Source organism: Mycobacterium sp. 852002-51613_SCH5001154, from assembly GCF_001667425.1.
Taxonomy (GTDB): Bacteria; Actinomycetota; Actinomycetes; order Mycobacteriales; family Mycobacteriaceae; genus Mycobacterium.
On record NZ_LZII01000076.1, the window covers coordinates 1 to 56180 of the forward strand.

Sequence of the window (56180 nt, forward strand, 5' to 3'; positions counted from 1 at the left end):
GGGGGGCTTGTTTACCCCGCCCGGGCCCCCCCCCCCCACCGGCCCCATCGATCCCGGACAGGCGCAGCAAACCGCTCGCATCATCCGGCGGCCCGCCGCCGCCCCGCGGGGGGCGGGGACCGCGACGACGCGGCGCCGGCACATCGTCAGCGACCTGACCGCGATCGCGCTGCTCGTCTTCGCGCTGTTCCTGCCGTGGAATCTGTACTTCGGCGTCGGGATCCCCGGCAGCAGTACGACCCTCTTCGCGGTGTTGCTCGCCGTGACCGCGCTGTCCGTCATCGCCGTCGCCGTGGCCGGTTCCTGGAGGTCCTCCGGCGCACGTTTCAACCCCGCGAGGGCGGGCCGGCTTCGCCTGGGGCTCAACGTCCCCTACGCGCTGCTGGTGCTGGGGTTCGTGGTCTTCGACGCGTTCGAGACCGTCCGGTTCGGTGGCACGGTGAACGTGCCGGGCGGGGTGGGGCCGGGCGCGTGGGCGGGAATCGCCGGCTGCATGCTGAGCGCGCAGGCGGTGCCCGCCGGCGCCCACACCGGACCGGTTCCCGAGGGCGACGAGCACACCGGCTGGCTGCGGTCGGCCCGGCTCATCGGCTACGCGTCGATGGCGTTGGCGGCGCTCAGCTTTGGTTTCAACCTGTACTGGCGGGTTCGCTACGCGCTGCAAAACACCGGCGGCGCCGCCGCGTTCGGCAAGCAGAACGTGGCGGTCATCGTGACGGCGGTGGTGTACGGCGTCGTGGCGCTGGTGGCCGTGCTGGTCGCCGCCAGGTGGTTGCTGCGCAGCACCAGGGCCGGGCGGCTGGCCACCGTCGCGCTCGGCACGTCGACACTGGTCGCCGGGATCCTGGTGTGGATCCTGCCCCTGGGGCGGGACGTGGACGCGTTCCACGGCATCGCGCAGAACACGTCGACCGCCGGGGTCGGCTTCGAGGGCTACTTGGCGTGGGCGGCGGCCGCCGCGATGTTTGCGCCGCAAACCCTGTTCGGTAACCGCAACACGACGGGGGCCGAGGAGAGCGCCTGGCGGGTGGCGGCCCGAAATGGCTTGCTGCTCATCGCCGTATGGGGCCTGGGCTCGATGCTGATGCGGTTGACCGACCTCTTCGTCGCCGTGAGCCTGGATTACCCCTTCTCCCGGTACGACAGCATGGTGCTGGCCGCGTTCGATCTGGCCACCGCGGTGCTGGCGATCTGGCTGCGCATCAACCTGCGCCACGCCGCCCACTCGGCGCGCCTGATCTCGTCGCTGTGCGGTCTGGTCGCCACGCTCAGCGTCGCCCGCGTCGTCGTGGGTGTGGTGCTGGCGCCGCGGTTCGCGGACTCAGCCAACTCCCCCGCGCAGCACCCGGTCTACGGCAACAACCTGGCCCAGCAGATCACCAGCACTTTCGATGTGGCGCTCTGCGGCCTGGCGTTGTGCATCCTGGGGGCCGCGATCGTCACCGGCCAGCTGCGCGGCCGCCGCGTGCGCCGCCGCCGCGCCGCCCCCAAGCCCTCCGTGCCTGCGGGCGGCCCGGCCGCGCCGAGGGCGCGCGTCCCGGTGGGCCACGCCGCCCCGCCGTCGGCCGCGGCCACCACCCGGATCACCACCGGTCCACGGATCTTCCGCGGCGACGACTCCGCGACGCGACAGATTCCCGTCCAGAAGCCCAAGATCTACCGGCCGCCGCAGGGGTAGGGAACTCAGCGCAGCGGGGCGAACGCGAACTCGCGCAGGCCCTCGACCGGGTCGATGGCCGCGCGGAAGCCGAGCACCTCGGCCGCCCGGGATGGATCGGCGACGATGTGGCGCACGTCGCCGCTGCGGTACTGGCCGGTGATCACGGGCGAGAGCGAACCGCCGCGCGCGTCGCACAAGGCGCCGGCCACCTGCAGGATGGAGACGGGCCGTCCGGAACAGACGTTGACCGCGGTGAATCCGTCGATGTCCTGGGTCGCCGCGAGGTTGGCGGCGGCCACGTCGTCGACGTGGACGAAGTCACGCATCTGGCCGCCGTCCTCGAAAACCCTTGGCGGCTCGCCCCTTTCGAGCGACGACCGGAAGATGGCCGCCACCCCGGAATACGGGGTGTCGCGGGGCATCCCGGGGCCGTAGACGTTGTGGTAGCGCAACGCCACCACCGAACCGCCTGTCGACTCCGACCATGCCAGCGCGTAGTGCTCCTGAGCGGTCTTGCTGGCCGCGTACAGGCTGCGCGGCCGCAGCGCGGCGCCCTCGTCGACCAGGCGCCACTGCAGTTCCTCGCCCCCGATCGGGCAGCGGTGTTCGAAGCTCCCGGCGTCGAGGTCGCCGCGCCGCCGCGGCAACGGGTCGACGTGTCCGTGTTGCCCGCAGTGGTAACGGCCCTGCCCGTACACCACCATCGACGACGCCAGCACCAGGCGGCGCACCCCGGCGGCGAACATCTGCGCCAGCAGCACCGTGGTGGCGAGATCGTTGTGGCCGCCGTAGGCGGGGGCGTCGGCGGCGTCCACGCCCGCACCGACCATCGCCGCCTGATGGCAGACCAGGTCCACCCCGTCCAGCAGGGGCGCCAGCGCGTCGGCGTCGCGGACGTCGACGCGGTGACATCCCTGCGGCAGCACCGGATTTGGGCCGTGCGCCGCCGGCAGCAACACGTCGACGCCGACGACGTCGTGGCCCGCCGCCCGCAGCGCCGCGGCCACCCGCGAACCGATGAAACCGGCCGCCCCGGTGAGCAATACCCTCATGGCAGCTCGAGGGGCAGCGTCACGCCGGTGTGCGGCAGGCACTGCGTGCAGTTGCGTTCGTCGGCTACGCGGCCGATGGCCTGGCGCACCAGCTCCTTGAATCCCCCGATGTTCTTCTCGAATTCGGCGAACACCTCGACGGTCGTCACGCCCTCGCCGACCGAGACACCGGCGTCCAGGTCGGTGACCAAAGCTATTGTCGCATAACACATTTCGAGCTCACGCGCGAGCACCGCCTCCGGGTAGCCGGTCATGTTCACCAGCGAGAACCCCGCTGAGGCGAACCACTGGCTCTCCGCGCGCGTGGAAAACCGGGGCCCTTGGATCACCACCATGGTGCCGCCGTCGACCACGTTGGGCAGGCCGGCCACCGCGGCGCGCAGGGTGGGACAGTACGGGTCGGCGAAGTCGACGTGGATGCCGCCGGAATCGAAGTAGGTGTCGGGGCGGCCGCTGGTGCGATCCACCAGCTGGTCGGGCACCACCACCGCGCCCGGCCCGTTGTTGAGGTTCAGACTGCCGACGGCGCACGGGCCGAAAACCCGCCGCACCCCGAGCTTGCGCAGCGCCCACATGTTGGCCCGATACGGCACGGTGTGCGCCGAGAACTGGTGCGTGCTCCCGTGCCGGGGCAGGAACGCGACCTCGTGTCCCCCGACGGCGCCGATCGTCACCGGGGCGCTGGGCGGGCCGTACGGGGTGTCCACGTCGACGGCGCGGGTGTCGGTCTCGAAGAAGGTGTAAAAGCCGCTGCCGCCGATGACTCCGAGCATCAGCCCATTGTGGTGCATGGCCCCACGCCGATCGCGGGTGCGGGGGCGCGCCGGGCCCCTGGCAGGATGCGTGCGTGGCCAATTTCGGGCAGTGGATCTCTGGTGCGCGGCCGCGGACGCTGCCCAACGCGGTGGCGCCGGTGGTCGCGGGCACCGGCGCGGCGGCATGGCTGGGATCCGCGGTGTGGTGGAAGGCGCTGCTGGCGCTGGCCGTGGCGGTCGCGCTGACCGTCGGTGTCAACTACGCCAACGACTACTCCGACGGCATCCGCGGCACCGACGACGACCGGGCCGGCCCGGTGCGCCTGGTGGGCTCGCGGCTGGCCTCCCCCCGCTCGGTGCTGGCCGCCGCGGTGGCGAGCCTGGCGATCGGGGCGGCGGCCGGCCTGGCGCTCGCGCTCGTCAGCGCGCCGTGGCTGATCGCCGTCGGGGCGGTGTGCATCGCCGGGGCGTGGCTGTACACGGGCGGCTCGAAACCCTACGGCTACGCCGGTTTCGGTGAGGTGGCGGTGTTCGTGTTCTTCGGCCTGGTGGCCGTGCTCGGCGCCGAGTACACCCAGTCGCTGCGGGTGGACTGGGTGGGGGTGGCGCTCGCGGTGTCGATCGGCGCGCTGTCGTCGTCGGTGCTGGTGGCCAACAACCTGCGCGACATTCCCACTGACGCGCAGTCGGGCAAGATCACGCTGGCGGTGCGGCTGGGTGACGCCCGCACTCGCGCGCTGTACCAGGCGCTGCTGGCGACCGCCGGGGTATTGACCCTGGTGCTGATGGCGGCGACGCCGTGGTGCGCCGTGGGATTCGTTGCCACGCCGCTGGCGCTGCGTGCGGCGGGTCCGGTGCGGTCGGGACGCGGCGGCCGGGAGTTGATTCCCGTGCTGCGGGATACCGGCCTGGCCATGGTCGCCTGGGCGATCGCGGTGGCCGCGGCGCTGGCGCTGGCCGGCTGATCGAGCGTGCGCCCACGGCGTTGACTGTGCGCTGGCGGCGGCGTTTCACGGCGTGTCACCGCCGTAAATGCCCACTCGAGTGAAATAGCGCGGCCGGATCCGATAACAATGAGGGACCGGCGTCGGGACCGATGGCCGTTCACAGCGAGCACCGATCGGGGACAGCAATGAAGCAGATCGCCGCGACCAGTGGACCGAAGAACATCGGCATGCTCAGCGTCGGCGCGTACCGCCCCGAACGGGTGGTCACCAACGACGAGATCTGCGAGAACATCGAATCTTCCGACGAGTGGATTTACTCCCGCACCGGGATCAAGACCCGCCGGTTCGCCGCCCGCGACGAATCCGCCGCGTCGATGGCCACCGAGGCCGGGCGGCAAGCGATCGCGAACGCCGGGCTGACACCGTCGGACATCGACTGCGTGATCGTCGCGACCAGCACGCATTTTCTGCAGACCCCAGCCTGCGCCCCGGCCGTCGCCGCGGCGCTGGGCGCCACGGGTGTGCCCGCGTTCGACGTCTCGGCGGGGTGCGCCGGCTTCGGCTACGCGCTCGGCGTCGCGGCCGACATGATCCGCGGCGGGACCGCCGCCAAGGTGCTCGTCCTCGGCTCGGAGAAGCTGTCCCCCACCGTGGACATGCAAGACCGCACCAACTGCTTCATCTTCGCCGACGGCGCGGCCGGAGTGGTGGTCGGAGAGACACCCGATCAGGGCATCGGGCCGACCGTCTGGGGCAGTGACGGCGAGCAGGCCCTGGCGATACGCCAGGACATTGACTGGATCGACTACATGGACAGCCCGACGGGCCCGCGCCCCTTCCTGCGGCTCGAGGGCAGCGCGGTGTTCCGGTGGGCGGCATTCGAGATGGGCAAGGTCGGCCGGCAGGCGATGGATGCGGCGGGCGTGCGGCCCGACGAGATCGACGTGTTCGTGCCGCACCAGGCCAACAGCCGCATCAACGAGGTCCTGGCCAAGGGCCTCGAGTTGCGGCCGGACGCCATCGTCGCCAACGACATCGAGCACACCGGCAACACGTCGGCGGCTTCCATCCCCCTCGCGATGGCCGAACTGCTGGCAACCGGGGCGGCCAAGCCGGGCGACCTCGCGCTGCTGATCGGTTACGGCGCGGGCCTCAGTTACGCCGCGCAGGTCGTCCGGATGCCCAACTTCTGACCCGTCTCACGCGTCGTCGGTCGGCGCCTCACCCTGCAACCGCGCCCGCAATTGCTCGCGCTCCTGGCGCCGGCGCTCGCCGGCGATCGCCAGCGACGCGGTAGCGCGCCGGCGCAGCGGGCCGAACAGCCAAATGCCCAGCGGCATGGCGATGATGAGAGCGAACAACGCGGCGACCGCGATCGGAAACTGGGTGACACCCATCAGGCGCGCCACCCCGTAGATCGCCGCGGCAAGCGCCACCGCCAGCAGCAGCCGCGCCCCCGCGTAGAGCAGAACGTCGACGACCGCCCGACGGCCGGCGCGTTGCGGCCCGCCCTCGTCCACGCGGTCGCCGGCGCTGTTGTCGCTCGCTCCTTCTGACACAGGGGAGAGCCTACGACGCGGGTATATTCGTCAACGGAGGTGTTGAGTGCTCTACCTGCTGCTCGTCCTGATGTTGGGGACGCTGATCTACGTTGGCTGGCGGACGGCTCGGTCACAAACCAATCGGGCGAAGACGCGCGTTATCGGGCCCGACGACGATCCGGACTTCTTACGGCGGTTAGGGCACGGGGACAACAACCCCCGGTAAGGCTGGCTCTACGCGACTCCGGGATTGCGCTGGTCGCCCGGGAACCCGTCGGCGACAATGGCCGCCAGCTCGGTAAGCGCCTCGCGGGTCGACCGCTTGAGCCGGTCCAACTCGATTTCGGCGCCCTCCTCGAGGTGCGGGTCGAACGGCACGATCTGGACCGCGCGGCACCGGCGGGAGAAGTGGTCGACCACCTTGTTCATGTCGACCTTGCCCGTTCGCGACCGCACCCCGTTGATGACCGCGACCGAGTTGCGGACCATCTCCTCGTGGCCGTGCGCGTCCAACCAGTCCAGCGTCGCCGACGCGCTGCGGGCCCCGTCGATGGATCCCGAGCTGACCACCACGAGAACGTCGGCCTTCTCCAGTACCGAGGACATCACCGAATGCAGCAGTCCCGGGCCGCAGTCGGTGAGCACCAAGCCGTAGAACCGCTCCAGGACGTCGAGGACCCGGGTGTAGTCGTCGGCGCCGAACGCCTCCGAGATGGCCGGGTCGGTCTCCGACGCCAGCACCTCCAGCCCGCTCGGGCCTTTCGAGGTGTAGCGGCGGACATCGCTGTAGCGCTCGATGCTGCCGGCGTCGTGCAGCAGCTGGCGCACCGTCGCCGCCGTCTCCAGCGGGATCTTCTGGCTCAGGGTGCCGCGGTCCGGGTTGGCGTCGACCGCCACCACCCGGTCACCGCGGATGGAGGCGAACGTCGCACCCATGGTCGCGGCGATGGTCGTCTTGCCGACGCCGCCCTTGAGCGACACGAGCGCGATCCGGTAGCACCCGCGCAACGGCCGGTTCACCTGCGCCACCAGGTTGTTGTACCGGGCGGCCCGGGGGCCCTCCCCGAGGTTGACCAGGTGGCCGGACAGTTCGTAGAGCAGCCTGCGCCAGCCCTCGGAGGGCGGTGGCTTCACCGGCCGCAGCAGCATGCCGGTGGACAGCTCCGGGTACGGCGTGTGCGGCAGCGATTCCGGGCGCGCCGGGGCTTGCGGGGGCGGCGTCGCGACCGGGCCGGTGTAGTAGGCGCCGTACGCGGTCGGGTCGACCCGCGGGATGCCGGTCACCGGGGTGGCGTCCCACGGCGGCATCCCCGCGGGCCTGGGCGTGGTGGGCGGCGCCGCCTCGCGCCGCTCGGGTCCGGGGACCCGCCGCTCGGTGCGGAATCCGGCGAAGGCGCGAGTCGGCGCTTCGCCGCCGTCGGCAAGCGAGTCGTCAGTGTTTTCCGGCGATGGCAAGGCGGACAACTCCTGCGGAGGCAATTGCGTCGTCGGTTGATCGGGCGTCCCGACGCCCGTTGGATGGTCGGACACGTGCACTCCCCCTTGTTGTGTTACTCGGGTCGGTCGCTGCGGTCACCCCACGCCCGCATACGAATGCAGGCCCACGGTCACCAGGTTAACGAAGAACAGATTGAAGACCATGGCCACGAACCCGGCGACGTTGATCCAGGCCGCCTTCCTGTCTCGCCAGCCCGCGGTCGACCTGGCATGCAGGTACGAGGCGTAAATCACCCACGCGACGAAGGACACCGTCTCCTTGGGGTCCCAGCCCCAGTACCGGCCCCAGGCCTCCTCCGCCCAGATCGCCCCGAAGATGACCCCGAAGCCGAACACCGGGAAGGCGAAGATCGTGGTCCGGTAGGCGACGCGGTCCAGGGTCTGCGCGTCGGGAAACCGCTGGACGATCCGGGCGAGGGCGCCCTCGGCCCCGGGTTCGCCCAGCCGAGACGTACGCAACAGGAACAGGATGCTGGCGATGCCGGCGACCATGAACACCCCGGAGCCCAGACTGACCACCGACACGTGGATGGGCAGCCAATAGGACTGCAGCGCGGGCATCACCGGCGCGGCGTTGGTGTAGAGCCAGCGGCCGGACACCGTGAGCAGGATCAGCACCGGAACCAGCAGGAAAACCCACAGCGGGCGGTACTGCGGGCGGCGCAGGACCAAGGCCCCGGCGAGCAGGCCGCACATGCAGGTCAGGTTGATGAACTCGTACATGTTGCCCCACGGCGGCCGCAGGGTGGCCAGGCCGCGCAGCACGATGCAGGCCAGCAGCAGGCCGATGCCGAGGTAGGCGACGGCCAGCCCGGCCCGCCCCACCCGTTCGTCCAACGGCCGGCCGGGGGCCTCCTCCACGATGCCTGGGGTGAAGCTGTCGGAGGAAACCGCACCGGCCAAGACCCGCTCGCGCCTGTCGACGCGGCGGCCGCCGGCATAGGCCAGCTCGAAGGCCAACAGCAACAACGCGATGACGAGCGCCACCACGGCCGAGGTGAAAGCCCAGTCGGAGTAACGCGCCAAGCCGATGTTGACGTGCACCGTGTTCATTTGACGTCCACCTGAGAACTCCTTTTGGACGCGGGGGGCTTCGGTGAGTGCGCCACGCCGGGCTCACCCAGGCCGTTGAGCACCCGCTCGGTCAACCGCTCGAACTCGTCGCCCCACCCGGAGTTGTCGGTGCGCGCCAGCCCGCCCAGTTCGACGTTCACCGTACCGGCCCCCGGGGTGAGCCTGACCCACACCCGGCGCCGGCGCACCAGCAGCGATACCACCAGGCCCGCCATCATCGTGATGGCGAAGACCAGCACCCAGGCCTGCCCGGGGTCGTGGGATACCTGCAGGTTGACGAACGGCACGGCGCCGTCGAAGCGGACGACGGTGCCGGCCGCCGGGCCCTGATCGATCCGCACCTCCTGCCCGGCGCGCAGGTTGACCCGCTTTTCCCTGGTCAGCCGGCCCTGCTGGATCAGCCGCGGATCGAGTGTGAACAGTGATTGCGGTCGCCCGGTGTCCAGCCCGGTGTCGCCGCGGTAGATGTCGACGGCTACCGCGGGGGCGTTCAGGGCCGGGAAGCGCGACGACAAGAGCGTGCCGTCGAGCTGCTCGGTCGGCGCCAGCAGGCCCTGGATCGCGATTTCGTGCTGTCGGCGATCGGCGGAGTTGGGATAGCTGCCCGCGGGCGGGTCGATGCGCGCCACGCCCGACGAGAGAAGGGTCTGCGGATTGTCGGGTCGCCATTGCACGGTCGACGAGCGCGTCTGACCGTCCGGGAAGGTCACGGTGAAGGAGGGCGCGTAGCCGTGGCCCTGCAGGTACACCCGGTCGCCGCCGACCCGCAGCGGGTGGTTGACCTCCAAGAGGTAGTGCCGCCAGCTGTTGGCCGCCAGATCGTGCCCGGCCTGGTAGTCGATGTCGGCGGCGAACGAGGTGGCCTGCCCGGACGGCAGGTAGTGCGCCTGGAAGTCGTTGACGCGTATGCAGATCGGGTTGAGCGACGTGCCGTCGACGGTGTTGCCGGCGCGGAACGAATCGAATGCGGCCGGCGAGGCCGAGCAGAACCCCGGGCCGGAGTCGGCGATCACGATGACGTTGCCCTCGTAGCCGAACAGCTTGCCGACGGCCACCGCGACCAGCAGGCCCAGCAACGAGAAGTGGAAGGCGATGTTGCCGAACTCGCGCAGATAGCCCTTCTCGGCGGACACCTCGACGGCTTCGCCTTCGTGCCGGATGGCCGTGCGCCAGCCGCGCAGCCGGCCGGTGATCTCGTTCGCCAAGGCGTTCAGTTCGTCGGCGCCGGCTTCGATCTCGGCGCTGGCGTGCTTGGGCAGCCGGGCCAGGTTGCGCGGGGCGGCCACCGGGGTGGCGCGCAGGCTGCGGGCGTGCTCGATCATCCGCGGGGTCAGGCAGCCGACTAGCGAGACGAACAGCAGGACGTAGATGGCCGTGAACCAGAAGCTGGAGAACACGTTGAAGGCCTGCAGCCGATCGAGCCATGGCCCGATGACCCGGTGGGCCTTCAGGTAGTCGTCGACCTTGCCGGCGTTGAGGCTGCGCTGCGGCAGCAGCGCCCCGGGGATCGCTCCCAGCGCGAGCAGGAACAGCAACACCAGCGCGGTGCCCATCGACGTCAGCGCGCGCCAGGTGTTGCGGGCCCAAGCGAGAACTTGCCTCAAATCGGCAGCCTCACGTCGGACACGAAGGCGTCGCGCAGCCAGGAGACGAAGTCGTTCCACGCCCCGCTGACCAGCAGCGCACCGACCGCGATGAGCAGCGCGCCCCCGAGGATCTGGATGGCCCGGGTGTGGCGGCGCAGCCAGCCCAGCGCCCCCACCGCGCCCGCCGAGCCGAAGGCCAGCAGCACGAACGGGATGCCCAGCCCCAGGCAGTACGCGATCACCAGCGTGATCCCGCGGGCCACGCTCGCGCCGTCCGTGGCCGAGGCCACGGTGATCACGCCGGCCAGCGTCGGCCCCAGGCACGGCGTCCAGCCCAGCGCGAATACCGCGCCCAGCAGCGGCGCCCCGGCGACCGTCGTCAGCTGCCGCGGGCTGAACCGCGCCTGGCGTTGCAGGGCCGGGATGAGGCCGACGAACACCAGCCCCATCACGATCGTCAGGACGCCGCCGACCCGCTGCAGCAGCAGCTGGTTGGTGATCAGTGCGGTCGTCATGCCGAGGACGGCAACGGTGCCCAGCACGAACACCGTGGTGAACCCGGCAACGAACAGCGCCGCCGAGCCCGCGACCCGCCAGCGCGCCGACGGTGGGGCCTTGATGGCGCCGGGCGGCGGTTGCTCGTCCACGCCGACAACGGCGGCCAGGTAGGACAGGTAGCCGGGTACCAGCGGCACCACGCAGGGCGAGGCGAACGACACCAGCCCCGCCAGCAGGCACGCCCCGAGGGCCACCAGGAGCGGTCCGGCGGCGGCGATCTGGGTGAACCCGCTCACTCCTGGGCCAACTTCTGCACCACGGGCTGCAGGTCGGCCACCAGCAGTTCGCGCAGGAACACCGCCGCGACCCGGTGCTGCCGGTCCAGGACGAGCGTGGACGGGATCACGGTGGTCGGGTACTTGCCGCCGAACGCGATCAGCGTGCGCATCGCCGGGTCGTAGATGGAGGGGAACGTCACGTGGCGGTCGTTGACGAAGTCCAGCGCCGCCTGCCGGTTGCTGTCGCGCACGTCGATGCCGAGAAAGGACACCCCCTTGTCGCGGGTGGCGTCGTACACCTGCTGCAGTTGGCTGACCTCGGCCCGGCATGGGCCGCACCACTGCCCCCAGATGTTGATGACGACGACGCGGCCGCCGAAGATCGGATCGTCCAGCGACAGCGGATGAGCGGGGTCCGCCAGGTCCGGCCCGGACAGGGGACCGGGGTGGCCGCGGCTGGTCGGCGGGTTGTAGTAGATGTCGGTCTTCCCGCCGGGCGAAACGAATTCGAACGTGCCGCCCTGGGCCACCGCGTCGCGACCGGAAGAACAGCCGGCGACCAGGGTCGTCAGTACGACCCCGGCCGTCGCCAGTCGCCGCATGATCAACCGCCCGCCGGTTCCTGATACTCGACGTCGACCAGCCGGTCGCCCTCGTACACCAGGGTGGTGATCGAGCACAGCCCGCACTCGCGGCGCCGCGGGTCGTGCCACAGGCGCTGGCCGGTCACGTGCAGCCGCAGCGTCCACACCGGGAGCTGATGGCTGACGCACACGACCTCGCTGCCGGCCGCGCGGGCGCGGGCCTTGTCCACCGCGGTCGTCATCCGCGCCGCGATCTCGGCGTACGGCTCGCCCCACGACGGGGTGAACGGATTGCGCAGGTGCCACCAGACCCGCGGGTCGCGCCAGGCGCCGTCCCCGGGGCCGACGCGTCGGCCCTCGAAGAAGTTCGCCGATTCGATTAGGTCGTGGTCGGTGTCCACGGCCACGTCGTGCTTCGCGGCGATGGGCGCGGCGGTTTCCTGGGCCCGCTGCAGTGGGGATGCGACCACCGCGACGATGTCGCGGCCGGACAGCGCATCGGCGACCGCGGCCGCCTGCTCGCGGCCCCGGTCGGACAGGTGGAACCCGGGCAGCCGGCCGTAGAGGACGCCGCTGGGGTTGTGCACCTCGCCGTGGCGCACGACGTGGACGCGGGTTTGCTCGGCCATCAGGGCTTGTCCTCCTGGGCGGCGGCGCGGGCCGCGTTGGGCAGGGCGTCGGCGATCCGGTCGAACGCCGCGTCGTCCAGCGCCGCAGAGACGAACCATGCCTCGAAAGCACTGCAGGGCGGGTAGACGCCCGCGTTCAGCAGGGCGTGAAAGAACGGCGGGTAGCGCCACGTCTGGCTGGCCCGCGCGGACGCGAAGTCGGTCACCGGCGCGTCGCCGAAGAACACGCTGAGCATGTTGCCTGCCCGCGAAAGTTGGTGCGGCACAGCGGCGTTGGTCAACGCCTGGGAGAGCAGGCCGGCCAGCCGGTCGGCGTTGGCGTCCAGTGCGGCGTAGACCGCGGCGTCGGCGGCGCGCAGGGTCGCCAAGCCGGCGGCCACCGCCACCGGGTTGCCCGACAGCGTGCCGGCCTGATACACCGGCCCCAGCGGCGCCAGCCGCTCCATCACCTCGGCGCGTCCGCCGAAAGCGGCCGCGGGCAGTCCGCCGCTCATCACCTTGCCGAAGGTGAACAGGTCGGCGGGGACGGGATCGATTCCGTACCAACCACTTCGGCTGACCCGGAACCCGGTCATCACCTCGTCCACGATCAGCAGCGCGCCATGCTCGGCGGTGATCGCGCGCAGCCCCGCGTTGTAGCCGGCCACGGGCGGGACGACGCCCATGTTGCCTGGGCTGGCTTCGGTGATCACCGCGGCGATCTGGTCGCCGAATTCGGCGAACGCCCTGCGCGCGGCGTCGATGTCGTTGTACGGCAACACAATCGTGTCGGCCGCCGCCGCGCCGGTGACCCCGGGCGAGGACGGCAGACCCAGCGTCGCCACCCCGGAGCCCGCGTCGGCGAGCAGCGCGTCGGCGTGGCCGTGATAGCAGCCGGAGAACTTGACGATCTTGGGCCTGCCGGTGAACCCGCGGGCCAGCCGGATCGCGCTCATCGTCGCCTCGGTGCCGGAGTTGACCAGCCGTATCCGTTCGACCGGCGCCACCCGCTCGATGATCTCGGCGGCCAGGCGGCTCTCCGCCGGAGTGGGCGCGCCGAACGACAGTCCGGAAGCCGCGGCCGTGGTGACGGCTTCGACGACGGCGGGGTGCGCGTGTCCGAGGATCATCGGGCCCCAGGAGCAGACCAGGTCGACGTAGCGATTGCCGTCCGCGTCGGTGAGCCAGCACCCGCGGGCCTCGGTGATGAAGCGCGGGGTCCCGCCGACCGCGGTGAACGCGCGCACCGGGGAGTTCACGCCGCCGGGGATGACGGCGCAGGCCTCCTCGAACAACCGGGCCGACGCCGCCGTCGTCGCGGCATGCGCGGTCGCCTGGTCACTGCTTCCCATGACAACCAGTGTCCCAGCCCCCGCGGCCGGTTCAACTACAGGGTGTAGCAGGAAGGGTCAGGCATCGCCTTGCCGCTTCGTTACCTGGCGAGTCGCCCATGTTAAGACGCTAGACCCGATCGCAGCCAAAAGTTGGGTTGATACCCGGCGGCGCAGGCGAGTTGGATAGCGGTATGCAGATGCCGCAGGGGCTCGCCCGGTTCAACCGCCGCGTCACCAATCCAGTTCAGCGGCTATGGGCCGGCCGGCTGCCGCCGTTCGCCATCGTCGAACACGTCGGCCGCCGCTCGGGCAAGCCGTACCGCACCCCGGTGAACGTGTTCAGCACAGCTGTCGACGGCAAGCCCGGGGTGGCGATCCTGTTGACCTACGGCCCGGACCGGGACTGGCTGAAGAACTTGATCGCCGCGGGAGGCGGGCGCATGCACCGCAACGGCAAGAGCTTCGGCATCGCCGAGCCGCGAGTGGTCACCAACGACGAGGCGGCCCGGTACGTGACACGGGGCCGCGCGGTGTTCGCCCGGCTGCCGTTCGAGCAGGCGGTATTGCTCACCAGGACCGAGTAAGGCGGGCGCCCGCACGCCCGGGAGGTCGTCAAGCCCCAGGGGTCGTCCGGCGGGCCCGCGCGCGCCGTTTGCCCTCGTGCATAGCGGCCAGCCGGGCGACCGGAATCGCGCGGCCCTGCTCGATCAGATCGTCCGGCAGACGCTGCGGATCAGGCATGTGCTCGGACCACGGATCGCGCCCGGCAAGGGCAGCGATCGCCGTGTGGATGGTGAAGTCGCCGGGACGTACGGAATCGAGATCCGACCAGGCGAGCGGAAAGGACACCGGCATGCCCGGCCGCAGGCGCGGGCTGTAGGCGGCGGCGACGGTCGCCCCGCCGGCCCGGGTGGAGTCGACGAACACCTTGCCGGCGCGGTCGGCCACGATGAAAGCCGTTGTCGCCCTTTGCGGGTCGAGCGCTTCGACGCGGGCGGCGAGCGCCCGGGTAGCCGCCGCAACGTCGTCCACCGCGGCCGTGCCGTCGACCGGCACGAAGACGTGAATGCCCTTGGCGCCGCTGGTCTTCACCGCGCCCGCCAAACGGCTGTCGGCCAACGCCTGCCGGACCAGGTAGGCGACGGCGACCACGGCGGGGAAGTCGCCGTCGGCCGGCGGGTCGAGGTCGAGCACCAAATGGGTGGGCCGACGCAGGTCATCGACCAGTCCGAGCGACGGGTGGTATTCGAGGGCGCGCTGATTGGCCAGCCAAAGCAGCGTCCGCCGGTCGTCGCAGACGACATAGTGCACTTGGCGTTTCGATGCGTCGGCCCATACCGGGACGGTCCGCACCCAGGCCGGTGCGTACTTCGGCACGTTCTTCTGCATGAACGCGGCCTGGCCCCGCAGCAGGCGCAGCACCGTGAGCGCGCGACCGGCCAGGACGGGCAACATTCGGTCGGCGACCGCATCCAGGTAGTCGATCAGCTCACGCTTGGTGGCTCCGGCGTCCGGGCTCAGCGGCTGGTCCAGGTTGGTCAGATCAACGCCGGCGCGCCGCTCCTCGGCTGTCATGGCACACCGACCGGCGGTCCACACCAGCCCCGGATTGCACTGCGGCGTGCGCTCGACGTGTTCATCCGAACGCCAGCTGGCGCAGCACGCGCAGAAAGACGGTTCGGTCGCTGGTGGACAGCTGCCCGAGCCAGCGCTCCTCGCCGGCTTGGATGTCGCGCTGCGCGGCACTCTTGATCGACCGTCCGGCGCTGGTGATCGCCAGCAGGCGCGCGCGACGGTCATCGGGATCGGGTGAGCGTTCGATGTAGCCGCGCTCCTGCAGTTCATCGAGCGTGGGAATGATGCGCGTCTTGTCGGCGCCGATCGCCTCGGCGAGGGCCGCCTGCGTGCGGATCGGCGAGCCATCAAGGGCGCTGAGAATGACGTAACCCCACATCGACAGGCCGTGCGCCGCCAGCACCGGCCGCTCGGCGGCCACGGCTTGCCGGGTCAGCCGCACGAGCATTGCCGCAAGATCTGGACGCGTCGACTTTCGTGCCATGTCGTGATGATAGACATCGGCATTTTATATGCATTGTCATATCATCTATGTACGCTTATTATTTTGTCAGGCGGTACGGGCTTGCCGCGCTGCCATTTGACATAGGAGCTGTCCATGACCACAACGCAACGCGGCGACGTCTTGGCCAGTGGTGACGACGGCCGGCCATCCTCGGGTGAGGCGAAAGCGGCGGGCCAACCGCCGATCACACCCGGCGCCGGGCTCATCAGCACCGACTGGCTGCCGGGCCCGTCCGACTCGACCCGGTTCCCGGTTGTAGTGAGTTTCACCGACTTTCATAGCGAATCCGAACAGGATTGGCAGCAGGTCGCCGAACTGGGTTTGAGGCTGGCGCAAAGCTGGCCGATCATGCACGGAGCGGTCGGACTGTGGCTCTGGGGCAAGCCTGCGGAGTGCCGCGGCGGATCGCTATCCGTCTGGGACAGCAGAAGCGATTTACGCCGTTTCATCCGCTGGCCGGTGCACGCCGAAATCGTGAAGAACTGGCGGGGACGGGTGCGGGTGGAATCGGTGACTTGGACTGACGAGCGATTCGTCCCGACGGTGACATGGGGTCGCGCCGAGGAACACATGCGGATGCCCCGCCACATGTCAGCCGGTCGGCAAAGCGGTGACGATTAACCGCCCGAGGCACTGGGTTGCTACTCCCCCGCGGGGATCGCACTGCGGCTACCCATTCGGCCGCGGGCGCGGGCGGCGAAGTACACCCCGATCACCACCGCCCACGACAACAGGCTGAGCCAGAGCTGGCTGCGCGCCGAGCGATCGAAGGCCATCTGCACCAGCACGGCGGTGATTCCGGCCAGGGTGAGGATGGACAATACCGGGAAGAACCACATCTTCACCCGCAACTTTTCGGCGGGGGTGCGGCGGCGCAAGGTGATCTGCGAAAGCGCGATGAGCCAGTAGACGAACAAGATGATGGCGCCCGAGGAGTTGAGCAGGAACAGGAACACGGTGTTGGGCGCGACGCGCGCCATGATGACGCAGCCGAACCCGACCGCCGACGAGCACAAAATCGCGACGTGCGGAACGCCACGCCCGCTCAACCTGACCAACCGCGTCGGGGCCTCGCCCCGCTCGGCGAGCACGAACAGCATGCGCGACGCGGTATACAGTCCGGAGTTCAGGCAGGACAGCACCGCGGTGAGCACCACGGCGTTCATCACCTGGTCCGCGCCGCGCAGCCCCAGGTGGTTCAGCGCGGCCACGTACGGCGACGCGCCGAGTTCCACGGAGTCCCAAGGCAATATCGCCACCAACAAGAACACCGACCCCACAAAGAAGACGCCGATCCGCGCCACCACCGATCTGGTGGCCTTCTGGACCGCCAGTTCCGGGTCCCGGCTTTCCGCCGCGGCCACGGTGACGATTTCGGCGCCGACCATGGAGAAGATCACCACCACGATGGCGGCGAAGACGGCCCCGACGCCCTTCGGGAAGAAGCCGCCGTGCGCGGTGAGGTTGGCCAGTCCGCCGTGATGGCCCGGCACGAGGTCCAGCACGAAGGCCGTGCCCACACCGAGGAAGATCACGATGGTCGCGACTTTGATTCCGGCGAACCAGAATTCGAACTCACCGAAAGACGAGACGGAGAACAGGTTGGTCGCCGTCATCAAGACCATCAGGCACAGCGACAGCAGCCACAGCGGCGCGTGGAACCAGTAGTTGAGGACTTTCCCGCCGGCGACGGCCTCGAAGCCGACCACGATCACCCAGAAGTACCAGTACAGCCAGGCGACCGAGAATCCCGCCCAGCGGCCCAGCGCCTTAGCCGCGTAATCGGCGAACGAACCGGTCGACGGGTTCGCGGCCGCCATCTCGCCCAGCATGCGCATCACCAGGACGATCAGCAAGCCGCACAGCGCGTACGTCACAAACGCCGCGGGGCCGGTGTCTTTGATCACCACACCCGAGCCGACGAACAAGCCGGCACCGATGACGCCGCCGAGGGCGATCATGCTGAGCTGGCGCTGCGACAGCCCCTGGCGCAGTTGCGGAGTGCGTGCCATGCCGGTCGGATGCAGCGGTGCTCAGTCGAGGCGGGTGGCCACCACCGACCACACCGGAAGGTGGACCCGGTGGTCTTCCAGCAGGGGGTCGATGACGCCCAGCCGGTGTACCAGCGGCCGCATCCGCTGCAGAATCTCGCCCTGCTGTTCGGACGCGAGCGTCTTCATGGCGTCGAACGTCTCCTTGAGGAAGCGGGCCTCATACGTCGTGCTGCCCAGGTAGTCGATGCGCCATCCGTTGGCACCGAACACCCGCTCGAAGTTGTCGGCGGGTATGGCCGTCCACTGCAGGCCGTTGACGTTGTGGGGGCTGAATTCGAACATGTACAGCCGCGCCCCGGGCCTGGTGGCGCGGTGCAGCGCCTGCGCGTACCGCGTCTGGGTGACCCCGTCGTTGAGGAACACGTGATAGAAAGCGCTGTCCACCACCGTGTCGAATCGACCCTCGAAGCCTTCGAGCCTGGTGGCGTCGGCCACTTGGAAATCGACCTCGACGCCGGCCCGATCGGCGTTGCGCTTGGCTTGCTCGATGGCCGAGGGTGAATCATCGATTCCGGTCGCCGAATATCCATGCGCGGCAAAGTGAATGGCGTGATGGCCGGGGCCCGTGCCGGGATCGAGCACCTCGCCGCGTATCCCGCCGTAGGCCACCAGCTGCTGGACCGCCGGCTGCGGGCCGCCGATGTCCCAGGGGATCCGCCCGCCGGCATGTTCTGCCTCGTCGTACAGCGGCTCGAAACCGGCGACGTTCCCGTCAGTCATTGCCTTCTCGCTTCCTCGCGACTCCCGACGGGAACGACACTAGTGCGAAGTTAGCTCAAAGATATAGGTCTTGCTCGCGGATCAATGCCGTGGCGAGCACGCTGATGACGGCCGTCGCCACCAGGTACCCGCACGCCAGCCATGGCGCGCCGCCGAGGGCCGCGATGAGCGCGGTCACGATCATCGGGGTAACGCCGGAGGCGTAGATGCCCGAGAACTGATACACGAACGACAGACCAGTGTAGCGCGTGCTGGTGGGATACAGCGACGAGTACAGCGTGCCCTGCGCCCCGTAGAACAGCGCGTGCACAACGCCGAACACGACGACCAGCGCCACCGCGAACCAGACCAGGTTCCTGGTGCCGAACAGGGCGAAGGCGGGGAACGCCGCGACGCCGTAGCATGCCACGCCGGCCAGGTACACCCGGCGGGCGCCGAACCGGTCGGTCAGCGCCCCCGACACGGGCAGCAGCGCCGCCATCAACAGGGCGGCGATGGTCACCACCACCAGCACCGACACCCGGTTGAAGCCCAGCGCCCCGGTGGCGTAGCTGATCGCGAAGACGCCCCAGGTGTTGAACGCCGAGCCTTCGGCCCAGCGAGACAGCAAGCCCAACACCGTGTTTCGCCTCGACCGGGGTTCACGGACGATCTCGCGGATGGGCACCGTGGCCGTGGCCTCGAGCTCACGCAGCTCGCGGAAAGCCGGTGTCTCCTCGACCCGCAACCGCACCACGACGCCGACCACCACCAGCACCAGGCTGAGCAGAAAACCGATACGCCAGCCGTAGGCGAGGAAGCGGGCCGGACCCAAGGCGATTTGCAGGAACGCGAAAATCCCTGTGCCCAAGGCTAATCCGAGCGCCAGCCCGATCTGCGGGATAGCCCCGAAGCGGCCGCGCCGGCCCTCGGGGCTGTGCTCCACTGCGAGCAACACGGCACCGGCCCACTCGCCGCCGAGGGCGAATCCCTGCAGGATCCGCAGCGCCAACAGCAACAGCGGCGCCCACACCCCGATCTGCGCGGCGGTGGGCAACACCCCGATCAACGCCGTGGCGACGCCCATGATCAGCATGGTCAGCGCGAGGCTGCGCTTGCGGCCGATCCGGTCGCCGATGTGGCCGAAGACCAGCCCGCCGACCGGCCGCATGACGAACCCGACGGCGAACGTCGCGAACGCGAGCAGCGTGCCGACAAGTGAGCTCTCGCTGGGAAAGAAGACCTTGTTGAACACCAGGCCCGCCGCGGTCGCGTAGAGGAAGAAGTCGTACCACTCCACGGTGGTGCCCAACAGGCTCGCCGCGACGACGATGCGCAGCCGCCCGCGTTGCTGCGCGGCGGACTCTTCGACCGCGCGGGCGCTCGGGTCGAGGCCTGCGCCGGTCGCCGGCGCGGGCAACGTGGCCGCCATGGTCTCAGTGGGCCGAGGCGGCCGCGAACGGCGTCGCCGATACCGGGCGCGACCGGCCGTTGGGCCGGCCGGGATGACGCCACAACCCCGTTCGCTCCAGCAGCGGCAGGACGCCCTCGCCGAACCAGTAGGCCTCTTCCAGGTGCGGATATCCCGACAGGATGAAGTGGGTGATGCCGATCTTGGCGTACTCGGTCAGCCGTTCGGCGACCTCGGCGTGCGACCCGACCAACGCGGTGCCCGCTCCCCCGCGGACCAGCCCCACGCCGGCCCACAGGTTGGGCCCCACCAGCAACCGGCTGCTGCTTCCGCCATGCAGGTCCAGCATGCGCCGCTGGCCCTCCGATTCGCTGCGGGCCAGGCTGGCCTGCACCCGCTCGACGTCGGCCGGGTCGACAGCGGCCAGCAGCCGGTCGGCCTCGGCCCATGCCTGCTCGGACGTGTCGCGGCTGATCACATGAATCCGCAAGCCGTACTGCAGGATTCGGCCGGCGTCCACGGCCAGCCCACGGATCCAGTCGATCTTCTGCGCGACCGCCGTGGCCGGCTCACCCCAGGTGAGGTAGACGTCGCTGTGCTTGGCCGCGACCGGACCGGCCGCCGCCGACGATCCGCCGAAGAACACCGCCGGCACCGGATCGGGTGGATTGTTCAGCTGCGCGCCCTCGACGCGAATGTGCTCTCCCGCAAAGGTGACCGGCTCCGATGCGGTCCACAGTTGGCGGACCACGTGCAAGAACTCGGCGGTGCGCGCATAACGCGCCTCCTTGTCGAGAAAGTCTCCGTAGGCCCGCTGCTCGTGCGGTTCGCCACCGGTGACGACGTTGAGCAGCAGCCGCCCGCCGGAATGCCGCTGGAAGGTCCCGGCCATCTGGGCGGCCAGGGTGGGGCTCAGCAACCCGGGCCGGAAGGCGACCAGAAACTTCAGCGTCTCGGTGGCCTCGACCAGCATCGCCGTCGTCAACCAGGCATCCTCACACCACAATCCGGTGGGGGTGAGCACCGCCTCGAAGCCATTGTCCTCGGCAGCCGCACAAATCTGGTGCAGGTACTTCAGCGTGGCGGGCCGGTCCCCGGACATCGGCGTCCCGTGTCCGCCCGCCACCAGGTTCCGGGAATCACCGTAGGTCGGCAGAAACCAATGAAACGCCAGACTCATCCTCAATCCTCTTTCAATCCACGACGCCAGGCACGAAAGCTCCATCCTGCGAAACTTGCGGCCGGTACGGGAGGGTTGAAACCGTCCAGATTGCATCCCCGTCCGGCGGCGCTGCCGCGCGGCGAGAGGCGTCCTCCGGGGGAGTCGACCTCCCCGCCCCATACCCGTCTTTTCTCTTCTGGCACAAGGGAATAGCAGTGCGCGGAGACACCGGCGGGCGTCGCGATGGTGGCCGTAGCATGGTGCCGCAACTCGGCCGCCAGACCCATACCTGCGGTGCCCCACAGGTAACCGGTTCATGACCGATCGGTCACGCGAGATCACACAAATGTTCCATTTCGGCGTGGCTCAGGCGGGAATGCCCGGTCAGCGCGGCATTATTGCGATCATGCCTGACCTGACACGCCGGGCGGTGCTGAGAATGGGAGCCGGCACCGGCCTGGGAGCCGCTGGCGTGTTCGCCTTAAGCGCCCTACTCGATCCGGTCAGGTCGCTAGCCGCGACGTTGCCGCAGGCTCCCGCCCCGTTCGAGCCGTCGGCAGCGAGCAGCAACCTCCCCACCAGGCTCACGGGTTCGTTCGTCTCCGCCGCCCGCGGGGGCGTGAAGACGAATTACGTGATCGCGTTGCCGCCGGGGCAAACCGGGATGCTGCGACCCGTGATCGCCCTGCACGGCAAGGACGGCGACGCGAACATGATGCTCGACTGCGGCGTCGAGCGGGGCCTGGCCCAGCTGGTCAAGGAGGGCAAGCCGCCGTTCGCGGTGGTGGGCGTCGACGGGGGCAGCGACTCCTACTGGCACAAACGGGCCGACGGCACCGACTCGGGCGCCATGGTGCTCGACGAGCTGCTGCCGATGCTGTCCTCGATGGGATTCGACACCTCTCGGGTTGGCTTGATGGGCTGGTCGATGGGGGGCTACGGGGCGCTACACCTGGGCGCCAAGCTGGGGCCCGCGCGGACCGCGGGCATCTGCGCGATCAGTCCGGCGCTGTACCCCTCGTTCGCCGACTGCGCTCCCAAGGCGTTCGACAGCGAGGACGACTTTACCCAGAACAGCGTGCTGGGTGTGCCGGCGTTGTCGCAGATCCCGCTGCGCGTGGATTGCGGCACCTTCGACCGCTTCTATTCGGCCACGCGGCAATTCGTGAGCCAGCTGAAGACGCCGCCAGCCGGCAGCTTCTCGCTGGGCGGCCACGACATCGTCTATTGGCGGGCACAGTTGCCCGGCGAGCTTGCCTGGATGGCGTCCTAGCGGAACCCCATGAGCGTCCGGCCGAGCGAACTCCCCACCCGCCAAACCGAGCGGGCGGTGAAGCGGACCGGATTTCGCCCCGACATCGAGGGCTTGCGGGCGGTCGCGGTCATCGCGGTCGCGCAGGTGCTGGCGCGCTGGCGGACCGCGCCCTGGCGGGTGGGTGAACGGCAATGAACTTCTGGTGGTCGACGAACGTCATATCAGCGAAGGGTTTTGGGAGGTTGTGGGGATGACTCCGCTGCTGCTGGCCTGCATTGCGGCCGCCGCTCCTGTCGCCGGGTTCGGCTTGCTGAACTTGCAAGCCCGCCTGGAGCGATGGGACTACGAGCGGCACGCCGAGGACTGAACCCGGGTCGTAGCTCCGCGTGCTGGCCGGCGGAGTTGCGCGCTTTCGCTGATGTTTTGCCACTCATCGTCCCCGCATGCTGGCTAACATGATCGACATTCATTCGTCGGCGGACACTCCGCTGCTGGACTGGAGCGAGCAGAGCGTGAGCGACCTGCCCACAGGGACCGTGACGTTGCTGCTTGCCGACGTGGAAGGCTCGACACGGCTGTGGGAGACCCAGTCCGACACCATGACGGCGGCGCTCGAGCAGCTCAATCAAACCGTGAACGATCTCGTCGCCGCCCACGGCGGGGTGCGGCCCGTCGAACAGGGTGAGGGCGACAGTTTCGTGGTGGCCTTTGCCCGCCCCAGCGACGCCGTCGGGTGCGCGCTTGCACTCCAGCTGGCCGTCCCGCCGCCGATCCGGATCCGCATCGGCCTGCACACCGGCGAGGTGCAGCTGCGCGACGCCGGCAACTACGCCGGGCCCACAATCAACCGCACCGCGCGGCTGCGCGACCTCGCCCACGGCGGGCAGACCGTGCTCTCCGGTGCCACCGAACCGCTGGTGCTCGACCGGCTACCGACCGATGCCTGGCTGACCGACCTGGGCGTCCACCCGTTGCGCGACCTGCCGCGGCCGGAACGCGTCGTCCAACTCAATCACCCCGGCCTGACCAACGACTTCCCGCCGTTGCGAGGGGCGAATGACGTTGCCAATGCCCATCTTCCGACACAGCTGACCAGCTTCGTCGGCCGGGGCACGCAGATCAGCGACATCGGACAGATCTTGCGGGACAACAGGTTCGTGACCCTGACCGGCGCGGGCGGCGTCGGCAAGACCCGGTTGGCGGTGCAGGTCGCCGAGCAGGTTGCGGACGCGTTCCCCGGCGGGGCCTGGTTTGTCGATCTTGCCCCCGTCACCAATCCCCTCGTCGTGCCGGTCACCCTGGCGCGCACCTTGGGTCTTGCCGACCAACCGGGCCGTTCCACCATGGAGACGGTGTCGAAGTTCGTCCGGGACCGCAAAATGCTGTTGGTACTCGACAATTGCGAGCACCTACTGGATGCCAGCGCGACACTGGTCGTGGCCCTGCTTGACGCGGGCCCGGCTGTCACGGTGCTGGCGACCAGCCGGGAGCCGGTCGGCGTCGCCGGAGAACTGACCTGGCGCGTGCCGTCGCTGTCGGTCGACGGCGAGGCGCTCGAATTGTTCGTCGACCGTGCCCGTCGCACCAGACCGGATTTCCAACGCACCGAGGACAATTCACCCGCCATCGCCGAGATCTGCCGGCGCCTGGACGGCATGCCGCTGGCGATCGAGCTGGCTGCGGCGCGGACCCGCACCCTGTCCCTGACCCAGATCGTCGACAGCCTTCATCACAACTTCCGCCTCCTGGCCGGGGGCGCACGCAACGCGGTTCGCCGCCAGCAGACGCTGCGCGCATCCATCGACTGGTCGCACGCCATGCTCACCGAGCCTGAGCGCATCCTGTTTCGCCGCCTGGCCGTGTTCATGGGCGGTTTCGACCTGGACGCCGCGCACGCCGTGGGCGCCGACGCCGGTGTGGAGCACTTCCAGCTCATCGACCTGCTCGGGCTGCTCGTGGACAAGTCGCTGATCGTCACCGAAGAAATCGACGGCATGATGCGCTACCGCCTGCTGGAGACCGTCCGCCAGTACGGCCTGGAAAAGCTCGCCGAGTCGGGCGAGGCCGAGGCCGTACGGATCCGGCACCGCGACTACTACACCGCGGCCGCCGTGACGCTGGAATCGCGGATGCGTGGCGACGGGACACCGTTGGTTCCGTGGGCCGAACTCGAGATGGCCAACCTGCGGGCCGCCCACGCGTGGAGTTGCGACGCCGGGGAGTTCGAGCCGGCGTTGCAGCTCGTCTCGGCCCTGCAGCGGCTGTGGGTGACGCGTGCACGGTTCCGCGAGGGAGTGGCCGGATTCGAGGCCGTCTTCAGCGACGAGCGGTACCGCGATACGGACGTCGCGCCCGAAATCTGGGCGCGCGCGGTCGCCGACGCGGGGCTGCTCGCGGTCTGGTACTCCGTTCCAGCCAGCCTCGAGCGGGCGGAAGAGGCCCTGGCTGCCGCGCGGCAAGTCGGCGATCAGCACCTCATCGCCCACTGCCTGAGGACCTGCTGCATGTTGGCGTTCAACGACGCGGAGCTGACCGCGCCGCTTTTCGCCGAGGCGGCCGACCTGGCTCGCGCCTCGGGCGACCTTTCCGCTCTCTACCACGTGCGCGCCTACCAGTGCTTCGCCAGGAATGTCACCGGCGATCCGATCGCGTCGCAGGAGGCCGGCGAGGAGGGACGAGACCTCGCCGACAAGCTCGGCGACAGTTTCATGTCGCGCTACAGCCGGGTGTTCCTCACGGGCGCGCTCGCCATGCAGGGCAAGCTGCCCGAGGCGCTTCGGGTATCCCATGCGCTGGTCGAGGAAGCCCGGGCCGCCGATGACCTCCCCATGGAGACGTTTGGCCTCATGGCGCTGGGACAAGCGCTCGCGATGACCGGCGATGCCGCGGCGGGCCGGGCCGCCGCGGAAGCCGCCCTCGAAAACGGCGCTGCCATCGGCGGTTTCCACGAGGACACCGCCTTCTCAGCCCTGGCCAACGCCGAGTTGGCAGATGCGAACGTTGCGGGGGCCAAGGAGGCGTGCGACGCGGCCCTGCAGCACACTTCTCCGCTGAAAGAGCTGTTTGTGCGAAGCCTGTTGCCGATGGCCGACGCTCTGATGGGTTGCGGAGACTTGCTCGGCGCCCGCCGCTGGGCGGACGACACGGTCGCAACGGTGCCCGGCTGCTATCGGGTGGCGGCGCTGACGGCGCGGGCCCGCGTCGCGGTCGCGCAACGTGAGCCGCACCAGGCCGAACGCGACCTGCACGATGCCGTCGCGGCCGCCGAGGACACGGGCGGAACCCACTATCTACCCGATGCCCTCGAAGGTCTTGCCGCCCTGGCCGCCGATATCAATCCCGAGCATTCCGCGCGGCTTTTGGGTGCGGCCGAAGGCCTGCGGCAGCGCCAGGGCTCGGTGCGCTTCAAGGCTTTTCAAGCCAGCTATGACGCGTCGCTGGCAAAGACACGAGAAGCCCTGGGCCAGCAGGCTTTCGAAGCCGTATGGGCGGAAGGCAACGCGCTGTCGACCGGAGAGGCCATCAGCTACGCGCAGCGCGGCCGCGGCTCGCGCGGACGGCCGGCCAGCGGTTGGGAGTCCCTGACGCCCACCGAACTCGACGTCGTCCGGCTCGTCGGCGAAGGATTGCCCAACAAGGACATTGCCGCACGGCTGTTCGTCTCGCCGCGCACCGTGCAGTCTCATCTCACGCACGTCTACACCAAGCTCGCCGTGTCATCGCGGGTACAGCTCGCTCAGGAAGCGGCCCGGCACGGCTAGGTCAGGTCGACAGCTGGGTGCGGATCAGCGGCGCGATCTTGTCCGCCATGTATTGATGCCCGGCGTCGTTCGGGTGCACTCCGTCCGCCCCGATCAGGTCGGGCCTACCGACGAACCAGCGTTCGGCGATCGGGTCGACCCACGTCGCACCCGCGCCGCCGGCCGCCGCCCCGAGCGCGTCGCGAATCTGCAGGATCGGGAGGGGCACGTCCGCGGTCGGCCACGGCGGCCCGATCACCAGGAACCGAGCAGACGGCGCCAGGCTGCGGGCCAAATCGAATGCGCTGCGGGCTTTTTGACCGATCACGCCCGGATCGATCGGCTCGTCGTTGCGGGAGCCGAAGAACACCACCAGCACATCGTCGCGCTGCACGGCCCTTGCGGTCAGGTCCTCGAAGACGCTGCCATGGTCGCCCGGCATGCCGTAGCCGGCCCTGCCCTCGGCCGAGACGTCGGCCGAGATCCGTTCGCCGCGCGCGGCGAGAACGTCCCAGGCGCGGGCGGGCCATGACCTCGGGCCTAGCCCACCTTCACCGGTGCCGGTGGTATAGGAGTCGCCGATGACGGCAATGTGGTTCAACCGGAAATCCAGGGTCAGCGTGTCGTAGGTGCGCACCTGAGCCGGGTACGCGATGCCGACGCCGACCAGAAAAGTCAGGCCGATGACAAAGGTGGCCAGACGACTCACCACTACCTCCCCCGTCAACGGCATCGTCATGTGCCACCGGATTTTCATCGATTATCCGCCGCCGGCCCGCGGCCGTGCGCTAACGCAACCGTCACACCGCGCGGACCGAAACAGCTTCCAGCGAGCGGTCGATCGGGTGGACCTTGCCGTTCGGCGGCTCGTCGGGCTCGCTTCTCGCGGTGACGGCTTTGACATCGACCATCCGGCGCATCCAGCGGCGGGCGGGCTCTTCGACGAAGTGATACATCACGATCGAGATGATCACGGCGATCGCGAGCAGGCCAATGATGTTCCATTTCCACGGATTGTCCTGCGGCCGAAGCTCGAACTGCTCGACTGACCAGCCCCACGCCGTGTGCACCAGCTCGTGAACCATGTACAGGCAGAACGAGATCTGGCCTCCGTAGACCATCAACCGGGTGGAGAGCACCCGGGGCAGGCTGCCGACGCCGATGGCCAGCGTGATCACCAGCGGAATGAACAGGATGTCGACCACGCCACCGCTGTCGTTCTCCACCACACCGGAGATCGGGTGCGCGTCGAACCAGTAGAGGACGCCCACCATCGCGGCCAGCAGAAGCAGGGACAGGTAGCCCGCCACTCGGCGACCGCGATCGGTCAGCCGCAGCCGGCGCACCGCGGCGCAAGCAAGCGCGCCGGCCGTGAACTGGGTGACGATCCGCGGCAGCCAGCTCCACGGGGTGTAGAAGTGGCCACTGGCCAGAAGCATGACCACGGGCGGCAGCGCCGCCGCGAACGCCAGCACCATCAGGCTGCGCGCCCGCGTCGCCTGCTTCATCCGCAGGATCACCAGCACCAGAAGGCCGAAAAGCAGATACGCCAGCCATTCCGCACTGATCGACCAGGCGGGCCCGTCCCAGCTCGAATCGTCGAAGAACGGCACGAACCACAGCTGCACCAGCAGGATCTGGCGCACGTAGCTGATCGCGGTGAGCTGACCGGCATCGGGCGACGGCACGTGGCCGACGTGCAGGGTGAAGACCACCCAGAGGGCGGCGAGATGCAGCGTGACCAGGTACACCGGCCACACCCTGGCCAGCCGCAGCCACAGGAAGTGCAGGGTCGCGCGCGTCGACCATGACCGGCCCATCCGGTCGAGGTAGTTCCAGGTCAGAACGAATCCGCTGAGGATGAAGAACAGGTCGACGCCCTGGGCTCCGCAGTTGAGCACGGGCGCGAGGGCATCGTGGAAATCGGTTCCCACGTCGCCCAGCATCGGCCGGAAGTGAAACAGCACGACCCACAGCGCGGCGACGATGCGGAGCCCCGTCAGGGCCTTGATCTCGCCCCTGATCTCTCCCGTGATATTTCCACCGCGCACAGCGCTTTTCTTTCCGCCTGGACTCTGCTGTTCCGTTCGCCTTTTAGGTCGGCTGACCGGGCGACCACGCGATATCACAAGCCCCCGCCTCGCAACCGGTAGCCATGGCAGCCTAGCAGCGCAATCGCCCCGGCGCGCGGACGGTTGTGGTGTGGCATGCGGCCTTTCGCCGAAAATCCGCGCCCGGCGACCTTTGCTCGAAAAGGGCGACAATCGCTTCCTTAGCAAACCGTTAGGTTCGGCTTTCACCCTCCTTAACCTTGGGGTTTAGCGTCAGAAGTACAGCGAACGCCACGGAGAGCGAGGGGTGTTCATGACGATCGCCGATGTGCTGGCACGGGAACAAAACGGCATCTTTCACTGCGACGGCGCCTGGATCCGGGCGCACCGTCGTCAGCTGGCCACCGTGGTGACCATCCGGGGCGAAATCGACGATCTCAATGCCGACCGAGTCGCCGGCTACATTCACCGTTTCATCCTCGGAGAAGACCGCGTGGTGCTCGACATGAGCGGCGTCAGTCAATTTGCTGCGGCGGGCATTTCGCTTCTGCAAACCGTCGATGACGACTGCCGCGCCGAAGGGGTGCAATGGACGCTGGTCGCGAGCCCGGCGGTCACCGAAGCGTTGGGTGACAGCGGTTTCTCGGACGACCACTCGGTGCCCGAGGCACTGCACGACCTGGCCGACGCCATAGCCCGGCGCCGTCGGCTGGCGCTGCCGCTGGTCAGGACGTCTTAGAGCGTCGCTCGCGGCGGTGTCGGGCGGTTCCGACCACCGCCAGCACCCCTGCACTCGTCAGCAGCAAGAGGGTCAGCAACAGCAGCTGCGGGTCGTACACCGTTGACGTCGTGAACGGCTGCCCGTCCGCGATGGGCGCCACCGCCACCGCGTGATGCGAACGCGACCAGCTCACAATCGCGCCGACGAACGCCGCGCAGGCCAGGCCGAGTTCGACGAGGACCCTGGTTGTCCAGCGTGGGGCGCTCACTGGGTGGGCCCGGCCTCGTCGTCATGGTCGGCGTCGGTGGCCTCCGAGCGGGCGGGTTCGACCCGCTCCTGGACCAGCGGGGTCAGCGCCTCGCGGAGGCGACGATGCCGGCGGGCCCAGGCCTGAACGGTGCGTTTTCCGGTGAGCCGAAGCCCGATGCCGATCCGGCCGCGGGGCACCCCGACCAACTCGCCGAGGGCCCGCGCCGACTGCCACTGGGCCAGCTCCTTACCGGACGCTTCGTGGTTTTCGGCGTCGGGATACACCTTGAGGATCTCGCGCACCAGGATGGTTTCGGTGCCTTGCCGCAGGGCGTCTTCGGTGAGCTCGACCGAGACGTGGATCCGGGCCGCCTTGACCTGCAACCCGACGAACCCCGACACCAGGACCAGGAAGATCACCGGGATCAAGAACGACACCGGGGCGCCACTCCAGACCTCGATCAGGATCATCGAGCCCGCGGCCACCGGGCCCCATGCCACCCACCACCAGCTGGCGCCCGGCTCGTAGAACAACGGCTTCGGCTCGCCCTTCGTCGACTGTGATGTCAAAGCAAGCCCCATCTCACGAAAGCCAACCGGCCGCGTCCACGGCCCAATAGGTCAGCACGATATCGGCTCCTGCACGGCGGATGCTGGTCAACGACTCGAGCGCCGCCACCCGCTCGTCGATCCAATTATTCGCGGCTGCAGCGCAAATCATGGCGTACTCCCCCGAAACCTGGTAGGCGGCCACCGGCACCGGCGAGATGTCCGCCGCGGCGGCCACCACGTCGAGGTAACTCATCGCGGGCTTGACCATGATGATGTCCGCGCCCTCGTCGAGGTCCAGCCGGATCTCGCGCAGCGCCTCGCGAAAGTTTCCCGGCTCCTGCTGATAGGTGCGCCGGTCCCCGGACAGACTGGAACTGACCGCCTCGCGGAAGGGGCCGTAGAACGCCGAGGCGAATTTCGCGGCATAGGCCAAGACCACCACGTCGGTGTAACCGGCGGCGTCCAGGCCGTCACGGATCGCGGCCACCTGGCCGTCCATCATCCCGCTGGGCCCGACCACGTGGGCGCCCGACTCCGCCTGTGCGACAGCCAGTTTCACGTACCGGGCCAGGGTGGCGTCGTTGTCGACCCGGCCCCTGGCGTCCAGCACGCCGCAATGGCCGTGGTCAGTGAACTCGTCCAGGCAGGTGTCGGCCATCAATACCGTCGCGTCGCCGAGATCCTTGGCCAGGTCCCGCAGGGCGAGATTGAGAATGCCATCGGGGTCGGTGCCCGCCGACCCCGTCGAGTCCTTGTCCTCGTCGCGAGGCACGCCGAACAGCATCAGGCCACCAACGCCGGCGTTGACGGCATCGGTCGCGGCGCTGCGCAGCGAGTCGCGGGTGTGCTGCACGACGCCGGGCATCGACGCGATCGGCCGCGGTTCGTCGATACCGTCGGCGACGAACATCGGCAGCACCAAATGCCTTGGCTCCAAGGACGTTTGCGCCACCAAACGACGCAGCGCTGGGGTGGAGCGGAGCCGACGCGGGCGCTGCCGCGGAAATGCGCTCATCAGCGGCGACCCGCTGCGCCCGGCTTCGCGCTCTCGTGGCGACCCGCCGCGCCCGGCTTCGCCGCGCTTGCGATCGCCACGGCCGCGCTTGCGATCGCCGCAACCACTAGCGCCTGCGGCTCTTCTTACGCGGCGGTGGCAGCGCACCCTCGGCGCGCAACCGCGCGGCGTGCTCGGCCAAAGCGTCGACCAGCGGACCGACCGCCGCCGTTTCCGGCTGCACGTCCACCCGCAACCCGAACTCGGCGGCGGTCTCGGCGGTCTTGGGACCGATGCAGGCGATGATCGTCCGCGCGTGCGGCTTGCCGGCGATGCCAACCAGGTTGCGCACCGTGGAGCTGGAGGTGAAGCACACGGCGTCGAACCCGCCGGTCTTGATCATCTCCCGCGTCTCCGCCGGCGGCGGGGCGGCCCGCACGGTCCGGTAGGCGGTGACGTCCTCGATCTCCCAGCCCCGTTCGCGCAGCCCCTCGGCCAGCGTCTCGGTGGCGATGTCGGCCCGCGGCAGCAGGACACGATTCACCGGGTCGAAAATGCTGTCGTAGGGCGGGAAATCGTCCAGCAGACCCAACGACGACTGCTCCCCGGCCGGCACCAATTCGGGGCTGATCCCGAAGGCGCGCACCCGATCGGCCGTGGATTCGCCGACACAGGCGATCTTCACGCCCGAGAAGGCACGAGCGTCCAGACCGAACTCGCCGAACTTCTCCCACACCGCGCGCACCGCGTTGGTGGAGGTGAACACCACCCACTGGAAGCGGCCGTCGACCAGACCTTTGACCGCCCGCTCCATCTGCGCGGGGCTGCGCGGCGGCTCGACGGCGATGGTCGGCACCTCGATCGGCAGTGCACCGTAGGAGGTCAGCCGCTCGCTCATCTCGCCGGCCTGGTCCTTGGTGCGCGGCACCAATACGGTCCAGCCGTACAGGGCGCGGCTCTCCCACCAGTTCAGCTTCGCCCGGCTGGCCACCGTCTTGCCGATGGTCACCACCAGCGGCCCGGTCAACGGGCCCGCCGGGTCCGTCGCGCCCAGCACGGCCGAGTCGGTCAGGCCGCCCAGCGTGGTCTCGATAGAACGCTGCTGGCAGGTGGTGCCGTGCGCGGTCACCACGCACGGAGTGGTCTCGGCCAGTTCGTGCTCGATCAGGGTGCGCGCCGCATCGGCCAGATGCGACGTGGTCGCCTGCAGGATCAGCGGACCGGGCGCCGCGGCCAATGCGTCCCAGTCCACATGTGGGTCGCGGACGTCGGCAACCGTGTGCGACGAGCCCAGCGGCAACCCCGCGTAGGTGGGCACGGAGTCCGTGGGAGCCAGGCCGGGCACGATCTCGAGGTGCAGGTGGCTCCGCGCGACGGCGTTCACCTCGGTGATGACCGCGTCAACCGTCAGCGGATCCCCAGCCACCAGCCGGACCACGTCGACGCCCGTTCGGGCCTCGGCCGTCAGCGTCTTCGCCACCTCGGCGGGCTCGCCGAGCGCCGGGCGGACATCGGGACCGGCCGATATCACCGCGGGTTGCTCCGCGCCGGTGGCGGCGTCGCCGTGCCCGGCGGGGGCATCGGCGGGTGCCGGGCCCGAAACCGGTGGCAAGTCTTTGCCGATCAGCGCCAGCACCGGCTCCGGCACGTCGGGGTCGGTGAACACCAAGGCGGCGTTCGCCAATACCGTGGCGGCCCGGGTGGTCAGGAGTCCCGGATCGCCGGGACCAGAACCCACGTACGTGATGCGGCCGGGTCTCGGCTTACGCCCTCGCGTCGTCATTGTCGCTCCCACGTCACTCGCAATTAATTTCCTCGTGCCGGGTCCTGCCGCGCTTCCTGCATGAGTTCTCGGGCGCCGAGTTCGAACAACTCCGCGGCGACCGAAACCCCCAGCTCACGCGCCCGGTCGGCGGTGCCGACCCCGGACGCGCGGATCACGTCAGATCCGTCCAGTGCCGCCACGCACCCGCGCAGCGACAGCTCTTCGAAGACTCGGCCTTCCTCATCGATGGACTCGACCACCTCGGCGATCGCGCCCACCGGTGCGGAACAACCGGCCTCCAGTTCGGCCAACAGGGCTCGCTCCGCAGTGACCGACGCACGCGTGTCGGCATCGTCCAACTCCGCCAGCACCGCTACCAACGCATCGCCGGCGCGGCATTCGACGGCGAGCGCGCCCTGAGCCGGTGCTGGCAACATCTGCACCGGCTCTAACGTCTCGGTGACATCGTCGAGGCGACCGAGCCGGGCCAGTCCGGCCCGGGCTACCACGATCGCGTCGAGATCACCATTGCTTACCCTGTTCAACCTGGTATCTAGGTTGCCTCGTAGGGGGCGGATTTCCAAACCGAGACCCAATGCTCTAAGCTGCGCAGCCCGCCGCGGGGACGAGGTGCCCACCAGCGAACCGGCCGGCAACTCCCCGAGCACCAGCCCGTCGCGGGCCACCACCACGTCGCGGGGGTCGTTGCGCGGCGGGATCGCCGCGATGGTGAACCGCGGGTCGTCCGCCGTGGGCAAATCCTTGTGGGAGTGCACCGCGGCGTCCACCCGGCCGTCGTTCATCGCCTCGCGCAGCGCGGTGGTGAAGGCGCCGACGCCCAGGGTCTCGATGGGCGCCGACGAGCGGTCGCCGGCGGTGGTGATGATCACCAGCTCCGCTGGATGACCGTTGGCGATCAAGGCGTCCCTGACGACGCTGGCCTGGGTGGTGGCCAAGAGACTGCCCCGGGTACCTATCCGGATCACGTTCGCCAATCGGCTACTCGGCGGACGGTTCTTGCGTTCCGGCGTCGAATCCCGTTGACATGACGGGCAATTCGCCCGCGGCGACGGCGTCGACGGCGGTCTGGTCGAGTTCGAAGAGTTCGCGCAGCGCTTCGGCGTAGCTGTCCCCGCCTGGGGCGCTGGCGAGTTGTTTGATCCGCACCGTGGGCGCATGCAGCAGCTTGTCCACCACCCGCCGCACGGTCCGCGCCACCTCCTCGCGGTGGGCGCTCTGAAGGCCGGGTAGCCGGTTGTCCAGGCGCAGCAGCTCCGCCTCCACCACGTCGGCGGCGCGCTGGCGCAAGGCCGTCACCGTCGGCGTGACCTCGGCCATGCGCTGGCCCGCCAGGTAGGCGGCGACCTCCGCGGCCACGATGTGGCGCGCGGCGTGGACATCGGAGGCCGCGGCGTGCGCCGACGGCTCGTGCTGCACGCGGTCCACGTCGACGACCCAGACACCGGGCAGACCGGCGACCGCGGGGTCCACATCACGCGGCATGCCCAGGTCGCAGATCACCAGCGGCCGGGTCGACTCGTCGCGGCGCGCGGCGGCCAGCGCGTGGTGCACGTCGGCCAGCGTGACGACCGGGCTCACCGCGCCGGTGCAGCTGACCATGACGTCCGCGTCGGCGACCGCGTCGGCCAAGCGGTCGAGTGACATCGCGTCGGCCTGCACACCGGATTCGCGGAGTTTGCGGGCCAACCGCTGCGCCCGGGCCAGCGACCGATTCAGGACGTGCACGTGCCGGATGCCGGCCCTGGTCAGGTGGGCCGCCGCCAGGGCACCCATCGCGCCGGCGCCGACCAGCACGGCGGTCTTGCCCTGTAGCCCGCCCAGCCGGCGTTCGGCCATGTCCAGGGCGACCGACACCACGGATGCGCCGGCCGCGTCGATCGCGGTTTCGGAATGCACCCGCTTTCCCACCGACAGCGCCCGCTGGGCCAGCTCATGCAGCACCCGGCCGACGGTGCGGTTGGTTTCCGCGGTGGCGTACGCGCGGCGCACCTGGCCGAGCACCTGCTGCTCACCGACGACCGCGGAGTCCAGACCGCTGGCCACCGCGAACAGGTGCTCGACGGCGGCCTCGCTGTAGCGGACGTACGCGTACTTGGTCAGGTCCCCCATCGACATTCCGGAGTGATCCGACAGCACCTGCCCGATTGCCGCCAGCCCGCCGTGGAAGGCATCCACCACCGCGTAGACCTCGACCCGGTTGCACGTCGACAGCACCATCGCCTCGGTCACCAGCGGCGACTGCAACACCCGGTCGACGATCTTGCCCTGATCGGATTCGTCGATGGTGAGTTGTTCCAGGACGGAGACCGGCGCACTGCGGTGCGAAACCCCGAAAAGCAAGACGCTCACGGCAGCATCACCTGGCCAGCTCCCTTGCTTTCTCCAGTAATTGAACTGGTTTCCAAGGTAATCGTTTATCAGGTGGGCTACCAAATAATTGCCCGGCGGCCCTCATCGAGCGAGATCCGCGCGCAGCCGGGGCTCGTCTATGTCCCAGTAACTGTGCTCGCGGCCGTCGAGCAGGATCACGGGCAGCCGGTCGCCGAACTCGGCCCGCAGCGCCGGGTTGCCGGCCGAGGCGGCGGCGTCGACGTCGATCGTCGACAGGTCGAAGCCCAGCTCAGCGGCCAATTCGCCGAGTCGCGCGTGCACGCGTTCGCAGATGGTGCAGCCGTCTCGGGTCAGTAGTTCCACGTGCGGCCGTCGGGGGGCGTCGGTCATGGCCACCAGTGTGGCATCGGTGACTTGTGAGGCCGACTACCAGGCGTTATGTTCCGGCTATGGCCGAGGAAAGTGTGCGCGTTGATCCTGCGGTGATGCAGGGCTTCGCCGTCTCGCTCAGCGGTGCGGCCGAGCATCTCTCGGCCCAGCTGTCCCAGCTCGACGACCAGGTGGGTCAGATGCTGGGTGGCTGGCAGGGAGCGTCGGGGACGGCATACGCCTCGGCATGGGAGCTATGGCATCGGGGCGCCCGCGAGGTACAGCTCGGGCTGTCGATGCTGGCGCGCCTGGTGGGTCAGGCCGGCGAGGGTTATCGGGCCAACGAGGCCGGGTCTGCCCAGGCGGAGCGGGCGGTGCGTGGTGGCTGAGGCGTTCCGGGTGGATCCCCAGGCGCTGGCCGATGCGGTGCAGCGGATGGCGACGTTTCAGCGTTATGCCGAGGACATGATCACCGAAATCGATTCTCGGGTAACGCGTTTGCACACCGCGTGGACGGGTGAGGCCGCTGCGGCCCATGCCGAGGCGCATCAGCACTGGGTGCGCGGCGAGGCGATGATGCGTGAGGCGCTGGCGCAACTCGAGAAGGTAGCCACGACCGCACACGGCAACTACACCGGCGCCATGTCGACGAATCTCGGTATGTGGTCGTGAGCAGATGGCGCCGCTGGCGTGTGATCCGACTGCCCTAGACCGCGGCGGTGCCACGGTGCTCGCCACCGGTGAGTCACTGGGATCGGTGATTTCGGGATTGACTGCGGCGCTGGCCGGCAGTGCGGGCCTGGCCGGCGACGACCCGGTTGGCGCGGCGTTGGCCCGCTCGTACGACAGTGCGGCGGCCAAGGTGATCGAGGCTATGGCCAGTACCCGCAACGGGCTGTGCAGCATCGGCGAAGGGGTGCGGGTGTCGGCGCACAACTATGCGTTGGCCGAGGCGTTGTCGGATGTCACGGGCCAAGCCGCGGGTTTGCCGACGCCGCCGGTGACCGCGCCTATGACCGTAGGGGCGAAGCCGCCGTCGGCGGTGGGCGCCGGTAGCGGCGCCCCAGCGGGCTGGGGCTGGGTGGCTCCCTACATCGGAATGATCTGGCCCAGTGGCGATTCGGCGAAATTGCGGGCCGCCGCGGCGGCGTGGTCCACCGCGGGCGCGAACTTCATGGCGACCGAGACCGCGGCGGGCGGCGGCACGATGGCCGCCATTGCCGCCCAGCAGATTCCGGAGGGAGCCGCCATCAACAGGGCGTTGGCGGATGCCTCCGAGGCCACCATCAACGTCGCACGCCAATGCCAAACGATCGCCGCGCAGCTCAACAGCTATGCCGCGAAGATCGACAAGGTACACGCGGCCATTCTGGATCTGTTGTCGCGCATCTGCGACCCCCTGACCGGGATCAAAGAGGTCTGGGACCTACTTACCGACGAAGACGAAGACGAGATCAAAAGGATCGCCGACGACATCCGCACGGTGGTGAACAACTTTGCCCATGAAGCCGAGACGCTGGGCGGTCAGATCAACGCCACCATTTCGGCCGCGGCCGCCGCCGCAGAGGACATGGGCCGCTGGGCCGATCGCGAGTGGGACCACTTCCTGCACGGGACGCCGGTCGGCAGGGCGCTCAACCAGGTGGGCCAGGCTTTCAAAGGCGTCGGTGAGGAAGGCTGGGGATTTCTCAGAGGGCTGTACGAGATCAGCCCCAACCGGATGCTGCTGGATCCCGTGGGTTACGGCAAAACCATGGCCGGCATGGTTGCAGGGGCCGGGACGCTCGTCGGCCTGGGGCCCGACGGCGGGCCGGGTGTCGCCGAATCCTGGAAAGCGCTGGGCAAGGACGTCACGCACTGGGACGAGTGGGGCTCGAATCCCGCGGAAGCCCTCGGAAAGTCCGCTTTCGACCTGGCAACTTTTGCCTTGCCCGGCGGGCCGCTGTCAAAGCTGGGCAAAGTCGGGCACACCGCGGCGGATGCGCTGAAAGGGCTGAAGAAGCCGCCAGAATTTCCTAAACCGCCAGAGGTCAAGCCGCTGGAATCGAGCCAGCCCGCGCCTGCGGGCAAGCCGGAGCCAGGCAAGCCCGCACCCCCAACCTCGGGCAAGCCGGCGCCCGGGCCCGCTGAGGGCCCCCTTCCGCACAGCCCGACGGAATCGAAGCCGCCGATCGGCGAGAAGCCCCCCGTCGGTGAGCCAGCTAAACCGGCCGCCGTGCCGACGGAGCCGGGCGGCAAGCCGGCGGTGCCCGCGCCGGCAGAGCCGGCGCCGCTACCCCACTCGAAGCCGGCCGATCCGGTGCCAGCCCACGCGCCGCCTTCTCGCGGTGGCGAGCCGGCCGCGCCGGTTGGTCTCCCTTCAGAGCCCACGACTCCAGCAGCGCCGCACCTTCCGACGCCACCTTCCGTGCCCATGGGCGGGGCACCCATCGAAGCACCTCCCGGCGTGGGCGAACTGCCCCCCGGCGGAGAACCCGGCATTCACCCACCCGAGATGCCTGGCCCCCACGATGGCGGTCCTGTTCACCCAGTTGAGAGCGAACGGCCACCGTCAGACCCGACGCCCGGGGAAGCCAATCCGACCGAGCCATCGCCGCCAAAAGACAGTCCGTCACCTAATCACCTGGGCGATCAATTAGCGGATCCGGCGAATCAAGCGCCTGCGCACGGCGACATACCGGGTCGACAGACGATTAGCGGCCATGGTAGTTACGATCCAGATAACGGTCTATTCGTTGTACCCAAAGGATCGAGTATTACGACATTCGCAGAACACGGCTCGACAATCACCGATTCGCTTGGAAATTTGATCGAGACTGGTGGCGACACATCGGGGGTTTTTTCCAAGACATTTCACGCCGGAGAAACAATACCGAACTATACTATTCATCCTCCCGACGGGTTGAATATTTTGGGATCACCATTAACAGTTACGAAGGCTACGTTGATCAGCGAGCTCATACATGAGGGCATGGGAGATATCGATCTTGCGGTGTGCACATACGATCCGTTCAACCCCTCCGGAAAGATTTACCATTTAACAGGAATATACGATAGACTTAATGATAAATTCACGCCTTACGAGAGGTCTCAACCTTGAGCCCGCCAGACGCCGCTAGAGTTGAAGAGCTAATTGATATCGCCGCCGAACAGGAGTCGCAGGAGGCAACTCAGCAGCTCTTTTCGGCTCTTAAAGGCGTCGAAATATTCTTCGCGCGAACGACTGTTCGGCACGAGGGCAAGGAGCTCAACGCAACGCCCCTGCTCCTGCTTCCAGATGGCAAGCACGCCATGATGCTCTACACCTCGAGGGATCACCCGGATTTGCCGGATAAATTTGCAGGTGGCGTCTTCGAGGACGCTCTCGCAGCGGCGAGGGAAATGCCGGATCTCGACTGGGTAATTTTGTCCAATCTCGCCTCAAACTGGGTTGCCATGAATAAGCAGCAGATCTCCGCCGCCCTCCGCGGCGAGCGGCCAGTAATGGTGACCACTCACAACTCCAGTGAGCCGTCACAGGCTAGTGGCGATCTGCTCGAGGATCTGATTACGCGCACCGTCCGCACACCGCAAGAACAAATTCTGCCATCGATCGCATCCGCGCTCCGAGGTCGCGAAGTGTTTGTCGAGTTAGCGAAAGCTCGAAGTGAAGACGGGCAACCAATCATGAAGACGTTTGCCATTGAGCACCTGCCGACTGTGTTACGTGCATATACCACTCGATCACGTCCGGCGATCAGATATGGAGGGATGCAATGGGAAGCGCTCAGAGAAATGGTAAAAGCCGCCGCTCAGCTCAGCGGTATTCAAATCGTAAATGAAGCGGACGACTGGGTAGTGTTCGACCGGGCAGCATTGGGCCTCGAGGCGGGCGACTGAACTCTTTGGGGCCAATGCGCTTGGCGGAGAACCGGCCGATGGGATCGATCGCAGTCTCGACCTCTTTAGATCCTCATCGTTCTTGCATCGGTTCGTGACCCATCGGGTGAGCAGCAGGGGTCATATCTGCAAACACTGCGACGACCAACGCGAGCCACGAGCTTCGAGGAAGTCGGTCCCGCCTTCGCACGTATACGGACCGAAATCGCCGAGCGTGAAGTTAACGTCACACTCGGCATGGAACACTCCCCACATCTCCCGGATAGGGTTGAACACCGGGACCCGCTGGGTCGCCGGGCAACACAGCGATCTAGGAGGTTTGGCGATGACTTCCTCTGACCCGGTCAACGGAGACCTCAGTCGCGTTGACTTGGAGTCGCTGGCCGCCGAAGCCAGCGCCGCACGCGCGCTGGAAGGCCTGCGGGAGGAAACCGCCGCCGAGGATCGCCCGCAGCCGCCGATCGACTTGACCGCGGCCGCCTTCTTCGACGTGGACAACACGTTGGTGCAGGGCTCCTCGGCGGTGCACTTCGGCCGCGGGCTGGCGGCGCGCAACTACTTCACGTACCGCGATGTCCTCGGCTTCATCTACGCCCAGGCCAAATTCCAGATCCTCGGCAAGGAGAACAGCAACGACGTCGCCGCCGGCCGGCGCAAAGCGCTCGCCTTCATCGAGGGCCGCTCGGTCGAACAGCTGGTAACTCTGGGCGAGGAGATTTACGACGAGATCATCGCCGACAAGATCTGGCCGGGCACCCGCGAGCTCACGCAGATGCACCTCGACGCGGGCCAGCAGGTCTGGCTGATCACCGCCACGCCTTACGAACTCGCGGCGACCATCGCGCGGCGGCTCGGCCTGACGGGCGCCCTGGGCACCGTCGCGGAGTCCGTCGACGGGGTGTTCACCGGCCGGCTCGTCGGCGACATCCTGCACGGGACCGGAAAGGCGCACGCCGTCCGGTCGCTGGCCATCCGGGAGGGGCTCAACCTCAAACGGTGCACCGCCTACTCCGACAGCTTCAACGACGTGCCCATGCTGTCGTTGGTGGGCACCGCGGTCGCCATCAACCCGGACGCGCGCCTGCGCACCCTGGCCCGCGAACGCGGTTGGGAGATCCGGGACTTTCGCACCGCCCGCAAGGCCGCCCGAATCGGGGTCCCGTCGGCCCTGGCGCTCGGGGCGGCCGGTGGCGCACTGGCCGCGGTAGCATCCCGGCGGCAATCGCGCTGATAGGCTGCGCCGCTGAGACCTATTCGAGCGGAGAGCGACAGCGGTATGACAATCCCCAAGGGAGCCGAAGGGCTCATCGGCAGCCATTACCGGGCGCCGGATTACTTCCTGGTCGGCCGCGAGAAGATCCGGGAGTTCGCGCTCGCCATCAGGAACGACCATCCGACGCACTTCAGCGAGGCCGACGCCGCCGCCGCCGGGTATGACGCGCTGGTGGCCCCGCTCACCTTCCTCGCCATCGCGGGTCGGCGCGTGCAGTTGGAGATCTTCACCAAGTTCAGCATTCCGATCAACATCGCGCGGGTCATGCACCGCGACCAGAAATTCAAGTTCCACCGGCCGATCGTCGCCGGGGATAGGCTTTATTTCGACACCTACCTAGACTCTGTCATTGAGTCCCATGGCGCCGTGATCACAGAGATCCGCAGCGAGGTTACGGATGCCGAGGGCGAACCGGTGATCACCAGTACAGTCACGATGCTGGGGGAAGCCGCAAACAACGAAACCGACCACGAAGCAACCGTCGCGGCAGTCGCGTCCATATCAGCGGGAAAGTAGGTTTGAATCAATGACGTCACAGGGGGAAACGGGTAGCACCCAGCTCAAGCCACCGGTCGAGAAGGTCCGGTCCCATTACGACAAGTCGAACGAATTCTTCAAGCTCTGGCTCGACCCGTCGATGACCTACAGCTGCGGATACTTCGACGAGAATCCGGACCCGCAGAATCTGACCAAGACGCTGGAAGAGGCGCAGTACGCCAAGCGAAAGCTGGCCCTGGACAAGCTGAACCTCGAGCCCGGAATGACGCTGCTCGACATCGGCAGCGGCTGGGGCTCGACCATGCGGCACGCGGTGGCCGAGTACGACGTCAACGTCATCGGCCTGACGCTCAGCGAGAACCAGTACGCCCACTGTGTGGCCGAATTCGAGAAGATGGACAGCCCCCGCCGCAAGGAGGTGCGGATCCAGGGCTGGGAGGAATTCCCCGGCGACGTACCGATCGACCGCATCGTGTCGCTGGGCGCGTTCGAGCACTTCGCCGACGGCGCAGGCGACGCCGGGTACGAGCGTTACGCCACCTTCTTCAAGAAGTACTACGACCTGCTGCCCGACGACGGCCGGATGCTGCTCCACAGCATCGTGGTGCCCACCGCCGAGGAGGGCAAAGCGATGGGCTTGCAGGTGAACATGACCCTGCTGCGGTTCATCAGTTTCATCCTGAAGGAGATCTACCCGGGCGGAAAGTTGCCCCAGGTCAACCTGGTCGACAAGTACGCGACGGATGCGGGTTTCAAGATCGAGCGACACCACTACATCGGCAAGAACTACGTGCCGACGCTGACCGCCTGGGGGGATGCCCTCGAGGCGCACAAGGAGGAGGCGATTGCCCTCAAGGGCCAGGAGACCTACGACATCTACCTGAAGTACTTGCGGGGCTGCTCGGACTTGTTCCGCGACGGCTACACCAACGTCTGCCAGTTCACGATGGTCAAGTAATCCAAGCGCAAAACGCCCCGAAGCCGTTGGCTCCGGGGCGTTTTCGCGTCAGGAGAGGTTCAGCCGAAGAAGATGTTGCGCCGGCCTGCGAGCAACCGGTACAGCGTCTGCTGGATCGTCTCGCGAACCTGATCGGTCAGCTCGAAGGTGACCATCGGGTCCTCGGCGTCGGAGGCGGCGTAGTCGTTGGTGTAGATGGGCTCGCCGAACGCGATGCGCCACTTCGACGGCAGCGGCACCAGGCCCGCCGGTCCCGCCAGCGGGAACAGCGGCGTGATCGGGAAGTAGGGCAGGCCGAACAACCGGGCGAGCAGCTTCACATCGGTCAGCATCGGATAGATCTCTTCCGAACCGATGATCGAGCACGGGACGATGGGCGCCTTGGTGCGCAGCGCCGCCGTCACAAAGCCCCCGCGGCCGAACCGCTGCAGCCGGTAGCGGTCCTCGAAGCGCTTCCCCAGCCCCTTGTAGCCCTCCGGGAACACCGCGGTGAGTTCGCCGGCGGCGAGCAGCCGGTGCGCGTCCGTCGTGCAGGCCATGGTGTGGCCGGCCTTGCGGGCGGCCTCCCCCACCACGGGCAGGTCGAACACCATGTCGGCGGCGAGTAACCGCAGGTCCCGCTGGGCGGGATGCTCGTCGTGGACGGCCACCGACAACATCAGCCCGTCGAACGGCAGCACCCCGGCATGGTTGGCGACCACCAACGCGGCCCCGTCGCTGGGCAGGTTTTCGATTCCGCTGACCTCGACCCGGAACCACGACCGGAAGAAGAACCTCAGCAACGGCCGGACGATCGCGCTGTTGAAGTGCGCATCGAAGCCGAACTCGTCGACGGTGTAGTCACCCGTGATCCGCTGACGCAGGAAGCCGGCGACCGCGGCGACGCGCTGGGCGAGTTCGTTGAGCGGGGCGTCCGCCGACCCCGCGCCCGCGGCACGCCGATGCTCGTCGATCTCGCGGACGACGGCGGCGAGCTGTTCGGCTGAGGCCCGACCGTGCGGGTCCGAAAGCAAGGAAGGATGCTGGCGAGCTGACTCCGCCCGCTGATCGGCTCGTTTGCGCGCCGCTACCCGACCCCGATTTGTGTGCAGTGGAATGACATTGGCTCTGGTTTCACCAGCCACGATACCTACCTGACCCCACCCCACGGAACTGGATTTCGGCTACCCCAGCGCTGAGCTAAAGATATGGCACGACCCTCCAGGGAGCGTACCCGATGCGGGTCGATAATGGGAGTCATGCCGCGGCCGCGAACGTAGTCGTCGAAAGCCTCGGCCGTCGTCCATTTCGGCTGGTATCCGAGCTCCGAGCGCATCCGGGTGGTGTCCATGACCCGGCCGTAACTCAGGTAGGCGAACTGATCGCGGCTGATCTCGTTGTAGCGATTGGCCCGCCTCAGCGAATCGAGCGCCCAGACGCCAAAACCGGGCACCGGCAATGGAATCCGGCCGGCCCGCCGGATTGCCTGCGACAGCATGATGATCCCGTCGGCGCCGACGTTGAAGGTGCCGGCCTTGCCGGCCATCGCCGCGCGCTCCAGCGCGCCCAGCGCATCCTGCTCGTGCAGCAGCTGCAGGCGTGCGTCGCGACCGAACATCGTGGGCACCAGCGGCCCGGCCAGGTACCGCGACAGCGTGGTGTCCATGGCCGGCCCGATCATGTTGGCCAGGCGCAGGATCGTCACGGCGATGTCGGGGCGGCGCCGGCCCAGGCCGCGCGCGTAGGCCTCGATGTCGAGACTGTCCTTGGCGAAACCACCGCGCAGCGGCCGACGGCTGGTGCTGTCCTCGGTGAACATCACCGGGTCGTGAGCGCTCGACCCGTACACCTCAGAGGTCGACTTGAGCACGACGCGGCGCACCGAGGGCGCCTTCTGGCAGGCCGCGAACAGCTGCATCGCGCCCATCACGTTGATTTCCTTCAACGCCGCGGTGCCACCGGACCGCGGGGCGTACGACGCGGCCGCCGCGTGCACCACGGTGTCGACGTCGCCGTTACGAATCACCTTGGCTATGAAGGGATTACGGATGTCGGCACGGACGAACTCCGCGCGGCCCATGCGGCGCAGCATGTCCTTGCTGGGCGCGATCGCGTCCACCGCGATGACCGCGTTGATCATCGGGTTCTGCGCCAGCCGAGCGGTCAGGTAGCCGCCCAGGAACCGGCACGCACCGGTAACCAGCACAACCTTGGGGTAATGCACCGTGTTGCTCGCGGCGTCGCCGGTTCCGGCGCCATCCCCACTCGACTGATCCACCCAAACAGCCTATCCACCAGGAGAGACCGCGGCACTACGCCGCGGGCGGGCCTACTTGCCGAGTTTTCTGCGCTGCACCCGCGTGCGGCGCAACAACTTGCGGTGCTTCTTCTTGGACATGCGCTTGCGCCGCTTCTTGATTACTGAACCCATGAACTCCGCTATCTGACCCGTGACCTGCTTGCAGGATTGACCCGGACACTTTACCCGGCGGGACGCACCGAACACCAAACCGGCGTCGACGGCCGCCGCGTAACCGCGAAGCGCACCGCTGGCTGCCCGCACACTCCGCGCAAGCAGCCAGTTTCAGGGTCAGCCCGCGTCGAAGTAAGACGTCTCCAGCATGTCGTGCACCGCCTTGGCGTGCACCCGGAAAGACCGCCCGACCCGGACCGCGGGCAGCTCGCCGTTGTGCACCAGTCGATACACCGTCATCTTGGAGACCCGCATCAACGCCGCCACCTCGGCGACCGTCAAGAATTGTGTCCTGCCCTGCTGGCCCTCGCCGGAACCGGCGTCCCGCTTACCAGCGGAATCTCGCGCCGATGGCCCGTTCGTAGACGTCATCGCAACCCAATCGTGTCAGGCCCGCGCAATGCCAGCGGCTTCCCCTCCGCTGGCACCCACACGTGCATACAAAGAGGAGAATAGCGGGACTAATGGGGTTACTGGTACTGGTGGGGGACAATCAGTTCAAAATTTGTGGATTACTCCGATGTAATTCTTAGCTGCTCAGAGCGCGTTTTGGCGGCCTGAACCGCCGCATCCACGGCCGCCCGCAGTCCGCCCTTTTCCAGTTCGCGAAGCCCCGCAGCAGTGGTGCCACCGGGTGAGGTGATGGTCGCCCGCAACTGCGTCGCCGTGGCGTCCACCCGCAGCCCCGGCGCCTCCCCCTCGCCCGGCCGCCGCTCGGCGTCCATTCGTTCCAGCAGCATCGCCGCGGATCCGGCCATCGTCTGCGCCGTCAGGTCGGCGGCCACGTCCCGGCTCAGGCCCGCGGCTACCCCGGCGTCCACCAGGGCCTCGACCATCAAGAAGAAGTACGCCGGGCCGGACCCCGACAGCGCCGTCACGGCGTCCATCTGGGCTTCCGGCACGGTCAGCACGCCGCCGACCGAGTCGAACAGGGCCGAGACGCCCTCGAGCTGCGGGACCGTGACGAACCGGCCCTTGGCCAGCGCCGTCACCCCCGCGCCGACCAGTGCCGCCGCGTTCGGCATCGCCCGGACCACCGGCGTTCCGGCCGGCAGCTTCGACTCGAAATACGAGACGCTGATCCCCGCCGCTACGGTGACGAACACCTGCTCGGCGCTGTCGCTCTCGGACGCGGCGGCCGCCTTCGCCAGCTCCGCCATCACGGGCTCCACATCGCCGGGCTTGACCGCGACCACGACGAAGGATGCGTTCTCCACCGCGTCGGCCACCGAAGTGATCAACACCGAGTAGGTGTCGGCCAGATACTGGGCGCGCTCCGGAACGCGTTCGGCGACCACCAGGTCTTTCACCTGCCGGCCCGCGCGGAGCAGACCCGACAGCAGTGCCTCCCCGATGCTGCCGCCACCGATGATCGCGATTCTTGCCATGCCCGACAGCATCGCAGACAGCGGCGGCTACCCGGCGGCAGGGACCAACGCCAATTGGCGGGCTTGCACCACCAGGCGACCCAGGCTGTCGACGACCGTGTGGTCCTCGTCGAACCAGTCGTGCCCGATCTCGGTGCACGTCGCGATGATTCGCAGCCACCCGTCGGCGGGCAGTCCGCGCAGGAAGGCGGTCAGCTGGACGGTGGGAGCCCAGCCGGTGCGCTCCACGGCGAAGGTGACCGGCGCCGACAGATCCCCGCACATGAGCGCGAACAGCGCGTCGGGAGCCACGCCCCGCGGGCGCGCCCACATCTGGATCACCGGCGGGCCACCGTCAGCGGACGGCCCCAGGGTCGACAGCACCGGACGCACATCGCAGCCTTCGCCGAGGTGCACCAGGCCGGCCAACGGATGCCCGGGCCCGATCGGCGCGATGTCGTCGGGGGGCTCGGGCGCCATCAGGCCCACGACAGGGTTGGCTGACAGCAGCGGCTTGGCATCACCGTCGGGCGGAAAATGTTCCGGCTCGCCGAGGTTGACCACGGCGTGCACCGCGGTGCGGTCGCCCTGGGTGAGCTCGACGTCGACGACGCTGATCCGGCGGCCGCGCTTACGGATCGAGGTCACCAACCGCATCGGGCCCGGATCGGGGGCCCACAGGAAGTTCGCCGAAACCGCGACGGGTTGCTGGGCCGGTTCGAAGCCGGCCGGCGACTCTGCGCCGCAGGCGGTGCGGGCGGCGTTGGCGCAAAGCGCCAGCATCGCGCCGCCGTGCACCTTCGGACCGATGGTCCAGTGCTTGTTGAGCTCACCCTCAAAGACGCCGGGGTCAACCTGCCGCAAGGCCATCGCGGTGGTGAATAACGCGTTCATGGTCTCCTGGGTTATCAGCGCAGCAGGTGTGTGCGGGCGAACTGCAACGATTCGGCGAGCATGCTTTCGCGCTCACTGGCGCTGCGCGCGCTGGATGTGGACACCTCCAGGATGACGTGGCCGGCGAAGTGGCTGCCGGCCAGCATCTGACACACCTCGGCGGTGGGCTGGGTGCCATGTCCGGGCACCAGGTGCTCGTCGGCGGGCAGGCCGCTGCCGTCGCACAGGTGCAGGTGGACCAACCCGCCCCCCATCCGCTGCGCCATGTCCAGCGAGTCGGTGCCCGCGGTCGACGTGTGGGACAGGTCCAGCGTGTAGTGCGTGTGGTTGCCGTCCAGCGGGTCGTACGAGGGCGCGAACGCAGATATCGCCGGCCCCGGGCCGCCGCCACGCCGGCGCATCCGCTCCCGCGATTGGCCGGATCCGAAGAACCGGTCCGCCCGGAACGGGAACATGTTTTCCACCGCGACCATCACGTCGCTCGACGCTTCCAGCTCGGCGACCTGGTCGCTGAATCCGTCGGCGTACCGACGCTGCCAGCGAAACGGCGGGTGCACGACCACCGTCTGCGCGCCGAGTTGCTCTGCCGCCCGCACGCTGCGGTCCAGCTTGGAGATCGGGTTGGCGCCCCACACCCGCTGCGAGATGAGCAGGCAGGGCGCGTGCACGGACAAGACCGGTACGCGATAGCGGCGGGACAGCTTCTGGACGGCGTCGATGTCCTGGCTGACCGACTCGGCCCACACCATCAGCTCGACGCCGTCGTAGCCGAGCCGGGCCGCATACTCGAATGCGGCCTCGGCCCGCAATGGGTACACCGAAGCCGTCGAAAGTCCGACTTTGATAGCTGGGCGCAACGGTCTGTGTGGTCCCGGATCCGCCTAGCCCGACTGCAGCGACAGCGCCAAGGGGCCCAGGGTGATCAGCGACCCCACCGCGACCGCGATCAACGTGCTGGCGATGTCCTCGGTCTTGCGCACCACCCGAACGCCGGCCACCAGGCCCAGGATCACCAGCACCGAGAGCACCAAGGCCACGATGCTGTTCCAGCGCCACAACTGGTCGAAGGCGACGAACAATCCCGCGCCGAAAGCGACGGCCAGAATCGACTGGAACACGACCAGGCTGCCGCGCCACAGCGACTCGAGCCTGCCCTGCGCCGGGTGGACGTCGGTGGCCGCGTCCGCGCGCACGGTCGCGCCGTCGAGGTGATCCTCCTCGCGCTCCTCGTCCGCTACGAATCCGGTGGCCAGCGGGTCTGCGTCGTCTTCGGCCTCGTCGGTCTCGGTGCGCAGGAAGGATCGCACGTATGCCGAGTCCTCCAGTGCGGGTTCGGCGTCGCGGACCTCCGAATCCATCACGTCCACCGGGAGATCGCTGTAGTGGTCCAGCGGGTCGGGATTCATGCCCTCGGCACCGGACTGCCCGGTGCCGTTGGTCTCCCCCGCCTCGACGTGGCTCAGGGGGCGCGGGTACGCGCTGCGCTCAGGCCCGGCCGCCTTGCTGGGTTGCGACGGCGACTTGGGCCAGCGCGGCTCCGGCTGCGACCAGTACGCGGTGGCGGGCTTTTCCTCGGTTTGCTGCTCGGAGGCGGCGACGACGGGTTCGGCGCTGGGCCGTTCGGCCGTGCGGGGGTCCTCTTGGTCGTCACGGATGACCGGAATCTCGCCGGTCAGCTCAGCGACGGTCACCGCGTCGCTGTCGCCGCGCCGCCGGCGCCGGCGCCGCGTGACTGCCGGCGCGCCGATGGTTCCGTTCTTGGCCAGCAGTTCGGCCACCGAGATCGGCCGAGTGCCGGGGCTGTCGGTCTCAGAATGTGGTCCGGTCATGCTTTGTCGCCTCTCGATCGGTTCCCGTCCCGATCACCTGCCTGGCCTCCAGCATCGCGCACGGAACGCTTCATGAGGGGTGTTCCGTCGGCTTCGCTGTCGAGTTTGCGCAAGATGAGACCTTCCCGTAATGCCCACGGGCAGATATCCACCGATTCAATCGACAGCGCTCGCATGCTCGCCTCCGCCACCAGCGCACCCGCCACGATCTGCGGCGCCCGCTCGGCGCTCACCCCTTCCAGTTCTGCCCGGTCAGCGGTCGTCATCCTAGAGATGAAAGATATGAGTTGCCTGAGGCCGTTTGCTGTGAGCGTCCTCTTCGCCCGCGGGCCGGCCGCCGACGGCGCCGCGCCGGTGAGCCGTGCCAGGGAGCGGAACGTCTTGGAGGTTGCCACCGCCAGGTCGGGGGCACCGGCTTCCAGCACGGTCACGGCGGCATCGGCGAGCTCGGCGTCCAGCCAGTCCCGCAGCATCCCCACCCGGCGCCGGCCGGGCGGATCGTCGGGCAGCCATTCGCGGGTCAATCGGCCGGCACCCAGCGGCAGCGACAGGGCAACCTCGGGCTCCTCGTCGACGCCGCTGGACATTTCCAGCGAGCCGCCGCCGATGTCGAGGTTGATGATCCGCCCCGCACTCCACCCGTACCAGCGGCGCACGGCCAGAAAGGTCAGCCGCGACTCGTCGACGCCACTGAGAGCCTCCAGCTCGACACCGGTTTCTTTGCGGATGCGGGTGAGCACGTCGTCGGAGTTCACCGCGTCACGCAGGGCGGACGTGGCAAAGGCCATCAGCTCGGCGCAGCCCGAGCTGTCCGCGATCTTGGCGAACTCGTCGATCGTGGAGATGAGTTTCTCGGCGCCGCGCTTGGTGATCTTGCCGGAGCTGTCGATGGACTCGGCGAGGCGCAGCGTGGCCTTGGTCGAACTCATGGGCGTGGGATGCCCACCACGGTGCGCATCAACCACAAGCAGATGCACCGTGTTGCTGCCCACGTCGAGCACGCCCAATCGCACGGGAAACAACCTAGTCGGCGAAGATGCTGCCCGCTGTGGAGGTTGCCGATGTTGCGGCGTCGGGCCCCGAGTGTCAGCAAGCCGAAGAGCCGGAAGCGTCGACTAACGTGGACCCGTGGCGAATCCTTATCCGGAGCCGGGGCACGAGGTCGAACTCGACTTCGCCCGTGAGTGGGTGGAGTTCTACGACCCGGACAATCCCGAGCACCTGATCGCGGCGGACCTCACCTGGTTGTTGTCGCGCTGGACATGCGTGTTCGGCACACCCGCTTGCCACGGCACGGTGGCCGGCCGCCCAGACGACGGATGCTGTTCGCACGGGGCGTTCTTATCCGACGACGACGACCGTGCCCGGCTCGACGACGCCGTGCAGCAGCTGACCGACGAAGACTGGCAGTTCCGCGAAAAGGGCTTGGGCCGCAAGGGATATCTGGAGCTCGACGAGCACGACGGGCAGGCCCAGTACCGCACCCGCAAACACAAGGACGCCTGCATCTTCTTGAACCGGCCCGGCTTCCCCGCCGGCACCGGGTGCGCGCTGCACAGCAAAGCCCTCAAGCTGGGCGTCGCGCCGTTGACCATGAAGCCCGATGTCTGCTGGCAGTTGCCCATCCGGCGCAGCCAGGAGTGGGTGACGCGGCCCGACGGCACCGAAATCCTCAAAACCACTGTCACCGAATACGATCGGCGCGGCTGGGGCTCCGGGGGTGCCGACCTGCATTGGTACTGCACCGGCGACCCCGGCGCCCATGTCGGCGCCAAGCAGGTGTGGGAGAGCATGGCCGATGAGCTCACCGAGCTGCTCGGCGCCAAGGCCTACGCGGAACTGGCGGCGATGTGCAAGCGCCGCAGCAAGTTGGGGCTCATCGCGGTCCATCCGGCGACTCGCCTCGCCGAGTAACTTCAGTCTTGTTGTACGACAACACCATTCGCTGTGCGCTGGCGTGCAGGTAGTCCTCCACCGCCGCGGCCGCCCCATCCTCGTCGCCCGACAGCACGGCGTCGGTGATGGCACTGAGGCCGGCTACCACGGGCGCGGCGTCGTCATAAGCGGCGGTGAGGTCGTGCTCTCGGCCGCCGAAGGCGTGCTCGACCCAGCGGTACAGCAACACCAGCGCGCGGTTGCGGCTGTGATGGATGAGCACCCGGAAGTAGGCGAGGTCGGCAGCCTGGCGCGCGGCCGCGCTGTCGGCCTCGCGAACCGCGGCCAACGCGGCGCGTAGGGCCTCGGCATCCCCGCGGGCGCCGTGTCGCGCGGCCGAACGGCCGATCAGCGGGCCCAGGGCCGCCCGGATTTCGAACAGTTCCACCAGGAACTCGGGGCCCAGTTTGCGGACCAGCGCCTCGACGACCGCGGGGTGGGTGAGCGCCTGCGGGTCGGCGACCACGTTGCCGCTGCCGTGGCGGGCCTCGATCAGGCCCATCTGCTGCAGCCTGGCCAGACCCTGCCGCAGCGACGTGCGGTTGACACCGAGCTGTTCGGCCAGTTCGCGCTCGGGCGGCAACGCCGATCCCGGCGGAAACGCCCCGTCGAGGATGGCGTCGGTGATGGACGCGGCGATCTGTTCATCGACGCGTTGGCGGTCGGGCGGGCGCAGCGGAGTTGACTGGTTCATTGGCTCAACCAATATAGTGGACGGACCCACGGAAGGTGAGCAATGGACGGCGAGATGCGATCGGCGGCGGCCCCGCGCTGGCGCGGCAAGGCCGGGCGCCTGGAGGTCTGGTACGCCACCCTCTCGGATCCGGTGACGCGCGCCGGCCTATGGGTGCACTGCGAGACGGTGGCCCCGCTGGCCGGCGCCGACGATGCCTACGCGCACGGCTGGGCCACCTGGTTTGCCCCCGACGGGCCGCCACGCACCGAGCGGTTCGGGCCCGTGCCCGCCCGGCCCGCCGCCGGCCCCTGGTGGTTCGACGCCGAGGGCGTGCGCGTGGGTGACGAACGGCTGAGCGGACGCGCCGGGTCACTCGCCTGGGATCTGTCCTGGACCGACACCGGCGCACCGCTGTGGACGTTTCCCCGCGCCGCCTGGGAGCGCGAGCTGCTGCCGGGCGCCCAGGTCGTCCTGGCCCCCACCGCCGACTTCACCGGCTCACTGACCATCAACGACGCCGCCGCGCGCATCGAGGGGTGGCGCGGCGGCGTCGCCCACATCTACGGGCACGGCAATGCCAAACGCTGGGGATGGGTCCATGCCGACCTCGGCAATGGCGACGTGTGCGAGGCGGTCACCGCCGTATCGCACAAGCCGGGCCTGAACAGGCTGGCGCCGCTGGCGTTCGTTCGATTTCGGATCGACGGAAAGGATTGGCCTGCAAGCCCTTTAACAAGCCGCCTGCCGTCACTGCGGATGCGCACGACGCTCGGCGTGGCGCACTGGCAGCTGGAGGGACGCATCGGCGGTCGCCGGGTGCTCATCCGGATCGACCAGCCGGCGGAGCGGTGCGTGAGCCTGCAATACACCGATCCCGACGGCGGCAAGGCGGTGTGCACCAACACCGAACAAGCCGACGTCCACATCGAGATCGACGACCGGCACTGGTCGGTGCTGGGCACCGGGCATGCCGAGGTGGGCTTGCGCGGCCGCGCGGCACCCGACGTCAACGAAAGGATTCCGAAATGAGCTTTCTGCTGGACCCACCACTGCTATTTGCCTCCGGCGTGCTCATCGAGCGGCGGCTGCCCGCCGACCGTCGCGATGTCGCCGAGGCCGCCACGCTGGGTGTCTTCTTCGGCGGGTCGTTCGGGCTGTACAACAACGTCCCCGGATTGGGATTGTTGTGGCGGCCCTTCCGTGCCCGCAATGGTCGCGACTTCATGTGGAACAGCGGGGTTTTCGGCGTGAATACCGCTGAAGCGGACTGGCCCCTGCACGCCGCGGCGGGCGCCATCTTCGCCACCTATCCGTTCTTCATCAAGATGGGCCGCCGGCTCGCGCGGGTGATATGAGCCTGGTCGCGTCGTTCGGGAGCGCCCTACTACCGGAGGAATATGGCGGCCCGACACCGCCCGAGCTGACCGATCGCGTCGAGCGATATCTGCGGCAGCTGCCGACGACATCGCGGGTCGCGATGCGCGCCGGGATGTTCGCGCTGGCCGCGGCGAGCTACGTCACCACCGGCCGGTCACTGCCCCGGCTCGGCCCCGATCGGCGCGAGCAGGTGGTGCGGCGCGTCGCCGCGCTGAGCCCAGACGCCGGCGCGGCCGTCGAGGCCATGAAGGCGGTTGTGCTCTTGGCCAACGGCGCGGAAACCTATGCGCCGGAACTGCTTTCGCATGCCAAAGAGCACGGAACGGCCCGGCGCGACGCGACGTTGAACGTCGTCTCCTCGGCCGAGAGCGGTTCGGTCGTCACCGCGGATGCGGTGATTGTGGGGTCCGGTGCCGGCGGCGCGATGGTGGCCCGCACCCTGGCGCGGGCCGGGCTGGACGTCGTCGTTCTCGAGGAGGGGCGCCGGTGGACGGTCGAAGAATTCCGCACCACTCATCCCATCGACCGCTACGCCGGGTTGTACCGCGGCGGCGGGGCCACCATCGCCCTCGGACGTCCGTCAGTCGTGCTGCCCATCGGGCGGGCGGTCGGCGGCACCACGGTGGTGAACTCCGGCACCTGCTACCGCCCGCCGGCAGAAGTGCAGCGGCGCTGGCGTGACGAGTTCGGGCTCGCCCTGGCCGATTCGGACCGGCTGACCGAGCGCCTCGACGACGTCGAGCACACCCTGCGGGTCGCCCCGGTGCCGCTGGAAGTCATGGGCCGCAACGGGCGGCTGCTGCTGGACGCCGCCGCCACACTGGGCTGGCGGGCGGCGCCCATTCCGCGCAACGCGCCGGGCTGCGAAGGCTGTTGCCAGTGCGCGATCGGCTGTCCCCGCAATGCCAAGTTCGGCGTGCACCTCAACGCGCTGCCCGAGGCGTGCGCGGCGGGTGCGCGGATCATCTCCGATGCCCGCGTCGAGCGGGTGTTGCATCGGCACGGGCGCGCCCGGGGAGTGCGGGCCCGCCGGGCCGACGGCACGGCCCTGGACGTCCTGGCCGACACGGTACTCGTGGCGGCCGGCGCCACCGAAACGCCAGGGCTGTTGCGGCGGAGCGACTTCGGTGCGCATCCGCGGCTCGGCCGCAACCTGGCGCTGCATCCGGCGACAATGCTCGCCGGACGTTTCGAGGACGACGTCGTCGCCTGGCACGGGGTGCTGCAAAGCGCCGCGGTTCACGAGCTTCACGAATCACACGGCGTGCTGATCGAGGCGACATCGACCCCACCCGGCATGGGTTCGATGGTGTTTCCCGGCTATGGCGCCGAGCTGCTCGGCTGGCTGGACACCGCACCCCGGGTGGCGACGTTCGGTGCGATGGTGGCCGATCGCGGCGTCGGCTCGGTGTCCTCGGTGCGTGGTGAAACGCTGGTGCGCTACAACATCTCCCGCGCCGACATCGCCAAGCTCGTCGTCGCAATCGAGGCCATGGGCCGGCTGTTGTTCGCGGCGGGCGCGACCGAGGTGCTCACCGGTTTACCGGGGGCGACGACGGTGACGTCGCTGCCCGCCCTGCAGGACGCCCTGCGCCGTTGCGACCCAAAAGGCTTGCACCTGGCCGCCTTTCACCCGACCGGCACGGCCGCAGCCGGTGTCGACGCTCAGCTCTGTCCGGTCGACGAGACCGGGCGGCTGCGCGGCGTGGACGGGGTATGGGTCGCCGACGCCTCGATCCTGCCGAGCTGCCCGGAGGTCAACCCGCAGGTGTCGATCATGGCGCTGGCGTTGGGCGTGGCCGACGAAGTGCTGAGCGCACGCAGCTGATCGAGCGCCAGACCTGTCACCGTTGCCATGAGCGCCTCCTGGAACGTGCGCCCCGGCGCAGTGGCCTCGACGCTCAAAGCCGTTGAAGGCAGCGCCGGTTCGACCTGCGGGGCGGTCGCCGTCCAGGCCGCCGGCACGGACAGCGAACCGAGCGAGGCCGCCTCGCCGACCCCTGCGGACGGCGCGCCAACCCCGGACGAGGGGTGGAGCGGCCACTGCATGTCGCCTCTTGCCACGATTTACCTACCCTGAACCGGCGGCTGCCAGGTCGGCGCCCGAAATGGTTCGAGCCCACTCCAACAACCCATCCGCGTCGAGCTGAGGCTGAATGCCTGCGGTACCCGCCAGGCCTGGCGAGGCCAGCCCGCCTACCGCGACCCCCAATGCGCCCGGCGAGCTGGGGATGGGGGTGACGGAGGCGATGCTGACGGTGCCGAAGACGTTGGTGATGGACGCGCCGGCGGGGCCGGCGATAGCGGTGGCGGTGTTCCCGAAGGTTTCGATGGCGACCTGTTCCCCGCCGACAACGGGGAGCGTGGCCGAGCCGTTGACGAGGCTGACCAGGACCTCCTGGAACGATCCCGGGGTGAGGACGAGTGGGGCGGAGTCGGCAGTGACGTCAACACCGCTAGGAATCAGAACACCGCCCTCGGAACAGTCGATCAACGTGTGAATTGTGCTGCCCGGGTTGACGATAACGGAGCCGAAACTGATCAGATTTGTTCCGGAGCCCGTGATCGTGATCGAGCCGCTGTTGACGGACATGCCGGTGTCGGTGCCGATGGCGATGGTGTCACCCGGCGCGACGGTGACGGTTTCGCCGGGAGCGACGGGCCCGACGGTGTCGGCGGTGGTGGAGCTGAGGGTGTGCATCGTGGTGTTGGTCGAGGCCACCTGCTGTGTGACGTTGCCGGCGGCCTGCGCCACCGGCTGGGCCTGGGCGCCCTGCGCCGCCGGGTTGGTGGTCTGCGGCGGCTCGTCGAACGGGGTCAGGGTGCTGGCGGTCTCGGACGCGGCGGCATACCCATACATCGCCGTGGCGTCTTGTACCCACATCTGCATGTATTGGGCTTCGGTGGCCGCGATCGCCGGGGCGTTCTGGCCGAAGAAATTGGTCGCGATCAGCGCCAGCAGCTGCACCCGGTTGGCCGCGATCACCGGCGGGGGCACCGTCATCGCGAACGCCGCCTCATAGGCCGCGGCCGCCGCGTAAGCCTGGGCGGCGGTCTGCGCGGCCTGAGCAGCGGCAGTCGACAGCCATTCCACATAGGGGGTGGCCGCGGCCGTCATGAGCAGCGACGAGGGGCCGGACCACGCCTGGCCGGTCAGTCCGGCCAGCTCGGCCGCATAGCCGCCGGCGGTGGACTCCAGCTCGGCGGCCAGCGCGTCCCAACCGGCCGCCGCCGCGAGCATCGGCCCCGCCCCCGGGCCTGCATACATCAGCCCGGAGTTGACCTCCGGAGGCAGCGACGCAAAGTCCATGTCGTCAGTCCTCTCCGCGGCAGCCGGCAGGGGTTGTTTTCAACACCCATAGAATAGTTTTTCAACGGCCATAGAATAACGCCGGCGGTGTTCGGGCACCAGCGATTGGCACAAACGGCGGGGGAAACTCGAGCCGTGTCCGGGTTAGACGGTCGGCGTCGCGTGCTACGTCTGCGGATCCGGCGCGATCGCGTGCCGCGGCTGGTACAGCAGTGCACGGACCAGCGGGCGCGGCCCGACCGACCGAAGCATCTGACTGGCTGGGCGGACTCGTACCCGCTTCGGCCACCAGAACCAACGTCCCATCACCGTCATGATCGACGGCGTGATGAGTGATCGGACGACGAAGGTGTCGAACATCAAGCCGAGCCCGATCGTCGTGCCGAACTGGCCGATCGCCCGCAGATCGCTGGTGATCATCGTGGCCATGGTGACGGCGAACACCAGACCGGCCGCGGTCACCACCGGGCCGGTCAGACCCATCCCGCGGATGAGTCCGGTCTTCAGGCCGGCACCGATCTCCTCTTCGATTCGGGACACCAGCATCAGGTTGTAGTCCGACCCCACCGCCAAGAGCACAATCAACGCGAATTCTGTTGCCACCCAATGCAACTGGAAATGCAGAAGGTGCTGCCAGATCAGTGTCGAGAACCCGAACGCCGCCCCCAGCGACATCACGATCGTGCCGACGATCACGCCGGCGGCGACCAACGCGCGGGTGACTATCACCATGATGATGAAGATGAGCACGATCGAGGCCACCCCGGCGATCATCAGGTCGAACTTCGCGCCGTTGGCGATGTCGTAAAACGTTGCGGCCGTACCGCCGAGGTAAATGTCGGCGTTTTGCAGCGAGGTGAGTTT

57 protein-coding genes and 2 pseudogenes (1 of these 59 running past the window's edge) are annotated in these 56180 nt (G+C 68.6%); 21 read left to right on the forward strand and 38 right to left on the reverse strand.

Annotated elements, in window-relative coordinates:
* Nucleotides 1-82 precede the first annotated feature (82 nt).
* The gene (locus A5750_RS26165; protein WP_231989260.1) at nt 83-1678 is read left to right on the forward strand and encodes a hypothetical protein; all 1596 of its coding nucleotides are present in this window, start codon (nt 83-85) and stop codon (nt 1676-1678) included.
* A 5-nt stretch (nt 1679-1683) separates the two neighbouring features.
* Here A5750_RS26165 and A5750_RS19820 read toward each other — a convergent pair whose 3' ends face one another.
* On the reverse strand, nt 1684-2712 hold the full coding sequence (locus A5750_RS19820) for an NAD(P)-dependent oxidoreductase (RefSeq protein WP_067265158.1): 1029 nt from the start codon (nt 2710-2712) through the stop codon (nt 1684-1686).
* Entirely contained in the window at nt 2709-3488 is a 780-nt protein-coding gene (locus A5750_RS19825; protein ID WP_197505478.1) for an S-methyl-5'-thioadenosine phosphorylase, read from the reverse strand. The genes A5750_RS19820 and A5750_RS19825 overlap by 4 nt, the downstream gene beginning before the upstream one ends.
* 71 nt (nt 3489-3559) lie before the next feature.
* Here A5750_RS19825 and A5750_RS19830 point away from each other — a divergent pair, with 71 nt between their 5' ends.
* Together A5750_RS19830 and fabH are read left to right on the forward strand one after the other, a co-directional pair.
* Entirely contained in the window at nt 3560-4432 is an 873-nt protein-coding gene (locus tag A5750_RS19830; RefSeq protein WP_067265163.1) for a 1,4-dihydroxy-2-naphthoate polyprenyltransferase, read from the forward strand.
* Between the two features lie 167 nt (nt 4433-4599).
* On the forward strand, nt 4600-5607 hold the full coding sequence (gene fabH, locus A5750_RS19835) for a beta-ketoacyl-ACP synthase III (RefSeq protein WP_067265166.1): 1008 nt from the start codon (nt 4600-4602) through the stop codon (nt 5605-5607).
* A 6-nt stretch (nt 5608-5613) separates the two neighbouring features.
* Here fabH and A5750_RS19840 read toward each other — a convergent pair whose 3' ends face one another.
* Nucleotides 5614-5934, reverse strand: a complete 321-nt coding sequence (locus tag A5750_RS19840; protein ID WP_067265197.1) for a DUF4229 domain-containing protein — start codon at nt 5932-5934, stop codon at nt 5614-5616.
* Between the two features lie 85 nt (nt 5935-6019).
* Here A5750_RS19840 and A5750_RS25960 point away from each other — a divergent pair, with 85 nt between their 5' ends.
* Nucleotides 6020-6181, forward strand: coding sequence for a hypothetical protein (locus A5750_RS25960; protein WP_156622576.1), 162 nt, complete (start codon nt 6020-6022; stop codon nt 6179-6181).
* 8 nt (nt 6182-6189) lie between these two features.
* Here A5750_RS25960 and A5750_RS19845 read toward each other — a convergent pair whose 3' ends face one another.
* From A5750_RS19845 to hemL, 7 genes are read right to left on the reverse strand one after another with little or no spacing between them, the layout of a single operon-like run.
* Nucleotides 6190-7485: a MinD/ParA family protein gene (locus tag A5750_RS19845; RefSeq protein WP_067265200.1), complete on the reverse strand. Its 1296-nt coding sequence runs from the start codon at nt 7483-7485 to the stop codon at nt 6190-6192.
* A 42-nt stretch (nt 7486-7527) separates the two neighbouring features.
* Nucleotides 7528-8505 carry a c-type cytochrome biogenesis protein CcsB gene (gene ccsB, locus A5750_RS19850; RefSeq protein ID WP_067265169.1) on the reverse strand — a complete coding sequence of 326 codons (978 nt, stop codon included), beginning with the start codon at nt 8503-8505 and terminating at the stop codon, nt 7528-7530.
* Nucleotides 8502-10079 carry a cytochrome c biogenesis protein ResB gene (locus A5750_RS19855; protein ID WP_067265170.1) on the reverse strand — a complete coding sequence of 526 codons (1578 nt, stop codon included), beginning with the start codon at nt 10077-10079 and terminating at the stop codon, nt 8502-8504. The genes ccsB and A5750_RS19855 overlap by 4 nt, the downstream gene beginning before the upstream one ends.
* Before the next feature lie 47 nt (nt 10080-10126).
* Complete coding sequence (locus A5750_RS19860) at nt 10127-10906, reverse strand: cytochrome c biogenesis CcdA family protein (RefSeq protein ID WP_067265172.1); 780 nt, start codon at nt 10904-10906, stop codon at nt 10127-10129.
* Nucleotides 10903-11490 (reverse strand): TlpA disulfide reductase family protein, encoded by a 588-nt coding sequence (locus A5750_RS19865; protein WP_066956453.1) that lies wholly within the window; start codon nt 11488-11490, stop codon nt 10903-10905. The genes A5750_RS19860 and A5750_RS19865 overlap by 4 nt, the downstream gene beginning before the upstream one ends.
* A 2-nt stretch (nt 11491-11492) precedes the next feature.
* Complete coding sequence (locus A5750_RS19870; protein WP_066956450.1) at nt 11493-12101, reverse strand: histidine phosphatase family protein; 609 nt, start codon at nt 12099-12101, stop codon at nt 11493-11495.
* Complete coding sequence (gene hemL / locus A5750_RS19875) at nt 12101-13432, reverse strand: glutamate-1-semialdehyde 2,1-aminomutase (RefSeq protein WP_067265174.1); 1332 nt, start codon at nt 13430-13432, stop codon at nt 12101-12103. The genes A5750_RS19870 and hemL overlap by 1 nt, the downstream gene beginning before the upstream one ends.
* Before the next feature lie 173 nt (nt 13433-13605).
* Between hemL and A5750_RS19880 the strand changes: the two genes are divergently transcribed.
* A complete protein-coding gene (locus A5750_RS19880; RefSeq protein WP_066956445.1) occupies nt 13606-13998 on the forward strand; it encodes a nitroreductase family deazaflavin-dependent oxidoreductase in 393 nt (130 codons plus the stop codon).
* 28 nt (nt 13999-14026) lie between these two features.
* On the opposite strand, the gene A5750_RS19885 is transcribed toward A5750_RS19880, so the two are convergent.
* Together A5750_RS19885 and A5750_RS19890 are read right to left on the reverse strand one after the other, a co-directional pair.
* The gene (locus tag A5750_RS19885; RefSeq protein WP_067265176.1) at nt 14027-14989 is read right to left on the reverse strand and encodes a DNA polymerase domain-containing protein; all 963 of its coding nucleotides are present in this window, start codon (nt 14987-14989) and stop codon (nt 14027-14029) included.
* A 61-nt stretch (nt 14990-15050) separates the two neighbouring features.
* Complete coding sequence (locus A5750_RS19890; RefSeq protein WP_066956443.1) at nt 15051-15473, reverse strand: MarR family winged helix-turn-helix transcriptional regulator; 423 nt, start codon at nt 15471-15473, stop codon at nt 15051-15053.
* A gap of 114 nt (nt 15474-15587) precedes the next feature.
* On the opposite strand from A5750_RS19890, the gene A5750_RS19895 reads away from it, so the two are divergent.
* Nucleotides 15588-16115, forward strand: a complete 528-nt coding sequence (locus tag A5750_RS19895) for a hypothetical protein (RefSeq protein WP_066956440.1) — start codon at nt 15588-15590, stop codon at nt 16113-16115.
* A 20-nt stretch (nt 16116-16135) separates the two neighbouring features.
* Here the strand turns inward: A5750_RS19895 and A5750_RS19900 are convergent, their stop codons facing one another.
* The 4 genes from A5750_RS19900 to A5750_RS19915 are packed head-to-tail and all read right to left on the reverse strand — an operon-like array spanning nt 16136 to nt 20838.
* On the reverse strand, nt 16136-17506 hold the full coding sequence (locus tag A5750_RS19900) for an amino acid permease (RefSeq protein ID WP_066956437.1): 1371 nt from the start codon (nt 17504-17506) through the stop codon (nt 16136-16138).
* 21 nt (nt 17507-17527) lie between these two features.
* On the reverse strand, nt 17528-18268 hold the full coding sequence (locus tag A5750_RS19905) for a class I SAM-dependent methyltransferase (RefSeq protein WP_156659696.1): 741 nt from the start codon (nt 18266-18268) through the stop codon (nt 17528-17530).
* 55 nt (nt 18269-18323) lie between these two features.
* Nucleotides 18324-19679, reverse strand: coding sequence for an MFS transporter (locus A5750_RS19910; protein ID WP_066956434.1), 1356 nt, complete (start codon nt 19677-19679; stop codon nt 18324-18326).
* Nucleotides 19680-19683: 4 nt separating this feature from the next.
* Nucleotides 19684-20838, reverse strand: a complete 1155-nt coding sequence (locus A5750_RS19915; RefSeq protein WP_066956431.1) for an LLM class flavin-dependent oxidoreductase — start codon at nt 20836-20838, stop codon at nt 19684-19686.
* Between the two features lie 376 nt (nt 20839-21214).
* On the opposite strand from A5750_RS19915, the gene A5750_RS19920 reads away from it, so the two are divergent.
* The 3 genes from A5750_RS19920 (at nt 21215) to A5750_RS19930 (ending at nt 25836) form a co-directional block, all read left to right on the forward strand.
* Nucleotides 21215-22093 carry an alpha/beta hydrolase-fold protein gene (locus A5750_RS19920; protein ID WP_231989262.1) on the forward strand — a complete coding sequence of 293 codons (879 nt, stop codon included), beginning with the start codon at nt 21215-21217 and terminating at the stop codon, nt 22091-22093.
* Nucleotides 22094-22102: 9 nt separating this feature from the next.
* Nucleotides 22103-22270, forward strand: a complete 168-nt coding sequence (locus A5750_RS25965; protein ID WP_156659694.1) for a hypothetical protein — start codon at nt 22103-22105, stop codon at nt 22268-22270.
* A gap of 248 nt (nt 22271-22518) precedes the next feature.
* Entirely contained in the window at nt 22519-25836 is a 3318-nt protein-coding gene (locus A5750_RS19930; RefSeq protein WP_066956424.1) for a LuxR C-terminal-related transcriptional regulator, read from the forward strand.
* 1 nt (nt 25837) lies between these two features.
* Here A5750_RS19930 and A5750_RS19935 read toward each other — a convergent pair whose 3' ends face one another.
* Together A5750_RS19935 and A5750_RS19940 are read right to left on the reverse strand one after the other, a co-directional pair.
* Nucleotides 25838-26524, reverse strand: a complete 687-nt coding sequence (locus A5750_RS19935) for a GDSL lipase (protein ID WP_066956670.1) — start codon at nt 26522-26524, stop codon at nt 25838-25840.
* A gap of 91 nt (nt 26525-26615) precedes the next feature.
* On the reverse strand, nt 26616-27866 hold the full coding sequence (locus A5750_RS19940) for an acyltransferase (RefSeq protein ID WP_066956421.1): 1251 nt from the start codon (nt 27864-27866) through the stop codon (nt 26616-26618).
* Nucleotides 27867-28179: 313 nt separating this feature from the next.
* On the opposite strand from A5750_RS19940, the gene A5750_RS19945 reads away from it, so the two are divergent.
* Nucleotides 28180-28605, forward strand: a complete 426-nt coding sequence (locus A5750_RS19945) for an STAS domain-containing protein (RefSeq protein WP_066956668.1) — start codon at nt 28180-28182, stop codon at nt 28603-28605.
* On the opposite strand, the gene A5750_RS19950 is transcribed toward A5750_RS19945, so the two are convergent.
* The 7 genes and pseudogenes from A5750_RS19950 to A5750_RS19980 all read right to left on the reverse strand — a co-directional run bounded on the left by A5750_RS19950 (nt 28592) and on the right by A5750_RS19980 (nt 34889).
* Nucleotides 28592-28855, reverse strand: coding sequence for a hypothetical protein (locus A5750_RS19950; protein WP_066956418.1), 264 nt, complete (start codon nt 28853-28855; stop codon nt 28592-28594). The genes A5750_RS19945 and A5750_RS19950 overlap by 14 nt on opposite strands.
* A complete protein-coding gene (locus A5750_RS19955; protein WP_066956415.1) occupies nt 28852-29418 on the reverse strand; it encodes a DUF3093 domain-containing protein in 567 nt (188 codons plus the stop codon). The genes A5750_RS19950 and A5750_RS19955 overlap by 4 nt, the downstream gene beginning before the upstream one ends.
* 1 nt (nt 29419) lies before the next feature.
* A complete protein-coding gene (hemB, locus tag A5750_RS19960; protein WP_082948394.1) occupies nt 29420-30403 on the reverse strand; it encodes a porphobilinogen synthase in 984 nt (327 codons plus the stop codon).
* Between the two features lie 106 nt (nt 30404-30509).
* Nucleotides 30510-32165: a uroporphyrinogen-III synthase gene (locus A5750_RS19965; RefSeq protein WP_066956412.1), complete on the reverse strand. Its 1656-nt coding sequence runs from the start codon at nt 32163-32165 to the stop codon at nt 30510-30512.
* Between the two features lie 23 nt (nt 32166-32188).
* Complete coding sequence (gene hemC / locus A5750_RS19970; RefSeq protein ID WP_067265204.1) at nt 32189-33133, reverse strand: hydroxymethylbilane synthase; 945 nt, start codon at nt 33131-33133, stop codon at nt 32189-32191.
* 13 nt (nt 33134-33146) lie between these two features.
* Nucleotides 33147-34517 carry a glutamyl-tRNA reductase gene (locus A5750_RS19975; protein ID WP_066956410.1) on the reverse strand — a complete coding sequence of 457 codons (1371 nt, stop codon included), beginning with the start codon at nt 34515-34517 and terminating at the stop codon, nt 33147-33149.
* 7 nt (nt 34518-34524) lie between these two features.
* A pseudogene (locus tag A5750_RS19980) lies at nt 34525-34889 on the reverse strand (glutaredoxin family protein).
* A 59-nt stretch (nt 34890-34948) separates the two neighbouring features.
* Here A5750_RS19980 and A5750_RS19985 point away from each other — a divergent pair.
* The 7 genes from A5750_RS19985 to A5750_RS20015 all read left to right on the forward strand — a co-directional run bounded on the left by A5750_RS19985 (nt 34949) and on the right by A5750_RS20015 (nt 41476).
* Nucleotides 34949-35257, forward strand: coding sequence for a WXG100 family type VII secretion target (locus A5750_RS19985; protein WP_066956405.1), 309 nt, complete (start codon nt 34949-34951; stop codon nt 35255-35257).
* Nucleotides 35250-35540, forward strand: a complete 291-nt coding sequence (locus A5750_RS19990) for a WXG100 family type VII secretion target (protein WP_066956658.1) — start codon at nt 35250-35252, stop codon at nt 35538-35540. Before A5750_RS19985 ends, A5750_RS19990 begins: the two co-directional genes overlap by 8 nt.
* Before the next feature lie 4 nt (nt 35541-35544).
* The gene (locus A5750_RS19995; protein WP_067265178.1) at nt 35545-37968 is read left to right on the forward strand and encodes a putative adhesin; all 2424 of its coding nucleotides are present in this window, start codon (nt 35545-35547) and stop codon (nt 37966-37968) included.
* Nucleotides 37965-38747: a hypothetical protein gene (locus A5750_RS20000; RefSeq protein WP_067265180.1), complete on the forward strand. Its 783-nt coding sequence runs from the start codon at nt 37965-37967 to the stop codon at nt 38745-38747. The genes A5750_RS19995 and A5750_RS20000 overlap by 4 nt, the downstream gene beginning before the upstream one ends.
* Nucleotides 38748-39072: 325 nt before the next feature.
* Nucleotides 39073-39978 carry an HAD family phosphatase gene (locus A5750_RS20005; protein WP_066956399.1) on the forward strand — a complete coding sequence of 302 codons (906 nt, stop codon included), beginning with the start codon at nt 39073-39075 and terminating at the stop codon, nt 39976-39978.
* A 45-nt stretch (nt 39979-40023) separates the two neighbouring features.
* Entirely contained in the window at nt 40024-40536 is a 513-nt protein-coding gene (locus tag A5750_RS20010; RefSeq protein ID WP_066956395.1) for a MaoC family dehydratase N-terminal domain-containing protein, read from the forward strand.
* 10 nt (nt 40537-40546) lie between these two features.
* The gene (locus A5750_RS20015) at nt 40547-41476 is read left to right on the forward strand and encodes a cyclopropane mycolic acid synthase family methyltransferase (protein ID WP_066956393.1); all 930 of its coding nucleotides are present in this window, start codon (nt 40547-40549) and stop codon (nt 41474-41476) included.
* A 59-nt stretch (nt 41477-41535) separates the two neighbouring features.
* On the opposite strand, the gene A5750_RS20020 is transcribed toward A5750_RS20015, so the two are convergent.
* The 9 genes from A5750_RS20020 to A5750_RS20060 form a co-directional block, all read right to left on the reverse strand.
* A complete protein-coding gene (locus tag A5750_RS20020) occupies nt 41536-42624 on the reverse strand; it encodes a lysophospholipid acyltransferase family protein (protein ID WP_197505475.1) in 1089 nt (362 codons plus the stop codon).
* A complete protein-coding gene (locus A5750_RS20025) occupies nt 42606-43733 on the reverse strand; it encodes an SDR family oxidoreductase (protein ID WP_066956389.1) in 1128 nt (375 codons plus the stop codon). The genes A5750_RS20020 and A5750_RS20025 overlap by 19 nt, the downstream gene beginning before the upstream one ends.
* Nucleotides 43734-43784: 51 nt before the next feature.
* On the reverse strand, nt 43785-43886 hold the full coding sequence (locus tag A5750_RS25520; RefSeq protein ID WP_003402602.1) for a 30S ribosomal protein bS22: 102 nt from the start codon (nt 43884-43886) through the stop codon (nt 43785-43787).
* A gap of 159 nt (nt 43887-44045) precedes the next feature.
* On the reverse strand, nt 44046-44300 hold the full coding sequence (locus tag A5750_RS20035; protein WP_066956383.1) for a cell division/environmental response transcriptional regulator: 255 nt from the start codon (nt 44298-44300) through the stop codon (nt 44046-44048).
* 140 nt (nt 44301-44440) lie between these two features.
* The gene (gene proC / locus A5750_RS20040) at nt 44441-45316 is read right to left on the reverse strand and encodes a pyrroline-5-carboxylate reductase (RefSeq protein ID WP_197505476.1); all 876 of its coding nucleotides are present in this window, start codon (nt 45314-45316) and stop codon (nt 44441-44443) included.
* Nucleotides 45317-45343: 27 nt separating this feature from the next.
* Nucleotides 45344-46189: a thioesterase family protein gene (locus A5750_RS20045; protein WP_066956376.1), complete on the reverse strand. Its 846-nt coding sequence runs from the start codon at nt 46187-46189 to the stop codon at nt 45344-45346.
* A 14-nt stretch (nt 46190-46203) separates the two neighbouring features.
* On the reverse strand, nt 46204-47046 hold the full coding sequence (locus tag A5750_RS20050; protein ID WP_066956373.1) for a sugar phosphate isomerase/epimerase: 843 nt from the start codon (nt 47044-47046) through the stop codon (nt 46204-46206).
* Between the two features lie 24 nt (nt 47047-47070).
* Complete coding sequence (locus A5750_RS20055) at nt 47071-48018, reverse strand: hypothetical protein (protein WP_066956370.1); 948 nt, start codon at nt 48016-48018, stop codon at nt 47071-47073.
* Nucleotides 48015-49031 (reverse strand): Ppx/GppA family phosphatase, encoded by a 1017-nt coding sequence (locus tag A5750_RS20060; RefSeq protein ID WP_067212902.1) that lies wholly within the window; start codon nt 49029-49031, stop codon nt 48015-48017. The genes A5750_RS20055 and A5750_RS20060 overlap by 4 nt, the downstream gene beginning before the upstream one ends.
* Nucleotides 49032-49146: 115 nt before the next feature.
* Between A5750_RS20060 and A5750_RS20065 the strand changes: the two genes are divergently transcribed.
* Nucleotides 49147-49932, forward strand: a complete 786-nt coding sequence (locus A5750_RS20065; RefSeq protein WP_066956364.1) for a hypothetical protein — start codon at nt 49147-49149, stop codon at nt 49930-49932.
* Here A5750_RS20065 and A5750_RS20070 read toward each other — a convergent pair.
* Entirely contained in the window at nt 49895-50647 is a 753-nt protein-coding gene (locus tag A5750_RS20070) for a FadR/GntR family transcriptional regulator (RefSeq protein WP_066956360.1), read from the reverse strand. The genes A5750_RS20065 and A5750_RS20070 overlap by 38 nt on opposite strands.
* Nucleotides 50648-50689: 42 nt before the next feature.
* On the opposite strand from A5750_RS20070, the gene A5750_RS20075 reads away from it, so the two are divergent.
* From A5750_RS20075 to A5750_RS20085, 3 genes are read left to right on the forward strand one after another with little or no spacing between them, the layout of a single operon-like run.
* Nucleotides 50690-51658: a hypothetical protein gene (locus tag A5750_RS20075; protein ID WP_066956357.1), complete on the forward strand. Its 969-nt coding sequence runs from the start codon at nt 50690-50692 to the stop codon at nt 51656-51658.
* Nucleotides 51655-51984 carry a hypothetical protein gene (locus A5750_RS20080; protein WP_066956354.1) on the forward strand — a complete coding sequence of 110 codons (330 nt, stop codon included), beginning with the start codon at nt 51655-51657 and terminating at the stop codon, nt 51982-51984. The genes A5750_RS20075 and A5750_RS20080 overlap by 4 nt, the downstream gene beginning before the upstream one ends.
* A complete protein-coding gene (locus tag A5750_RS20085) occupies nt 51981-53834 on the forward strand; it encodes a GMC family oxidoreductase N-terminal domain-containing protein (protein ID WP_066956352.1) in 1854 nt (617 codons plus the stop codon). Before A5750_RS20080 ends, A5750_RS20085 begins: the two co-directional genes overlap by 4 nt.
* Nucleotides 53835-53881: 47 nt before the next feature.
* On the opposite strand, the pseudogene A5750_RS26670 reads toward A5750_RS20085, so the two are convergent.
* The 3 genes and pseudogenes from A5750_RS26670 to A5750_RS20100 form a co-directional block, all read right to left on the reverse strand.
* A pseudogene (locus tag A5750_RS26670) lies at nt 53882-54055 on the reverse strand (PE/PPE C-terminal domain-containing protein); the annotation flags it as partial.
* A 22-nt stretch (nt 54056-54077) separates the two neighbouring features.
* Nucleotides 54078-55316 carry a PPE family protein gene (locus A5750_RS26560; RefSeq protein WP_066956346.1) on the reverse strand — a complete coding sequence of 413 codons (1239 nt, stop codon included), beginning with the start codon at nt 55314-55316 and terminating at the stop codon, nt 54078-54080.
* A gap of 165 nt (nt 55317-55481) precedes the next feature.
* Nucleotides 55482-56180, reverse strand: the end of a protein-coding gene (locus A5750_RS20100; RefSeq protein ID WP_066956343.1) for an RND family transporter. It continues 2238 nt past the right edge of the window; only the last 699 of its 2937 coding nucleotides appear in the window; its start codon lies beyond the right edge, outside the window — the gene reads right to left on this strand; its stop codon occupies nt 55482-55484.

What these genes read in the sequence shown, in the direction of transcription:
- A5750_RS19820 (WP_067265158.1), bottom strand. Translation starts at nt 2,712, where the DNA reads ATGAGGGTATTGCTCACCGGGGCGGCCGGTTTCATCGGTTCGCGGGTG.
- fabH (WP_067265166.1), top strand. Translation starts at nt 4,600, where the DNA reads ATGAAGCAGATCGCCGCGACCAGTGGACCGAAGAACATCGGCATGCTC.
- ccsB (WP_067265169.1), bottom strand. Translation starts at nt 8,505, where the DNA reads ATGAACACGGTGCACGTCAACATCGGCTTGGCGCGTTACTCCGACTGG.
- A5750_RS19855 (WP_067265170.1), bottom strand. Translation starts at nt 10,079, where the DNA reads ATGGGCACCGCGCTGGTGTTGCTGTTCCTGCTCGCGCTGGGAGCGATC.
- A5750_RS19865 (WP_066956453.1), bottom strand. Translation starts at nt 11,490, where the DNA reads ATGCGGCGACTGGCGACGGCCGGGGTCGTACTGACGACCCTGGTCGCC.
- A5750_RS19870 (WP_066956450.1), bottom strand. Translation starts at nt 12,101, where the DNA reads ATGGCCGAGCAAACCCGCGTCCACGTCGTGCGCCACGGCGAGGTGCAC.
- hemL (WP_067265174.1), bottom strand. Translation starts at nt 13,432, where the DNA reads ATGGGAAGCAGTGACCAGGCGACCGCGCATGCCGCGACGACGGCGGCG.
- A5750_RS19880 (WP_066956445.1), top strand. Translation starts at nt 13,606, where the DNA reads ATGCAGATGCCGCAGGGGCTCGCCCGGTTCAACCGCCGCGTCACCAAT.
- A5750_RS19885 (WP_067265176.1), bottom strand. Translation starts at nt 14,989, where the DNA reads ATGACAGCCGAGGAGCGGCGCGCCGGCGTTGATCTGACCAACCTGGAC.
- A5750_RS19890 (WP_066956443.1), bottom strand. Translation starts at nt 15,473, where the DNA reads ATGGCACGAAAGTCGACGCGTCCAGATCTTGCGGCAATGCTCGTGCGG.
- A5750_RS19895 (WP_066956440.1), top strand. Translation starts at nt 15,588, where the DNA reads ATGACCACAACGCAACGCGGCGACGTCTTGGCCAGTGGTGACGACGGC.
- A5750_RS19900 (WP_066956437.1), bottom strand. Translation starts at nt 17,506, where the DNA reads ATGGCACGCACTCCGCAACTGCGCCAGGGGCTGTCGCAGCGCCAGCTC.
- A5750_RS19905 (WP_156659696.1), bottom strand. Translation starts at nt 18,268, where the DNA reads ATGACTGACGGGAACGTCGCCGGTTTCGAGCCGCTGTACGACGAGGCA.
- A5750_RS19910 (WP_066956434.1), bottom strand. Translation starts at nt 19,679, where the DNA reads ATGGCGGCCACGTTGCCCGCGCCGGCGACCGGCGCAGGCCTCGACCCG.
- A5750_RS19915 (WP_066956431.1), bottom strand. Translation starts at nt 20,838, where the DNA reads ATGAGTCTGGCGTTTCATTGGTTTCTGCCGACCTACGGTGATTCCCGG.
- A5750_RS25965 (WP_156659694.1), top strand. Translation starts at nt 22,103, where the DNA reads ATGAGCGTCCGGCCGAGCGAACTCCCCACCCGCCAAACCGAGCGGGCG.
- A5750_RS19930 (WP_066956424.1), top strand. Translation starts at nt 22,519, where the DNA reads ATGCTGGCTAACATGATCGACATTCATTCGTCGGCGGACACTCCGCTG.
- A5750_RS19945 (WP_066956668.1), top strand. Translation starts at nt 28,180, where the DNA reads ATGACGATCGCCGATGTGCTGGCACGGGAACAAAACGGCATCTTTCAC.
- A5750_RS19955 (WP_066956415.1), bottom strand. Translation starts at nt 29,418, where the DNA reads ATGGGGCTTGCTTTGACATCACAGTCGACGAAGGGCGAGCCGAAGCCG.
- hemB (WP_082948394.1), bottom strand. Translation starts at nt 30,403, where the DNA reads ATGAGCGCATTTCCGCGGCAGCGCCCGCGTCGGCTCCGCTCCACCCCA.
- A5750_RS19965 (WP_066956412.1), bottom strand. Translation starts at nt 32,165, where the DNA reads ATGACGACGCGAGGGCGTAAGCCGAGACCCGGCCGCATCACGTACGTG.
- A5750_RS19985 (WP_066956405.1), top strand. Translation starts at nt 34,949, where the DNA reads ATGGCCGAGGAAAGTGTGCGCGTTGATCCTGCGGTGATGCAGGGCTTC.
- A5750_RS19995 (WP_067265178.1), top strand. Translation starts at nt 35,545, where the DNA reads ATGGCGCCGCTGGCGTGTGATCCGACTGCCCTAGACCGCGGCGGTGCC.
- A5750_RS20005 (WP_066956399.1), top strand. Translation starts at nt 39,073, where the DNA reads ATGACTTCCTCTGACCCGGTCAACGGAGACCTCAGTCGCGTTGACTTG.
- A5750_RS20010 (WP_066956395.1), top strand. Translation starts at nt 40,024, where the DNA reads ATGACAATCCCCAAGGGAGCCGAAGGGCTCATCGGCAGCCATTACCGG.
- A5750_RS20015 (WP_066956393.1), top strand. Translation starts at nt 40,547, where the DNA reads ATGACGTCACAGGGGGAAACGGGTAGCACCCAGCTCAAGCCACCGGTC.
- A5750_RS25520 (WP_003402602.1), bottom strand. Translation starts at nt 43,886, where the DNA reads ATGGGTTCAGTAATCAAGAAGCGGCGCAAGCGCATGTCCAAGAAGAAG.
- A5750_RS20035 (WP_066956383.1), bottom strand. Translation starts at nt 44,300, where the DNA reads ATGACGTCTACGAACGGGCCATCGGCGCGAGATTCCGCTGGTAAGCGG.
- proC (WP_197505476.1), bottom strand. Translation starts at nt 45,316, where the DNA reads ATGGCAAGAATCGCGATCATCGGTGGCGGCAGCATCGGGGAGGCACTG.
- A5750_RS20045 (WP_066956376.1), bottom strand. Translation starts at nt 46,189, where the DNA reads ATGAACGCGTTATTCACCACCGCGATGGCCTTGCGGCAGGTTGACCCC.
- A5750_RS20055 (WP_066956370.1), bottom strand. Translation starts at nt 48,018, where the DNA reads ATGACCGGACCACATTCTGAGACCGACAGCCCCGGCACTCGGCCGATC.
- A5750_RS20070 (WP_066956360.1), bottom strand. Translation starts at nt 50,647, where the DNA reads ATGAACCAGTCAACTCCGCTGCGCCCGCCCGACCGCCAACGCGTCGAT.
- A5750_RS20075 (WP_066956357.1), top strand. Translation starts at nt 50,690, where the DNA reads ATGGACGGCGAGATGCGATCGGCGGCGGCCCCGCGCTGGCGCGGCAAG.
- A5750_RS20080 (WP_066956354.1), top strand. Translation starts at nt 51,655, where the DNA reads ATGAGCTTTCTGCTGGACCCACCACTGCTATTTGCCTCCGGCGTGCTC.
- A5750_RS20085 (WP_066956352.1), top strand. Translation starts at nt 51,981, where the DNA reads ATGAGCCTGGTCGCGTCGTTCGGGAGCGCCCTACTACCGGAGGAATAT.
- A5750_RS26560 (WP_066956346.1), bottom strand. Translation starts at nt 55,316, where the DNA reads ATGGACTTTGCGTCGCTGCCTCCGGAGGTCAACTCCGGGCTGATGTAT.